At 66.5% G+C, this 41,841-nt stretch carries 46 protein-coding genes and 4 pseudogenes (1 of these 50 only partly in view); 21 read left to right on the top strand and 29 right to left on the bottom strand.

Features of this window, described 5'->3' with window-relative positions; translation table 11 throughout:
* Positions 1 to 970: 970 nt before the first annotated feature.
* Positions 971 to 1,165, bottom strand: coding sequence for a hypothetical protein (locus AB0H84_RS04280; RefSeq protein ID WP_357597864.1), 195 nt, complete (start codon positions 1,163 to 1,165; stop codon positions 971 to 973).
* A gap of 81 nt (positions 1,166 to 1,246) precedes the next feature.
* On the opposite strand from AB0H84_RS04280, the gene AB0H84_RS04275 reads away from it, so the two are divergent.
* On the top strand, positions 1,247 to 1,381 hold the full coding sequence (locus AB0H84_RS04275; RefSeq protein WP_357597861.1) for a hypothetical protein: 135 nt from the start codon (positions 1,247 to 1,249) through the stop codon (positions 1,379 to 1,381).
* Between the two features lie 715 nt (positions 1,382 to 2,096).
* Entirely contained in the window at positions 2,097 to 2,609 is a 513-nt protein-coding gene (locus tag AB0H84_RS04270) for a hypothetical protein (protein ID WP_357597858.1), read from the top strand.
* A 277-nt stretch (positions 2,610 to 2,886) separates the two neighbouring features.
* Here the strand turns inward: AB0H84_RS04270 and AB0H84_RS04265 are convergent, their stop codons facing one another.
* The 4 genes from AB0H84_RS04265 to AB0H84_RS04250 form a co-directional block, all read right to left on the bottom strand.
* The gene (locus AB0H84_RS04265; protein WP_357597855.1) at positions 2,887 to 3,645 is read right to left on the bottom strand and encodes a hypothetical protein; all 759 of its coding nucleotides are present in this window, start codon (positions 3,643 to 3,645) and stop codon (positions 2,887 to 2,889) included.
* Between the two features lie 348 nt (positions 3,646 to 3,993).
* Positions 3,994 to 4,245, bottom strand: a complete 252-nt coding sequence (locus AB0H84_RS04260) for a tyrosine-type recombinase/integrase (protein ID WP_357597921.1) — start codon at positions 4,243 to 4,245, stop codon at positions 3,994 to 3,996.
* Positions 4,140 to 4,358: an IS3 family transposase gene (locus tag AB0H84_RS04255; RefSeq protein ID WP_357597853.1), complete on the bottom strand. Its 219-nt coding sequence runs from the start codon at positions 4,356 to 4,358 to the stop codon at positions 4,140 to 4,142. Before AB0H84_RS04255 ends, AB0H84_RS04260 begins: the two co-directional genes overlap by 106 nt.
* A 219-nt stretch (positions 4,359 to 4,577) precedes the next feature.
* Positions 4,578 to 4,856 (bottom strand): transposase, encoded by a 279-nt coding sequence (locus AB0H84_RS04250; protein WP_357597850.1) that lies wholly within the window; start codon positions 4,854 to 4,856, stop codon positions 4,578 to 4,580.
* A 590-nt stretch (positions 4,857 to 5,446) separates the two neighbouring features.
* Here AB0H84_RS04250 and AB0H84_RS04245 point away from each other — a divergent pair.
* The 12 genes from AB0H84_RS04245 (at position 5,447) to AB0H84_RS04190 (ending at position 14,344) form a co-directional block, all read left to right on the top strand.
* Positions 5,447 to 5,851 carry a DUF4267 domain-containing protein gene (locus tag AB0H84_RS04245; protein WP_357597847.1) on the top strand — a complete coding sequence of 135 codons (405 nt, stop codon included), beginning with the start codon at positions 5,447 to 5,449 and terminating at the stop codon, positions 5,849 to 5,851.
* 186 nt (positions 5,852 to 6,037) lie between these two features.
* Entirely contained in the window at positions 6,038 to 6,535 is a 498-nt protein-coding gene (locus AB0H84_RS04240) for a cupin domain-containing protein (RefSeq protein WP_357597844.1), read from the top strand.
* 1,068 nt (positions 6,536 to 7,603) lie between these two features.
* Positions 7,604 to 7,738, top strand: a complete 135-nt coding sequence (locus tag AB0H84_RS04235) for a hypothetical protein (protein ID WP_357597841.1) — start codon at positions 7,604 to 7,606, stop codon at positions 7,736 to 7,738.
* A gap of 687 nt (positions 7,739 to 8,425) precedes the next feature.
* A complete protein-coding gene (locus AB0H84_RS04230) occupies positions 8,426 to 9,127 on the top strand; it encodes a hypothetical protein (protein WP_357597838.1) in 702 nt (233 codons plus the stop codon).
* Positions 9,128 to 9,720: 593 nt separating this feature from the next.
* On the top strand, positions 9,721 to 10,272 hold the full coding sequence (locus tag AB0H84_RS04225; RefSeq protein WP_357597836.1) for an RNA polymerase sigma factor: 552 nt from the start codon (positions 9,721 to 9,723) through the stop codon (positions 10,270 to 10,272).
* Positions 10,269 to 10,832, top strand: a complete 564-nt coding sequence (locus AB0H84_RS04220) for a hypothetical protein (RefSeq protein ID WP_357597833.1) — start codon at positions 10,269 to 10,271, stop codon at positions 10,830 to 10,832. Before AB0H84_RS04225 ends, AB0H84_RS04220 begins: the two co-directional genes overlap by 4 nt.
* 33 nt (positions 10,833 to 10,865) lie before the next feature.
* Entirely contained in the window at positions 10,866 to 11,261 is a 396-nt protein-coding gene (locus tag AB0H84_RS04215) for a hypothetical protein (protein WP_357597830.1), read from the top strand.
* Complete coding sequence (locus AB0H84_RS04210; RefSeq protein WP_357597827.1) at positions 11,258 to 12,268, top strand: D-alanine--D-alanine ligase; 1,011 nt, start codon at positions 11,258 to 11,260, stop codon at positions 12,266 to 12,268. The genes AB0H84_RS04215 and AB0H84_RS04210 overlap by 4 nt, the downstream gene beginning before the upstream one ends.
* On the top strand, positions 12,265 to 12,951 hold the full coding sequence (locus tag AB0H84_RS04205; RefSeq protein ID WP_357597824.1) for a M15 family metallopeptidase: 687 nt from the start codon (positions 12,265 to 12,267) through the stop codon (positions 12,949 to 12,951). Before AB0H84_RS04210 ends, AB0H84_RS04205 begins: the two co-directional genes overlap by 4 nt.
* Positions 12,952 to 13,113: 162 nt before the next feature.
* The gene (locus AB0H84_RS04200; RefSeq protein WP_357597821.1) at positions 13,114 to 13,281 is read left to right on the top strand and encodes a hypothetical protein; all 168 of its coding nucleotides are present in this window, start codon (positions 13,114 to 13,116) and stop codon (positions 13,279 to 13,281) included.
* Entirely contained in the window at positions 13,278 to 13,484 is a 207-nt protein-coding gene (locus AB0H84_RS04195; RefSeq protein WP_357597819.1) for a hypothetical protein, read from the top strand. Before AB0H84_RS04200 ends, AB0H84_RS04195 begins: the two co-directional genes overlap by 4 nt.
* Positions 13,485 to 13,636: 152 nt before the next feature.
* Positions 13,637 to 14,344, top strand: a complete 708-nt coding sequence (locus AB0H84_RS04190; RefSeq protein ID WP_357597816.1) for a sensor domain-containing protein — start codon at positions 13,637 to 13,639, stop codon at positions 14,342 to 14,344.
* An 84-nt stretch (positions 14,345 to 14,428) separates the two neighbouring features.
* On the opposite strand, the gene xylB is transcribed toward AB0H84_RS04190, so the two are convergent.
* The 3 genes from xylB to AB0H84_RS04175 form a co-directional block, all read right to left on the bottom strand.
* Positions 14,429 to 15,832, bottom strand: a complete 1,404-nt coding sequence (gene xylB, locus AB0H84_RS04185; RefSeq protein WP_357597813.1) for a xylulokinase — start codon at positions 15,830 to 15,832, stop codon at positions 14,429 to 14,431.
* A 162-nt stretch (positions 15,833 to 15,994) separates the two neighbouring features.
* Entirely contained in the window at positions 15,995 to 16,183 is a 189-nt protein-coding gene (locus AB0H84_RS04180) for a hypothetical protein (RefSeq protein ID WP_357597810.1), read from the bottom strand.
* Between the two features lie 89 nt (positions 16,184 to 16,272).
* Positions 16,273 to 16,722: a MarR family transcriptional regulator gene (locus AB0H84_RS04175; RefSeq protein WP_357597807.1), complete on the bottom strand. Its 450-nt coding sequence runs from the start codon at positions 16,720 to 16,722 to the stop codon at positions 16,273 to 16,275.
* A gap of 61 nt (positions 16,723 to 16,783) precedes the next feature.
* Here AB0H84_RS04175 and AB0H84_RS04170 point away from each other — a divergent pair, with 61 nt between their 5' ends.
* Both AB0H84_RS04170 and AB0H84_RS04165 read left to right on the top strand, forming a co-directional pair.
* Positions 16,784 to 17,293 carry a VOC family protein gene (locus AB0H84_RS04170; protein WP_357597804.1) on the top strand — a complete coding sequence of 170 codons (510 nt, stop codon included), beginning with the start codon at positions 16,784 to 16,786 and terminating at the stop codon, positions 17,291 to 17,293.
* A 44-nt stretch (positions 17,294 to 17,337) separates the two neighbouring features.
* Positions 17,338 to 17,568: a hypothetical protein gene (locus AB0H84_RS04165; RefSeq protein ID WP_357597801.1), complete on the top strand. Its 231-nt coding sequence runs from the start codon at positions 17,338 to 17,340 to the stop codon at positions 17,566 to 17,568.
* Here AB0H84_RS04165 and AB0H84_RS04160 read toward each other — a convergent pair.
* A complete protein-coding gene (locus AB0H84_RS04160; protein ID WP_357597799.1) occupies positions 17,565 to 17,921 on the bottom strand; it encodes a hypothetical protein in 357 nt (118 codons plus the stop codon). The two genes, AB0H84_RS04165 and AB0H84_RS04160, sit on opposite strands and share 4 nt — an antisense overlap.
* Before the next feature lie 516 nt (positions 17,922 to 18,437).
* Between AB0H84_RS04160 and AB0H84_RS04155 the strand changes: the two are divergent.
* Together AB0H84_RS04155 and AB0H84_RS04150 are read left to right on the top strand one after the other, a co-directional pair.
* Positions 18,438 to 19,220, top strand: a pseudogene (locus AB0H84_RS04155) (IS5 family transposase); the annotation flags it as partial.
* Positions 19,221 to 20,260: 1,040 nt separating this feature from the next.
* Positions 20,261 to 21,220: a LuxR C-terminal-related transcriptional regulator gene (locus AB0H84_RS04150; protein ID WP_357597918.1), complete on the top strand. Its 960-nt coding sequence runs from the start codon at positions 20,261 to 20,263 to the stop codon at positions 21,218 to 21,220.
* 138 nt (positions 21,221 to 21,358) lie between these two features.
* On the opposite strand, the pseudogene AB0H84_RS04145 reads toward AB0H84_RS04150, so the two are convergent.
* From AB0H84_RS04145 to AB0H84_RS04105, 9 genes and pseudogenes are all read right to left on the bottom strand, one after another.
* Positions 21,359 to 21,815 (bottom strand): annotated as a pseudogene (locus tag AB0H84_RS04145) (transposase); the annotation flags it as partial.
* 44 nt (positions 21,816 to 21,859) lie between these two features.
* A pseudogene (locus tag AB0H84_RS04140) lies at positions 21,860 to 22,063 on the bottom strand (integrase core domain-containing protein); the annotation flags it as partial.
* Between the two features lie 17 nt (positions 22,064 to 22,080).
* Positions 22,081 to 23,148, bottom strand: a complete 1,068-nt coding sequence (locus tag AB0H84_RS04135; protein WP_357597796.1) for an IS110 family transposase — start codon at positions 23,146 to 23,148, stop codon at positions 22,081 to 22,083.
* 206 nt (positions 23,149 to 23,354) lie between these two features.
* Entirely contained in the window at positions 23,355 to 23,534 is a 180-nt protein-coding gene (locus AB0H84_RS04130) for a hypothetical protein (RefSeq protein WP_357597793.1), read from the bottom strand.
* 17 nt (positions 23,535 to 23,551) lie between these two features.
* A complete protein-coding gene (locus AB0H84_RS04125; protein ID WP_357597790.1) occupies positions 23,552 to 24,349 on the bottom strand; it encodes an IS3 family transposase in 798 nt (265 codons plus the stop codon).
* Between the two features lie 139 nt (positions 24,350 to 24,488).
* Positions 24,489 to 24,896, bottom strand: coding sequence for a hypothetical protein (locus AB0H84_RS04120; protein ID WP_357597787.1), 408 nt, complete (start codon positions 24,894 to 24,896; stop codon positions 24,489 to 24,491).
* A gap of 19 nt (positions 24,897 to 24,915) precedes the next feature.
* Positions 24,916 to 25,128 (bottom strand): transposase, encoded by a 213-nt coding sequence (locus tag AB0H84_RS04115; RefSeq protein WP_357597915.1) that lies wholly within the window; start codon positions 25,126 to 25,128, stop codon positions 24,916 to 24,918.
* Between the two features lie 323 nt (positions 25,129 to 25,451).
* Positions 25,452 to 25,796, bottom strand: a complete 345-nt coding sequence (locus tag AB0H84_RS04110; protein ID WP_357597786.1) for a hypothetical protein — start codon at positions 25,794 to 25,796, stop codon at positions 25,452 to 25,454.
* A 723-nt stretch (positions 25,797 to 26,519) separates the two neighbouring features.
* Positions 26,520 to 27,113 carry a flavodoxin family protein gene (locus AB0H84_RS04105; RefSeq protein ID WP_357597783.1) on the bottom strand — a complete coding sequence of 198 codons (594 nt, stop codon included), beginning with the start codon at positions 27,111 to 27,113 and terminating at the stop codon, positions 26,520 to 26,522.
* Positions 27,114 to 27,330: 217 nt separating this feature from the next.
* Between AB0H84_RS04105 and AB0H84_RS04100 the strand changes: the two genes are divergently transcribed.
* A complete protein-coding gene (locus AB0H84_RS04100; RefSeq protein WP_357597780.1) occupies positions 27,331 to 27,597 on the top strand; it encodes a hypothetical protein in 267 nt (88 codons plus the stop codon).
* Positions 27,598 to 28,019: 422 nt separating this feature from the next.
* Here AB0H84_RS04100 and AB0H84_RS04095 read toward each other — a convergent pair.
* Positions 28,020 to 28,807 (bottom strand): annotated as a pseudogene (locus AB0H84_RS04095) (transposase); the annotation flags it as partial.
* Positions 28,808 to 29,036: 229 nt separating this feature from the next.
* On the bottom strand, positions 29,037 to 29,462 hold the full coding sequence (locus AB0H84_RS04090; RefSeq protein ID WP_357597777.1) for a transposase: 426 nt from the start codon (positions 29,460 to 29,462) through the stop codon (positions 29,037 to 29,039).
* 1,083 nt (positions 29,463 to 30,545) lie between these two features.
* Here AB0H84_RS04090 and AB0H84_RS04085 point away from each other — a divergent pair.
* Complete coding sequence (locus tag AB0H84_RS04085; protein WP_357597775.1) at positions 30,546 to 30,983, top strand: NUDIX domain-containing protein; 438 nt, start codon at positions 30,546 to 30,548, stop codon at positions 30,981 to 30,983.
* A 298-nt stretch (positions 30,984 to 31,281) separates the two neighbouring features.
* Here the strand turns inward: AB0H84_RS04085 and AB0H84_RS04080 are convergent, their stop codons facing one another.
* From AB0H84_RS04080 to AB0H84_RS04050, 7 genes are all read right to left on the bottom strand, one after another.
* The gene (locus AB0H84_RS04080) at positions 31,282 to 32,055 is read right to left on the bottom strand and encodes a DUF6431 domain-containing protein (RefSeq protein ID WP_357597772.1); all 774 of its coding nucleotides are present in this window, start codon (positions 32,053 to 32,055) and stop codon (positions 31,282 to 31,284) included.
* Between the two features lie 433 nt (positions 32,056 to 32,488).
* A complete protein-coding gene (locus AB0H84_RS04075) occupies positions 32,489 to 33,340 on the bottom strand; it encodes a sugar phosphate isomerase/epimerase family protein (RefSeq protein ID WP_357597769.1) in 852 nt (283 codons plus the stop codon).
* Positions 33,341 to 33,342: 2 nt separating this feature from the next.
* The gene (locus tag AB0H84_RS04070) at positions 33,343 to 34,263 is read right to left on the bottom strand and encodes a nucleoside hydrolase (RefSeq protein ID WP_357597766.1); all 921 of its coding nucleotides are present in this window, start codon (positions 34,261 to 34,263) and stop codon (positions 33,343 to 33,345) included.
* Positions 34,264 to 34,313: 50 nt separating this feature from the next.
* Entirely contained in the window at positions 34,314 to 35,495 is a 1,182-nt protein-coding gene (locus AB0H84_RS04065) for an ABC transporter permease (protein WP_357597763.1), read from the bottom strand.
* Positions 35,492 to 36,613 (bottom strand): ABC transporter permease, encoded by a 1,122-nt coding sequence (locus tag AB0H84_RS04060; protein ID WP_357597761.1) that lies wholly within the window; start codon positions 36,611 to 36,613, stop codon positions 35,492 to 35,494. Before AB0H84_RS04060 ends, AB0H84_RS04065 begins: the two co-directional genes overlap by 4 nt.
* Positions 36,610 to 38,124 (bottom strand): ABC transporter ATP-binding protein, encoded by a 1,515-nt coding sequence (locus AB0H84_RS04055; protein WP_357597758.1) that lies wholly within the window; start codon positions 38,122 to 38,124, stop codon positions 36,610 to 36,612. Before AB0H84_RS04055 ends, AB0H84_RS04060 begins: the two co-directional genes overlap by 4 nt.
* 38 nt (positions 38,125 to 38,162) lie before the next feature.
* Positions 38,163 to 39,308 carry a BMP family ABC transporter substrate-binding protein gene (locus tag AB0H84_RS04050; RefSeq protein ID WP_357597756.1) on the bottom strand — a complete coding sequence of 382 codons (1,146 nt, stop codon included), beginning with the start codon at positions 39,306 to 39,308 and terminating at the stop codon, positions 38,163 to 38,165.
* Positions 39,309 to 39,404: 96 nt separating this feature from the next.
* On the opposite strand from AB0H84_RS04050, the gene AB0H84_RS04045 reads away from it, so the two are divergent.
* A complete protein-coding gene (locus AB0H84_RS04045) occupies positions 39,405 to 39,884 on the top strand; it encodes an amidohydrolase family protein (protein ID WP_357597753.1) in 480 nt (159 codons plus the stop codon).
* Between the two features lie 123 nt (positions 39,885 to 40,007).
* Here AB0H84_RS04045 and AB0H84_RS04040 read toward each other — a convergent pair whose 3' ends face one another.
* Together AB0H84_RS04040 and AB0H84_RS04035 are read right to left on the bottom strand one after the other, a co-directional pair.
* Positions 40,008 to 41,519 carry an NAD(P)/FAD-dependent oxidoreductase gene (locus tag AB0H84_RS04040; RefSeq protein WP_357597751.1) on the bottom strand — a complete coding sequence of 504 codons (1,512 nt, stop codon included), beginning with the start codon at positions 41,517 to 41,519 and terminating at the stop codon, positions 40,008 to 40,010.
* Positions 41,520 to 41,598: 79 nt separating this feature from the next.
* A protein-coding gene (locus AB0H84_RS04035) for an SDR family oxidoreductase (RefSeq protein WP_357597748.1) crosses the window boundary here: on the bottom strand, positions 41,599 to 41,841 show its final stretch. 528 nt of this gene lie beyond the right edge of the window; 243 of the gene's 771 nt are visible here — the last part of the coding sequence; its start codon lies off the right edge, out of view; the stop codon is at positions 41,599 to 41,601.

The raw sequence follows: 41,841 nt of genomic DNA, 5'->3' as shown, positions 1-41,841 counted from the left end.
ACGGTTGTCCCGGGCCCCGGTAGAAGAGGGTGAACGCGCCGACAGCGAGAGCAACGCCCCCCAGAAGGACCATGGCGCGGCGCATGAGATTGACATCTTCTCCGAATCTCAACGATCAGGACGAACCTGATCATAGAGCTCGTCACCTATGGCGGCATGCTCATTGCGTCAGGTCGGCGACCGCGGTGGAGTGCCATGGCGACGGCATGCCAGCACGCTGGAACGTAGTGACGATTTATCCGAAATGAGACCCGACAAGATGAAACAGGGGGTTACGGTGCGCTCAGCACCGTCTCGATGACCGCGCCATGGCCGATCCAACCAGGCCTCGCGCCGCTTGATCTCATCGCCGATGCCCTCATCCCACATCCTCGCCCAGCCACCACCCCGCTCCTCGGCTCCGCCCCGGAGCACGATGTTGTCCGGCGTGTAATCCAAATGCCCAACCACTTCCGCCGGGTAGGTTCCACCTCACTCCGTCGAAACCACCCTGGCCTGTCCGCCCACCCAGACGCTGCATGACCGTCCGCCTGGAAATTCCAAGGCCGCCAGCCTGGATCATGCTGGCCGCTCACCTGGAGGAATTTCTGACCGTGCACACTGCACTATCGTTCAGATACCGCTCTCACGATCGCCCGAAGCGGCCGAGCACCGTGCGTGGTCGGGGCCATCGACGGATCGAAACTTGTTTGGTCGCAAAGCGCGCCGCACGGGAACGGCCCTCACGATCGCCTGTCGGTGGCTGGCCGCCGTCGCCGGCTGGGAGCGATCGAGGGTCCAGGGCTTCGTTCCTCAGCCCCGGCCCACCGAGCGATGTGGCTGGCGTGCTCGTTGCGTGCCCGATGGGGCGGGGAAGTAGGGGCAATCGCGGGGAGTCACGGGGAATGCCACCCGTACGTTGAGCCGTCTGCTCTGGTGGAGCAAGATCGGCGTGCGTCTTTGCAAGCAGGATGTCAGGAGTTCGAATCTCCTAGGCCCCACCTCGAGAAACGCCCCGCTCCAGGTCTTGGAACGGGGCGTTCGTGCCATTAACGTGCCATTGGTCTTTGGCGATCTTCTTTTGTTCGGCCTCCACACGGGCGGTCAGTGCGTCGGCGATTCGCTGGTCCGCGTCGCGCGTGGCGTGCTGGTAGATCAGCGCGGCGCAGTCGCTGTCGTGCCCCATGCGGGCCTTAAGGTCGGCCGTGCTCGGGCCGCGCTGGGCACTGCTATTCCGGCCGACGCTCGTGGCCGATAGCGTCAGAGGGTGGACAACGATGATCTCCCAATCCGGCTATGGAGCGACGCCGAGCTCGCCGTCGCGACTGGCCTCGTAGTGCTGCTGCTCCTCCTGCCCACCATCATCTGGCTTGCCATGACGATGCTGCGCCGCCGCAGGTAGCGCTTCCAGTGGGGTGCTCCGGCTCCACAGACGGACGCCCTTGGTCAGTCGGTGTTCCATCAGTAGTTCGGGCGTCGCCGCTGCCGCCACCATGGCCAATCAGGCGATGCGAGCGGATCCGGCGACGTTCGGGCGAGAAAGCTTCTGTCGATGGGAAGCACCAGATTGTAAAGATACGGTCGCGCCCAGCGAGGCAATGCAATGAGCACCTGTTCCAGTTCCCCGCGCGGATCGTGTTCCCAACAGGCGGGGCATGTGCAGGTGGGCCGGAGCTGGGTGGAGGTGCCCGGAATCACTTCCCGCGTCCAAGTCAGCAGCACCGCCGCCACATAACCCGGCCCCATCCGGGTGTGCTCCAGCGCGATCACTGCGGCCATAGGGCGCGGCCCGAGACCAGGAACCTGATGAATCAAGGGTCTGTGGGTTACGCACATGAATCTTCGCGTGCGAACCGCCGAAGGGCGCCTACGCGGCATGGCCCTTTCTGATCGAAGTCATGCCCATGATGATCGCATGCCTAGAGCGTGACTTCCAGGCCTCGCTTGCCGAAGCAAACTATGCCTCCGGCAGGGGCGTCCGGCTCCGGGATGCTCGCCGCGTCGGGTGTACTCAGGCAGGAGAGTCACTGGCGGTGTCAGAAGTCTTTCGTACACACGTACGATCCCCTAATCTGTCCCGAGCATGGAAGCCAAGCGATCAAGACCGGAGGGTCCAGATGGGGGTCTTCTACGACTACTACCGGGCGGCGAACAGGCAGGTGGCCGCGGAGAAGCCCGATAGCCCCCGTGCCGTTGAGAAGCCCATGGCGGGAGTACCGACGTTCGATGCGGTGGACGCCAAGTGGATCGGGCCCGACGTGATACTTGGGCGGCTCATAGCCCTGGTCAGAGACGTTCCGTTCAGCTTGGACCTGGTGCAGACGGTCACGGTCTATCCGCCACCCGAGAGCGCTCCGGCGACGATGGAGGAGTGGGAGGCTCTGCCGGAGGACTCCCCATACAAGGAAGGGCCGGGAATCGAAGAGCTCCCCGCAGACGTGCGCGACGCGCTCGCCGGCATCCCGGATAGCAGGTTGGACGAGCTCGTTGAGCACTGGGAGGAGATCGAGGAGTTCGCTGACCTACCACCTTCCGATGGATACCTTCTGGAGGTCCTTACAGGGCTGCGAGGCCTTGCTCAACGAGCACAGGAGGAAGATCAGATGATCTATTGCTGGATGTGTGTCTAGCTAGTTCTCTCCCGGTGCCAGGTTCGAGCCCCCGGCGTCCTGCCTCAGCGGCTGCCGTGCAATATACGTGCAATGATCATGAGGCTTGAGGCAACGAGACATGGCTGCGGTGCAGGTGAAAGGCCTTTTGCCGTTCGTAACGGTCACGCGCTGTAAAACCGTCGCCAGCCAGCGCCACCCAAGCGCCTGACCGCGCCACTAGCTACTCTCGCGTCCCCCATCCCCTTCTCCTGATCCTGGAGACAGGGACTCATGCGCGCTCGATGGAGCCTCGCCCTCATCCTGACTCCGTTGCTCTTCGACCGCGTCGCCATTCCGCCGCCTCCGCTTCTCGGCGTGGATGGGCAAGTTCTTTTGCGACTTCCTCGACCGCCTTGCGGAGCTTCTCGATCTCCTGGACCTGCTGATGGAGGGTCTTGACCGTGAGGTGCCGGAGCTTGCGGTAGATCTCCAAGTCGATGAGGTAGGTGAGTGGCTCGACAGCACCATAGGGCCCATCCGCCTCTACCGTCACGGTGTAGCGGCGGGGCAGGTCTTTTTGGAAGAACTGCCATCCGATATCGAAGAGCGCCTCGATCTTGCGCCCTGGCGGCAGATGAGGAATGCCTTGAGTGAAGATGAGGGTATCGGCGAGCCTCTCCCGGTCATCCCCATCCATCGAGGTCTGAATAGGCGGCTCGAACTTGATTCGAACGTTGCGGGCAACTGTGGGCCCCACGTTCTCGATCACGAGATTCATAGCCTCTGAGATGAAGTCGGACGCCCGGATGTCGACGACCACGTATGGCTGCTGCGACTCCGTGAACGCCGTGCGGTCGAGCGCGAGCTGGTTGGCGGCAATCTCCGCTTGATCACGCGCCGACACTGCTTGATCCTTTGCCGCGTCAGCGGCTCGCTGGGCATCGGCCGCTTGGTCGATCGCGGCACTGGCCTGTCGTCTGGCGTACCAGACCGAGAACAGGGAGAGCAGTAAGGCCGCAAGGGCCGCGATGGCAGTGAGGATGTCGGTCCAGTCAGGACCGTCTGGGGGCCTCAACCTCGGTCTCCTCCTCGGGAAATCGATGAATGGACATGCAGCTGTGCTCGTCCATCTTCCCGAAGCGCAGCGTAGTTTGACCGCTCTACACCCCGGCGCTAGTTGCAGCTCTAGTTGCAATCCGGTGTCGTACAGGGTCGTCCGACGCCGACCTTCGAAGTCGGATGGGCCAGGTGGAACCGATCGGGACGGGCAAGATCCGAGCTGCTAATGCGGTTTGGGTTTACCGCCCATCCGGGGTTCAAATCCCCGATCCTCCGCAGGCAAGAGGCCCTTCCCCGGGTTTGGGGAAGGGCCTCTTTGATCTTCTGCGGGCACCAGGGTTGCAGTTTGGGTTGCAGTTGCCCCTCAGGGAGCGCCCCAGAGGGCAGCGTCCATGCGGTCGCTGGCGTCCTTCATCTGGAGAGTCGCTACGTGGGTGTAGCGCTCTGTGGTGGTGACGCGGGTGTGGCCGAGGATCTCCTGTACGACTCGGATGTGGACGCCCTGCTCTATCAACAGGGTCGCCGCGGTGCGCCTCGCGTCGTGAACCCTGGCGTCCCGCACGCCGGCCTGCTTGAGGATCGACTTCCACTGCTTCCAGTCCTCCGTGCGCTCGATCGGGCCGCCGAGCGGCGGCGCCGATGCCGCCCGGTCAGGCCGAGGCCGCGCATCAGCCGGGCCACCCGCCGCCGGCCACACTGCTGCCCGTCCCGCTGCAGCTGGGCGTGCACGCGCGGCGCGCCGTAGCTGCCTCGTGAGCGCGTGCACCTCGGCGATGCGCTCGGCCAGCTGCGCGTCGCGCATCGCGCGGGGCCCGGGCACGCCACTGCGGCGGGCGTAGAAGGCGGCACGGGAGACTCCCAGCAGCTCACACGCCCGTTTGACGCTGTGGCCGCCCTGCTTTTCCGCCTCGATGAACGGGTGCACGCTCACCGGGTCTCCTTGGCGAATTAAGCCGTCACTCGCTTGAGGACGTCGACATCCTCGCGCAGCCGCCGATTCTCCCGCCGCAACGCCTCCAGTTCCTGGCGTTCGCTGCTGGTCAGCCCTTCCCGCTGCCCGGCGTCGACCTCGGCCTGGCGGATCCACTGGCGCACCGCGGTCTCGGTCAGATCGAAGTCCTTGGCCACCTGCCCGACCGAGCGGTCACCACGCTGGCACAGCTCGACGATCTCGGCTTTGAACCCCGGTGTGAAGGAGCGGCGAGGACGCGGCTTCTTCTTCCCCATGCTCTCCATCATGGACATCCTTCCGGGGACGAGCCCCTGATCTCGGATGTCCGTCAAACCGGATCAAGCCCAGCGCCGGGAGAGATGTGTGCGTGGCTGGCCAGGTGCGCCACGGCACGCTCAGTGGGCTGGCGGGCTCCAGACTCCAAGAGCGAGAGTTACCCGGTCGACATGTCGTCGCCGGCGAGTGCGCTCTGCGCGAGGCCTCGCTCGGCCCTCAATTGCTTGAGCCGGCGGCCGAATTGCGGCTGTGCAAGCACGCACTTGCCTCCAAACGTATCCACTGAAGACGAGTCCTAGCAGGCCACCTTGCCATCGCTGTGCCAAATGTGCCTGAGCCGTCCAGCCCGATCTTGGCCAATCCGCTACGAAGCTTGACAAATCTTTGCCATCTGAGCATGCGCTCACTTTGGGTAGGAGATGCAGCTCAGATGGACAAGCAGGGGGGTACGAGCTGGTAGGGAGGTTGTCCGGGACAGCCCGGGGCAGGGCATGAGAAGGTATCTGGCAAATTATTTTGGCAAACACTTGCCAAGCGACCAGGCGTAGCCGTAGATTTCCTGGCAACACGGACATCTCAGGGAGACATCATGAAGAACCTCGCCACTGCCCTCGCCGTCATCGGTGGACTCTTCATCACCTACGTCGGTATCAGCTATCTCCTGGACGGGCAGGCTATGGCCTCCAGTTTCGGTGTGCCTCACCCGCCGACTGGCAACGCCGGCGGCTACTTCGCCGTCAAGGGCGTACGTGACATTGGACAGGGGCTCGTCATATTCGCCCTCTTGCTGGCCGGCCAGCGCCGGACGCTCGGCTGGGCGATGCTCGCGGGGGCATTCGTGCCCTTCAGCGACATGATCATCGTGCTGTCGCAGGGCGGTCAGGTGGCCGCGGCACTGGGCATCCACCTCGCCACCGCGGTCGTGGTCGCACTCACCGGAGCGCTTCTCCTCCGCACCAACCCTCGATCCCGTACCGTCCCCGCGATTGCGTAGGACCTACGGCAGCGCTCGCCCCCACGCCGCCTTGACATGAGGACGACCTGCAACGGCGTGGGGCCCGCAAACTCGCCAATCTCACACCGCGCCCCCGATCACGTGCGCGACCGTATCCCGAACATTGCCGACGCCATCCAGTCACCGCACGAGTCATCGATCGTCATCACGCAAGGAGTCCTAGAAATGTCGCTGGTCATGCCGAACCACTTCGACGAGTCCGTGATCGTCCGCTCCGCCGAAGCCGAAATCATCGGCCACGCACCAACCACGATCCGACTGCTGGCCGACAGCAGCTCGACTGGCGGTGCGCTGTCCACCCAACGGGTCAGCCTGACCAACGGCGCCAACGGTGCCAGCCCGCACCACCACTCCAACTCGGCCGAGCTGTTCTACATGCTCGATGGCACAGCCCAACTGCTGTCCGGCGAACAGGTTGTCACCGCCGAACGCGGCGATCTCGTCATCGTCCCGCCAGGCCTCGCCCACGCCTTCGCCGCCGCACCGGGTGAAGACGCCGACATCCTCATCGTCATTACTCCAGGGGTGGAACGGTTCGAGTACTTCCGCCACCTCGAACGCATCGCTTACGGCAAGGTGCCCCCAGAAAGCCTGCTGGAAGTCCAGGAGCTCTACGACACCTACTTTCTCAACAGCGCAACCTGGAACAACGCCAGATCCTGAAGCTTGACCAGCGGCCCAACCGGCATCCGCGACCACCGTCCAAGCCGAGTCACAATGATGTCGCCGACGCCCAAATATCCGAAACCAGTCGTCGACGGCCGAAAACCCGAGATGAGACACAGAACCCAGCCGGGCCGGGACTCGCCAGTGAGCCCGGCCCGGGGTTCGGGTCTGAGGCGGGAGTGTAAGAAAACATCTTTCTCTGCGACAGAGCCGTTAGCTGCTGGACACACCCGCCCCAGTCCTCAGCGACCTGCCGGGGACTCGTCTGAACGTTGGAGATCGTTTGGGGGCCCATGACTCGAAGAAGATCCGGGATATACGCGGGATGATCTCGTGCGCCGGTGAGCGAGCTAAAGCCGTAGCACCAGTTCGGACCTGCTCCGAGGCCTCAATTACCAGCCCGCTGTAAGACCGTCGGCGCAGCCTGCGCCGATTCCTTGAGCCAGGGCTTTAAGGCATCCAGGCGCGCCGTACCAAGGCGCTGCACCGGCCGTCGGCACGCCACCGCCTGATTTGCTACTCAGCTGCTCCGACATGATGTGATGGTCGGGATCTTGGGGGGCTGACATCTACAAAACTTGTTCACATGTGCGCAGCCCGAGAGTTGATCTGTGGATAACTCGCTTAGCTCTCAGCCGCCCGCCTCCTTGGCGAGCTTGCCGAGAGCGTCTGCGATGGCCGGTCGCGCTCCGTCGCGGTGCTGGTAGATCAGCGCGGCTCAGCCCGAGAAGTAGACGGGACACATTGAGAGCTGTATTGCCTGGTCAAAGCCCACTCGGTGTCATCGGCGCAGGTGGGGAAGAGCAGGTGAGAGTTCGAGCTCTACTGCGGCAGCCGAGATGTCGGCGTGCCCGCTGCGTGCTCGTACGGTCGGCAGGCAGCGGGGAATCACGGGGACTCACGGTCACCCGACCGGCATACGTCCAGGTCAGTGTTTCCGCAGCTCGGACCGCATGATGTTGAATACTTCCCAAGCTGATAGCGCGGGAAGATGCTCTTGTGGGAGATCTCTGGGATGCCATTGATGATCACATCCTCCGGGGGCGTATCCTTCCGGTCCTGATCATGCAGGAACGGTTCGGTGACACGATCCATGAGGCTATCGACAGGTTCGCCGAGCGCTACGAGTACCTCCGGGAGGTGCGGCCCGATGACTTCACGAAGTCCCGCGAGGAGTACGGGCGAGGCTTCTACTCCTAGGAGACTGTCGGGGCGTGGCCGCCGTCGGGTTGCGGTTTGGGTTGCAGTTCACTGCCGTATCAGGTCGTTCCGGAAAGACCGGCGATGGGCGTTGGTCCAGGTGGGAGTTTCCTGAACGATGGCCCTCCGAGCTGCTGATGCGGTTTGGGTTTACCGCCCATCCGGGGTTCAAATCCCCGATCCGCCGCAGGTGGAAGGCCCTCTCCCAGATCTTGGGAGCGGGCCTTCTTGGACTTTGAGGGCGTCGTAGTTGCAGGGCTGGTTGCAATGGCTAAGGATTTCCCCAGAGCGCGGAGGCGAGCCGCTCCCCTGCGTCGCGCATCAGGGGTATGGATACGTGGGTGTATCGCTCGGTGGTCGTCACTCTGGTGTGGCCGAGGACCTGCTGAACCACTCTGTGGGAATATCCCATCACATCCTTTGCGGCAATCCGTCATTTCAGTGGGGCCCTATTTCGCGTGAGCTTTCCAAAGAACGCTGCGCGCTGCCTCGCGGCCCCGCGCCCGCTCGGCGGCCGGGCCTGCGGCCTGGGGGCCGGTCCCGGCCGCCAGCAGCTCGGGCCGCGTACCCGTCACGTACCTGCTGACCCGTTAGCGCATCCCCCTACGTACGGACATGCCTACCGCTCCACTCAACGAGCGAAAAGCAGCTCCCAGCCCCGCAGCAGCCGCGCAATAGCATCCGAGCATGGACACACCGCCTGATCTCGACCGTGCATTGGACGCTCTCTACGCGGCCTTTTCCCGGTACCCGATTCCAGCCAAGACCGACGTGTGTGACCACTGCGTGTCAGCTGAGCGGGTTCGCGCGGCGCGTGCCGCACCACTCCGGGCGCTCACCGCATCCACGCTGGAGCCCTACGCCTGGAATGGCCTGTACACATGGGGAGACGTCGAGGAGTTCAAGCACTACCTCCCCCGGTTAATGGAGCTGCTCATCCTCGAAGAGCTCGACGGCCTGCACGCCCCCTCCTTGATGCTGCGACTCGGCGTCAGGTGGCCCAACTGGAGAAAGACCGAGCAGGAAGCCATCATCGCCGCCCTCGACGCATGGTGGCGGCAGACCCTGAACCACTACCCGCGCGACGTCGACGCCATGACGATGATCGAAATCATCGCTGACAGTCTGGAGCTGGACCTAGCTCCCTATCTGGCCGAGTGGGAATCGAACACCACCGAGGCGGCGGCCCGTCACATGGCGTGGCTCATGCACATCTTCACCGTCAGCGCCGCCCACGACACCGAGTGGTATGCGCTCCTGGACAATTGGATCAGGGGGCCAGCACCTGCGACGCTCCTGGAGCGCGGATTCTTCTCCGCCAGCTCACCGGAAGCGGCCCAGAAACTCTCCGACGCGCTCGAGATCCACCGCATCTGGCGCCGACACTGAACCGCCCTCCAATTCAGGTTAAGGCGCCTCCGGCAAGGGCTCCGGTTCCGGGACGCCGCGGAGCTGGAAGCGAGGGCCAGGAGGGGGCTGAGGTAGGAGCCGCGCATCCCTCCTGCCATCGATCCAGGCAAGCCCAGCAGGCCGACTCCTACGGCTCAAGCCCCCTCTGTGACCCTTGGCGTCCAATGGCCGAGGAACGGCGACCGGCTAACGTACACACGAAGACGGGCTTGCCCCTCCGTCGCCGGCCCGCTGCCGCTTCGCGGTGGGTCGACGGCATACGGGATGCGCGGAAGGCGAGGCGCGCGCGTCCGCGCGGGGGCCTTTTGATCTTCAAGGGCGTCGTGGTTGCAACGGCTGGATTCCCCAGAGAGCGCCCGCCGTTCGGGCATGGGGCCTTGGAGTTGGTCCCGGACGGCGCGGGATACCGGGCTGGGCACCGCATGCCACCCTCGCCATACCCACCGAACGCGCCGACCGGGGTTGCCGCACCGCCGCACCATCGCAGCCCGAATGGCCTAACCCGTTGATTTGTAAGCCTTCAGCCGGTTCTTACCAAGTACGGGTGTAGATCGACGAAGGGAGCAAGGCCGGTGCGTCTCAAGCGGGGGAAGCTCGCCACAGACCCCGTGGCGTTCGAAGCCTTCTACCGGCGGCACATCGACGCGGTCACGCGTTTCCTGTCACGCCGGGTCGACGACCCGCACACGGTCGCCGACCTGGCGGCCGATGTGTTCCTTGCGGTGTTCGACTCGGCGCACACGTACCGCCCGGGCAAAGGCAGCGAGATCGCGTGGCTGTACGGCGTCGCGCGCAACACGCTGTCGGCCGAGCGGCGGCGGGCATTGCGGCAGTCCGAGCTCACCCATCGGGTGAGCGGGCGACGTCCGCTCGACGGCGATGACGTGTCCCGGTTGGAAGAGCAGATAGACGCGGAACGGCCCGCCAGGGCGGCCTTCGAGGCCATGGCCGGATTGCCCGACGGGGAGCGCGCTGTCCTGGAACTGGTGGTTCTGGAGCAGCTCACGCCGTCGGAGGCGGCGGTAGCGCTCGGGATCCGGCCGGGGACCGCCATGGTGCGGCTGCACCGCGCCCGCAAGACACTTCGCGACCTGCCCTTCGTCATGGAAGGAATCCCACGATGAGATTCGAGGAGCAGTTGCTGATGGACCTCAAAACCGAGATGACCGCTCGGAACGAACGCAGCCGCCGCATCGGCCGCCGCCTGCTTGCGGGGGCGGCGGTGGCCGGGCTGGCGGCTGTGGCGGCGGTGGCGGTTCCGCTGCTGACCGGGGCTGAGCCGGCGTATGCGGTGAGCAAGAACGCCAACGGCACCATCACGGTGGAGCTCAAGGAGTTCAGGGACGCCGCCAAGCTGGAGCAGGACCTCAGAGATCTTGGCGTGCCCGCCGCCGACGTCACGTACCTCAAGCCCTACACGAAGTGCCAGGACGACCGGGGCGCGCTCGTCGGCGGCGAATACGACACTCCGGAGGAGTGGAGGGAGTCCGTGCATTACAAGGTCGCCAGGCCGGGGCCGAAGGGCTTCATCATCGATCCCCGCTATGTCCGGAAGGGGCAGACGGTGCTGCTGGAGTTCACCGAAAACCCGAAGGGGCCGTTCAAGTCGCAGCTCAATGCGTCGGTGATTGAGGGCCCGGTCAAGCCGTGCGTTCCGGTGCACGACCCGACGCAACTCGGCTGACCGGCGGCTGCGCGAAGGAAGGACTGTCGGGCATTGACCCCTGTTCCGCTTGTTCTGGTGAGCCATGGACCGCCGCCTGAGTGCCGGGCATTCGACATCGTGGAGAGGGTCACGCCCGAGACGGTGATCCGCTGCGAGGGTCGTCTGGCCACGGCTGCTCATGTCGCCCTTGTGGATCCCCACCCGATCTTCGGTGAGCAGGCGATCATCGCCGCGCTGCATTTGCGTAATGCCGGGATGACGGCGGTGGTCGGTGATCCGGGGTTGGTGCCCGATGATCTCGTTCGGCCGATCCATGCGTGCATGGCGAAGGCACGGGCGGACGCGGTGCCCGTTCAGACGGAGGTGCTCATCTTGGAGGACGCCATGCGTTTCTATCACGACATTGACACGATCATACGAGCGTTCGAGCGTGGGGTGCGTCGATGATTCCGCCCAGGAAGCCGATGCGGGTGGCGTTGCTCTTCGGTGGGGCGAGCGCGGAGCGGGACGTTTCGGTTGCGAGTGCGGCGCAGGTGATGTCTGCCCTGCGGGCGCTCGGGCATCGGGTGGAGGCTTTCGACCTCGCGAAGGGCAGGCTCAGCCCGGCCGACGCCGAAGGCGTGCTGCGGGCGAAGGTCGCGCCCACGCCTCCCGATCCGGTCAGGCTGCCCACCGTGGCGATCGCCCCCAGACTGGTGGAGGAGATGCTGGGCGTGGACGTCGTCTTCCTCGCGCTGCACGGCGGAGTCGGTGAGAACGGCGCTGTGCAGGCCGTCCTCGACTCGGCCGGACTGCCCTACACCGGCAGCGGGCACCTCGCGAGTGCCGTCGCCATGGACAAGGACATCGCCAAGCGGCTGTTGAGCACCTCAGGGGTCCCCACGCCTGAATGGGTTCTCCTACGGCCTGGCGACGATCTCGAGGACCTTCCCTTCGACGGCCCGGTCATCGTCAAGCCCAACGCCCAGGGCTCCTCGATCGGCCTGACCCTCGTCAAGGGCCAGGAGGATCTGAGCGACGCCGTACGGGCGGCACGCAGGCGTGACACGGATGTGCTGATCGAGCGTTTCGTGCCGGGCCGCGAGTTCGTGGTCGGCGTGCTGGACGGCGACCCGCTGGCCGTCGGCGAGATCAGGACGGAAGGCCAGGAGATCTTCGACTACGAGGCCAAGTACCAGGTCGGCGGGGCGCTGGAGATCTTCCCCGCGGACATTCCCGCCGCTCTGGAGGACGAACTGCGCTCGCTGGCCGTCCGGGCCCACGAAAGCCTCAGGCTGGGCTCGTACAGCAGGGTGGATTTCCGGATGGACGACAAGGGCGGGATCTGGTGCCTTGAGGCGAACACCCTTCCCGGGATGACCGCCACCAGCCTCTTTCCACAATCGGCGCAGGCGGCCGGGATCTCCTTCCCCGAGCTGTGCGAGTGCATCTGCCGGCTGGCGGTGCGTTCGTGACGGCGGCCGAGTTCGAGCACGTCACCATACGGGAGAACGGGGATCCGCTGACGGATCTGATGTCCCACCCGCTCGCGTGCGATCCCTCGTACTTCCGCCGGGGCCTGTCGCCGACCAGCGCGATGTACCTGCGGCTGACAGTCGCCGAGATGCTGGTGGACATCCAGCGGGCGCTGGCGCCGCTGGCCTTCAAGATCTGGGACGGTTACCGCCCCCGGCTTGTGCAGCGGAACATCTTCGAGGATTATCTGGCCACCTTGCGGGCCGACCATCCGGATATGAGCGAGGACGAGTTGCAGAAGAGGGCGGAGGTCTTCGTCACGGACCCGGGCAGCTCGCGGCGCATCCCTCCGCACGCCACCGGGGGAGCCGTGGACCTGACCCTGGTCGACGCGTACGGGCGCGAACTCGACATGGGCACGCCGTATGATCACTTCGGGCCGGAGTCGGCCGCGCTCTACTTCGAGGACAACGCCTGGAACACGACTGCCAGGAACAACCGGCGGATACTCCGGGACGCGATGACGGGCGCCGGCTTCCGCATTGACGCCGATGAGTGGTGGCATTTCGATTTCGGTAACCAGATCTGGGCCGCGCACTACAACGAGCCGGTCGCCTGTTATGGCGAGATCGAGGTCTTCGACCCCCCCGAGCTAGGGCCCACGGCCGTTGGCCGAGGTTGAACCACTGATGGCGCTTTCCGGCGGTCGTCGCAGCACATCAATCTGTTGTCGTGCAGCATTTCACCTTTATCAGCGATGCTGGTCTTCGGCGTCTGGCGCTGATATAGCCCAGGTCGGTCATCGACTACGTCAACTTCCCTCCGTACAGCGATCGTGGCGGCCATGCGCTCCACCGAGCAGCAGGCGTTCAACGCCGATGGGATCGACGGCATCGCCCTGCGCTACCGCGCGTTCTACGGCCTGTCCGGTTCGGAGGGGCTTGTCGCGGCGCTGCAGGCGGGCAGGCCCACAACATCGTCGACGACGTCCCGGTCACCTGGGGCGAAATGATCGCCGAGCATGCCCGCGCCGCCGGCACCAAGCCGCCACGCGCGCTGCCCGACTGGGTCATCAGGCCGGCCGCGCCGTACCTCGCCGCACTGATGATCGACACCTCCATGCGCGTGTCGAACGCCAAGGCCAAGGCCGAGCTCGGCCGGACGCCCGGCCTGCCCGGCTGCCGGGAGGGCATCCGTCGCGACATCGCCGCCTGAAGGATCGCCCCACCTCGCCATCGCCCCTGTCCCGGAGCGGCCCGAGAGAGAGTGGGGCCGCCCTGACACGTACGTGGTAGGGCTTTCCCTACCACGTACAGGCCCGTACGCAGGGTCGATGGCCGCGGGCCCCGGCTCGTAGCGTTTTCCCCATGAGAGCCCTCCAGCGCCGCCTCGCCACCGACACCCGCTACACGTTGCTCGGCCTCCCCCTGGCCGTCGCCTCCTTCGCCGTCACCACCGTCGGGGTCTCGGCGGGACTCGGCAGCGCCGTCGCCTTCGTCGGCCTGCCCGTGCTCGCCGCGACCGCCGCCGCCTCCCGCCACCTCGCCGATCTCGAGCGCGTCGCGCTCCCGGGCGTGCTCGGCCACCCGGTCGCCCGCCCGCCGTACGCGCCCGCCCCCGAGGGAGCGGGCTGGTTCCGCCGCGTGATGAACCCGCTGACCAGCGGCCAGGCGTGGATGGACCTGCTGTACGGGATCATCGCGTTCCCGTTCTCGCTGCTCGCCTTCGTGCTCACCACGGTGTGGTGGGCCGGGACCGTCGCCGGTCTCACCTTCCCCATCTACGGCTGGGCCGTCGCCCGGATCCCCGGCGCCGAGCACGGGGTGGTCCTCCAGTGGCTGGGGCTGCCTGACACCCCCACGATGTACGTGGTCGCCACCACGGCCGTGGGCGTCCTGTTCGCGCTGACCCTGGTGCCGGTGGTCCGGATGGCCGCCCTGCTCAAGGCGGGCGTGGCGCAGGTGCTGCTCACCCGCGCCGTCCCCCAGGAAAAGCCTGGTTTCCCCCAGGAGAAGCACGCTGTCTCCCAGGAGAAGCCCGCCGGGACCCCGGAGCCGGCGTGGCTGGCCGGCTGACGATCCGTCCCTCCCTCATGGCCGCCTCCGCCCCGCATCAGCCGGGCAGGGCGGCCATCGTCATGCTCCCGGTGCTCGTCCCCGTCAGTCGAGGATGTGGGTGGTGGCGCGGGCGTAGCGCTCGCGGATCGAGGGGATCGCCTCCCCCTCGTACGTCTCCGTCTCCTCCGACCGCCAATCCGGCGAAGTGACCAGGGTGGCGGCCTGGTGGGCGGCGCCGTCGGCGACGTACTCGGCCGGCGGCGGCACCGTGATCGGGACGCCGAAGATCGTGGGGGCGATGCGGCGGACCGCCTCCGAACGGGCCGCGCCGCCGATCAGCAGCACCCGCTCGGGCGTCATGCCCAGCGCGTCGAGGGCGTCGGCGAGGCCGCACAGCATGCCCTCGATGGCCGCCCGGGCCAGGTGGGCGGGCGTGGAGGTGGCCAGGGTCAGCCCGTGGATGGAGCCCGTCGCGGTGGGGCGGTTGGGGGTGCGCTCGCCCTCCAGGTACGGCACGAGCGTCAGCCCGTCCGACCCCGGCGGGGCCTGGAGCGCGAGGTCGCTCAGCTCGTCCAGGCCGACCCCGGCGATGCGGGCGGCGGCGTCCATGACCCGGGCGGCGTTGAGCGTGCACACAAGGGGAAGGAAGCGGCCCGTGGCGTCGGCGAAGCCGGCGACCGCGCCGGTGGCGTCGGCGCTGGGCGACTCCGCGACCGCGAACGCGGTGCCGGAGGTGCCGAGCGACACCACGACGTCACCCGGCCGGGCGCCCACTCCGAGCGCGGCCGCCATGTTGTCGCCCGTCCCCGGTGCGATCAAGACCGCGCCGCCCTCGAAGGCCGCGTCCGCCGGACCCAGCACCCGGGGGAGTGCCGGGACCGCCCCGAACGCCAGCTTCAGCAGGTCCGTGCGGTACGCCCCCGTCGCCGGTGACCAGTAGCCCGTCCCCGAGGCGTCCCCGCGGTCCGTGGTGAGCTGGTCGATCGGCGGCACGGGCGCGTCGAGGGAGAAGTCTCCCGAGGCGAGCGCCCCGGCCAGGCGCCACGTGAGCCAGTCGTGCGGCAGGCACACGGCGGCGGTACGGGCGGCGTTGTCGGGCTCGTTCTCGGCCAGCCAGCGCAGCTTGGTCACCGTGAACGAGGCGACCGGCACCGACCCCACCGCGGAGGCCCACGCCTCCGGCCCGCCCAGCTCCGCGACCAGGTCGGTGGCGGCCTGAGCGGAGCGGGTGTCGTTCCACAGCAGGGCGTCACGTACGACATTTCCGGACTCGTCCAGGCAGACCATGCCGTGCTGCTGCCCCGCCACGCTGATGGCCCGTACGTCGGAGAGCCCACCGGCCTCCTCGACGGCCCGCAGCAGCGCGGCCCACCAGTGCGACGGATGCACCTCCGTGCCGCCGGGATGCGGCGCGCGGCCCTGCCGCACCAGCGCGCCCGTCTCCGCGTCACGAATGACGACCTTGCAACTTTGCGTCGACGAATCGACCCCAGCGACCAGCGTCACCCACGAACTCCTAACAAGTGCTCCAGCGCAAGCTGGTTGAGATGGGGCAAATGGTATCCGCCCTCGTCACGGCAAGCGCTTTCCGGAAAACTGCGATGGGGATGGACGGCGAGCACGGGGTTGGCTCGCACCTGTCTCGATGCTCCCCTGCCGATCAGTTGTTCACAAGCCCGAGGGGTCGCGCCCGACGCTGATCTCCTCGGCGATCTTGCGGATCTCCGTCACCTCGAGGCCGGGCGCCTTGGGGAGGTGGCGCAGCAGCGCCTCCATCACCACGGGCACGGGCTGGCCGGCGAACTGCCCGGCAATGCCGTGGACCGCCCTGAACAGCGCCTCTTCGGTGTCGTGCATCGGCCTCTCCTTCGTCGGGTACCCGGAGAACGGTACGGCCTCCGCACGACAGATTTCTCGCTCCCCCTCCCCGCGTGTCCCGCCGGAGATCACCCCTCCAGCGTCCTGCGGACAGCGACGCAGATCCCGTCGAGCTGCCGCACCTGCTCGGGCGTCAGCGCGTCGAACAGGCTCCGCCGTACCTCCTCCACATGCCCCGGCGCGGCGGCGGCCAGCGCGGCGAACCCGTCGTCCGTGAGCACGGCGAGATTGCCACGCCGGTCGGCCGGGCAGCGCTCGCGACGGACCCACCCGCGCTCCTCCAGGCGGGCCACGGCGTGCGAGAGACCGCTCTGGGAGCTCTGCGCCCTGGCGGCCAGCTCGCTCATCCGCATCGAGCGTCCGGGCGCCTCGGAGAGCGCCACGAGGATCATGTAGTACGTGTGCGGCATGCCCGCGTCCCGCTGGAGCTGGCGGTCGAGTGCCTCGTCGATGAGCTGGGTCGCCGCCAGGAAGTTGCGCCAGGTGTGCTGCTCGTCCGCGTCCAGCCATCTCGTCATGGGGCCAATTTAGTTGAACTCTCATATACTTGCTCCAGGACTCGGCAGAAAGGGGAGAACCATGCCTGTCCAGCGGCTCAACCACGCGGTCCTCTACGTCCGTGACGTGGAGCGCAGCGTCGCCTTCTACCGCGAGGCCCTCGGCTTCGAGGTCGTGATGAGCATGCGGGGCGCGGCCTTCCTGCAGGCCCCCGGCTCGACGAACGACCATGACCTGGGCCTGTTCGAGATCGGCGCGAACGCGGCCCCCTCGCCGGCCGGGCGCACGGCGGTCGGCCTCTACCACTTGGCGTGGGAGGTCGACACCCTCGACGAGCTGGAGCGCGTCGCGGTCAAGCTGACCGAGCTGGGCGCGATGGTGGGCGCATCCGACCACGGCACGACGAAGGCGGTGTACGCCAGGGACCCGGACGGGCTGGAGTTCGAGGTGTCGTGGCTGGTGCCGGCCTCGCTGCTCACCGAGGAGATCCTCGCCTCGCGTGCCGGCATCCGCCCGCTCGACCTGAACGCCGACAAGGAGCGGTTCGGCGGGCAGACCCGTGGCGGGGTGGGGGTCTCGATCCCGGTCTGAAGTACCGTGGGTGGTATACGGCCCTTCTTCCACGGAGAACGGTCATGCCAAGCGATCCTGACCACGTGCTCGACGCCATCGACGGCGTCGTCGACGAGTGGGAGACGCTGAGCGCGGACGCCATGCGCTGGGCGCCTCCCGAGAGCAAGAGTCCCGACTTCATGGCCGAGATGACGGAGATCTTCGGCCCGCTGGTCAACGCCTTCGCGCAGGCGCTGCGGCCCGTCAGCGACGCGTTCGAGCGGGTGCTGCACACCTTCGACGAGGACGACTAGCCGGTGGTGCGGCGCCGAGGCGTCCAGCGCGGGTACGCCTTGGCCGTCTCGGCCAGCCGTACGGCGTGCTCGGCCTGCTTGCGCCAGTGCCCGTAGGCGTCGCCGCGCTGTGCCAGCCGGTCCAGCTCGCTCATGGTCGCCAGCGGGATGAAGGCCGGCTCGGCGTCCCGCCACGGCGTGCCGGGCAGCGGCATGAACGTGTGGGTGTGGATGCGGGCGCCCAGCTCGGCCAGGTCGGAGGCGAGCCTGACGGAGGCGGCCTGGTCCTCCTCGGTCTCGCCCGGCATGCCGAAGATGAAGTCGACGTTCGGCCGGAAGCCGTGCTCGACCGCGATCCTGATGGCGTCGCGCACCGGTGAGGTGTCGTGGCCGCGCCCGGAGGCGGCCAGCACCTTGTCGGGAGCCCGACTGGGCGCCGATGATCAGGTTGTCGTTGGCCACGTAGCGCTTGAGCAGCCGCATGGCCTCGGGGGTGACGTGCTCGTGGTGCCGAGGAACCGTAGCTCCATGCTCGGAGCCTCCCTGTATTCGAGAATTTTCTGACCCCCTGATGGCGAACGGCGAATAGCAGCCGGTCAATGGGTCACCACCGCGAGGGCGCCCAGAACGACGAAGCCCCGTCACCCTAAGAGCCTGCTGACGAAGGATTTGGTCGCTGCAGCCAGGGTCAGGGATGCCCTGGTCGAGGCATCTTCGAGCGATACGCCTGCGGACAGGAGCGGGCTCCTGATAGCTGAGGTGTTGTCTACGCAACTCGGCAACCAGGAGCCCGTGGTTGGCTGTTTACACGCCCGCGTCCCTGAGCGGCCAGGGGTTGCGCCTCACCGGGATGCCGATGTCATGACCGGCATCGGTCATATCCGTCGGATCTGACCGATGCCGAGTGGACGGTGATGCAAGGCGGGGCGCGGGCGGTGATGGCCGAGCTGGTCCAGGTCACCGGCAGGCCGATGGTGCATGATCTGCGCGCGACATTCGACGCCATCCACTACGTGACCAGGTACGGGATCGAATGGCGTGCCCTGCCGGTGGACTTCCCGCCGCACGAGGCGGTGTACGCCTTCTTCCTGCGGTGGTCCCGGCGTGGCCTGCCCGAACGGCTCGCCGGACGCTTACACGGCCGTCTGCGCGTCATGGCCGGACGCGGCGAGCTGCCCACGGCCGGGTGCATCGACTCCCAGACGGTCAAGGCGGCCGAGACCGCCGGGGCTGCGGCCTGCGGGTATGACGCAGGCAAGAAGATCAAGGGGCAAAAGCGGCATATCGCGGTCGACACGCTCGGGCTGCTGTTGTGCGTGATCGTCACCGCTGCGTCGGTCCAAGACCGTGACGGCGCCCACCCGCTGCTGGCCCGGCTGCGGGAGAAGTTCTCCACCATCGCGCTGGTCTGGGCGGACGGCGGCTACGCCGGACGCCTGCTCACCTGGGCGCATGACGTGCTCCACCTGACCGTCACGATCGTCAAGCGCTCCGACGACGTCCGCGGCTTCGTCGTGCTGCCGCGCAGGTGGGTGGCAGAACGGACCTTCGCCTGGCTGACCCGCTACCGCCGGCTGGTGCGGATCTACGAACGCAAGCCCGAACACCACGAAGCCCTGATCTGGTGGGCCACGGTGCACCAGATGACCCGCTGCCTGACCCGCGAACTGGCAGGCCAACCCCCTCCGGGCCGCTGGGCCGACCCGCCACCGCTTCCCCAGCTGTCCAGCCCCGACCGGCGCGGCAAGGTCCTGGAACTCCTGGCCGGCCGGCCCTGGCGGGCTTGGAGAGGGGCCGAGCTGGCCGCCATCCTCGGAATCGAGAACGTCAACAGCTTCCGCGTCCAGCTGTCCCAGTGGTCCCACCAGGGTTACGTCAACAGGATCGGACCAGCCCTCTACAGCCCCATGCCCACGAGCACTTGAGCCTTCGTCAGCAGGCTTTGAACGGTGTGAGGAGGCGCGGTGGCAGAGCCGGGCAGAGTGCGCAGACTGACCGATCAGGAAGGGCAGAAGCTGCAGCGGATCACGCATCGTGCAGTACGAGTACGGTGCGGCGTGTTGAGGCTGACCATGAACGCGATGGTCGATCGCGGGTGAGGTCGGTGCCTGACTTCACGTCGAGAGCGACTTCCATCACACAGGGGCCAAAGTATGATTTGGTCCTTGAACGTGCCTCGACCCCGACGATGTCACCGCATCAAAAGTCCTCTTTCTGCTGGACCTGATGAGGCAGACGGCGAGCGCCTGACCGTCAATCCGACCACCGCGATGATCTAAGTCAGCACGGATCCGCCAAGATCTATAAGACGCCCTAGCCGCCAGAGCGGGTGCCGCGTCGTTACCCTCAGGACTACCATGACGACATGGTGCTGGACAGGTGGGATGATCCCCGACTGACTCTGCGGATGGCGAGCAAGATTGTCCAGGCACCGCTGCCCGAGATGCTAGAACGTCTATCCGAGGTAGTGGCGGACGTGGTGCCGCACCGGGCGTTGTTGATGTTGACCGGTGACTGTCCCCGATTTCCGCTCATGACCTATGGAGAGCCCGCCGTGACCCAGGGGGTCACCAGTGGGGACATCGCAGGACTCGCGAAGTCGGCCGATGTGGGGCGACCGTGGGGCGGGCAGGTCCCGCTCGGTGGTGTCAGTCGGTCGATACTAGCCGTAGCGTCGGCACCCCCAGGTTCAGCGGGAGCGTTGTTGATCGTAGTGCTTGCTGGTGATGAGGATCCCGACGAGATGCGGCAGCATCTTGTTCAACAGTTGTGGGACATCGCCACTGCACACGTGGTCGGTCTTTTAACAGAGGCTGTGCCGGTGCACCTGGCAGCAAGCTGGGCTGCGGCCAATGAGCGGACCCGGTTGATTATGGAGTTGAACGCCCAGTACGCCAGCATGCTGACCGCGCAGCTGGGGGCATTGCGGTCCATAACCATGGATGACGCCACAGCCCGACGGACAGCAATCGACTTGGCGGCGGCGGCACTCATCGAGCTGCAGTCGGCGGCAAACCAGGACCTGGCAGCAGTCGAAGAGACCGCTCCCGAAGCATTCGCGTGCCTGGCTGACTCCCTAAGCTTGCTCACCCGGTACAGCAATGTGGAATTGGAGCTGGCCGGGCCTGAGCGCAGTATGCGTGTCCTGCCCGCCGATGTTGCCCAGGCAGCGAGGGCGACGGTACGCGACGCGGTGCTGCTCTTGCTAGACCACGGAGGGGTCGGCCGGGTGCGGGTCGCATGGCGGGTGGAAGAAAGCAGTCTGCAAGTCAGCGTCCGAGATGACGGACCGGGCAGACTGTCCCTCGACACGCCTGCCGTGCGCCGCATCTCAGACCGAGTGCTCGGACTCAACGGGGCACTGGATGTCGACCCGGTGCCGAACTGGGGAACAGCGGTCACAGCGGTCTTGCCGCTCACGCCACCCGAGGTACCTGACGCACACCCGCTGAGCGTGCTCAATCCACGAGAGTTGGACGTGTTGGAACTGCTCATCCTAGGATGGCGCAACCGCCAGATCGCCACGCACTTGCATATCAGCGAACACACCGTGAAGTTTCATGTCGCGAACATCCTTAGCAAGCTCCAAGTAGAGTCCCGCGGGGAGGCGGCGGCCGTCGCGCGGGACGCGGGACTGCCATCTCGGTTCTCGGCGACGAAACTCTCCACATGATCGGCAAGGTTAGGGATGACGCCTAAGCAACCACGGCAGACAGCCGCCCACAAGCGGCGGAAGGCTTAGAGGTTCTACCTGATGCAATGAGGCGAGGTGTCGCCAGCAGATGAGGGCGCAGGCCAGGCTGAGGAAGGCCTAGTGGATGTCAGCGCGGACTTCCCAGGGGAATGCGCAGGCGTCGGAATGCGTGTTGTAGGGCGAGGGCCTGTTCGACGACGTAGCGGTGTTTGCCCAGGCCGGAGCCGTGTGCGGTGCCACGGCGGGCGATGAGTGGCCGGATCTGCAGAGTGCGGACCAGGGGGCGGTACGTGGCGTGGTCATAGCCTCGATCGGCGAGTACGAGGTCGGGGCCTGGCGGGGATAGCCGCGTTTACCGCGAACCTTCGCGATGGCCTGCAGGAGCGGGATGAGCTGGATGACGTCGTTGCGGTTGGCGCCGGTGGCGATGACGGCCAGTGGGATACCGGTGGCGTTAGTGATCAGGAGTGCGTGCTGCCGGCCCGGGCGCGATCGACCGGGGACGGGCCGGTCTGCGGCCCTCCTTTTACGCCCTGATCTGTGAAGAGCCCATCGCGCCCCGGGATAGGTCGAGTGAGGCGCCACGGTGATTCCGGACAGTCGCCTTGCGGGCGTAGCCTATGCGGCCGGTGGGGTTGAAAGGGACTCGTTGAGAACTTCGAAGGGTGGCCGATAGCCCAGTGCCGAGTGCAGGCGCCGGTGGTTGTAGAACCCTTCGATGTAGCGGATGACCTGCCGTCTTGCCTTGGCTCGGGCGGTGAAGACGAAGCGGTGCAGCCATTCGTCCTTGAGCGCGGAGAAGAACGACTCGGCCATCGCGTTGACGCTCCTATAGTTCGTCAAGTGGTCGCGGGCGGGTGTGGGCGGGCTTTGATGGCCTGGTAGATCTCGCGAGCGAGGTAGCGCTTCAGACAGCGGATGATCTCTTGTTTGGTCTTGCCGTCCACGGTGCGCCGCGCGACGTAGTCGATGGTGGGTTGGTGGAAGCGCATGCGGACAATGACCACGCGATAGAGCGCTGCGTTGAGCTGGCGGTGGCCGCCCCGGTTGAGGCGGTGTCGGATGGTGGTGCCGGAGGAAGCCGGGATCGGAGCGACGCCGGCGAGTTTGGCGAAGGCGGCCTGGGAGCGGATCCGTTCAGGGTTGTCACCGACCACGACCAGCACCTCGGCGGCGGTGTCGGCACCGATACCAAAGGCATTGACGAGGTCGGGGGCTTGCTGGGTGGTCAGCTGCTCGAGGATCGCGTCGTGCTCTTTGATCTCTTCGTTCAGTTGCAGCCACCGCCGGGCGAGCGCGCGCACGGCACGCTTGGCCGAGGCTAAGGTGCTGGTCACCGGGCCGGGCCGCAGGCCAGCGCAGCGGTCCAGGAGGACCATTTTCGACAGGTTGGCCAGTTGCTGACGTAGCTCGTCGGGAACGGTGACGAGCAGCGCCTTGAGCGTGACCATGGCTTGGGTGCGGGCCTTCACCGCTGTGTCACGGGCGATCTTGGTGTGGCGGATCATCTCCACCACGCCCTCGGCGCTCTTCGGCGTGGCGGTGGCCGTGCCCGCCAGGACGGCGCGGGCGGCGTTCTCGGCGTCGATCGGATCGGACTTGCCTCGCTGACGGCGGACGCGCCGGTCGGGCCGGTTGACCTCAACCACCTTGTGCCCGTGCCGACGCAGGTGGGAAGCCAGCCCAGCGCCGTAGGAACCGGTCCCCTCGACGCCGAAGCCCAGCACCTGCCCGAACCCGGCGGCCCAGGAGATGAGCTGCTCATAGCCACCCCGATCGGCGGCGACGCTGATGCTGGCCTGCAGGCCGCCCACGACATCGACCACGGCCGCGGTGTGCACATACTTGTGCGTGTCCACGCCGACCACGACTTTGCCGATCGGCTCGGCCTGCAGAATGCTCGTCATGACTGTGCTGCTCCCTTCGCCCGGCGGTGATGAGCACACCACCGTCAGCCGCGCGAGAGGGACAGGACTGTGACGAGCGCCTTGTCACAAGGCAGCAGGCTCCTATTGGGTCACCATCCGCACGGCCGACGGCTCGCATCCAACCGTCCCCGAGGCGACCGACAGATCAACAGCAAGGACACCCGAAGGGTCAGTCGTAACACGAGTCAAGCCGCCCCGGTGACGGTGATCCCATTCTCACAGTCGTAGCAGACCCCGGTGCGGCCAACCGAGCGGCGGATGTTCAGGCCGGTCAGGTAGCGGCCGAACTCGTCGCTGGTGTAGTTCGAGCCGCGGTCGGTGTGGAACACGGCGCCGGGCTGGAGCAGGCCGGTGCCGGCGGCCATCCGGATCGCGTCCTTGATCAGCTCGGTGCGTAGTGATCGGCCATCGCCCAGCCCAGCACCGCCTTGCTGTGACAGTCGATCACGGTGGCCAGATACAGAAAGCCCTCCCAAGTGCGGATGTAAGTGATGTCGCCGACCAGCTTGATGCCCGGCCGGGCGGCGGTGAAGTCGCGGCCCACCAGGTCGGAAATACCGCGAAAGTTGCCTTGGACGGTAGTTGTCGGCCGGAACGCCCGGACCTGGGCCGGGACCAGGCCCTGCTCGCGCACCAGTTCGGCCGAGCAGTGCTCGCCGCGGCGCAGCAGGGCGGGCGTGCACCCGCCGGTAGCCGTAGGTCTCGTGCGAGCTGGCGAAGATCTCTGCGATGACAGCGGCAAGCAGCGTCCGGCGTTGCGCGGTGGCCGAGGCCGTCGCTCCCGCCATTCGTAGAAGCCCGAGCGGGATACGCCCAGCCAGACACACATCCGGGCGATCGCATGGTGAGCCTTCTCCGCGTCGATCAGCTTGTACTTGGCGAGCGTCATCGAGTCTCGGACGCGAAGAAGGCGGCCGTTTTTTTTCAGGAAGATCAACTTCTCGCGCAGTTCGGCGTTCTCCCGCTCCAACTCCCGGATCCTGGCCCGGTCCGGCCCGGGGACCGGCTGCTGCTCCTCCTGGGCACTCGTGATCCGGTGCCGGTTCACCCAGCTGCCCAGGGTGCTGGCGTTGATATCGAACTCGCGTGCCACGGACGCGACCGTCCGATCGCCCTCCAGCACCATGCGGATGGCTTCTTCCTTGAACTCCGGCGAGAACTGCCTGCGACGCCTCGTCACGTACCTACCTCTTCCAGACTTCTGTCAGCTTATGTAGCCGACTGTCCGGAATCTGCTGGGCATCTCAGAGTGAGGTGCGGCCCGGGCCGCGCCGCTCGCCGCCCTGGCGGGAGCCCGCGAGTCGCCGGAGCCCGGTCGGTCAGGCGACACCACCCACGCAGCGCCGCCCTCGCTCACTGCCGTACCGGTACTCGTAAACGCAGATGGTGACGTTTTTCTCCTCGGGCCAGAAGTCGTTTTGCTCGTCCGCGCAATGACCGTCGTCGGATCCGTCCTTCACCGTCTTAACGCCGGAGGGATAGTAGGGACTGATGTCTACCCCTACGCCCCATCCATTGGACGAGTTGTCGCAGACGGTGATCTTCTCCCAGTTCGGGTAACCGTTGAAATCGGCGTCGAAATACGCACCACCGGTGTTGCTGCTCGCCGTACCTTGGCCCACGTACACCCAGCCGCTGTTCTGGCTGGCGTGGGAAGGGGTGGTGCCTCCCAGGACCAGCGCGCTGGCGGCCGCCAGGACCATAGCCGTGCCGTGCCACCGTCTCATGCTGCTACCTCGCTGACTATTAGAGCGATCTTGGATCGACCTCGAATATTGACAGGATCAGGGCTCCGTCGCGAAAGAGCGGCCCGCAGGTTGTCCCGGTTGATGAGGTACAGCCCGCCCAGCTCCGGAACACCACCCCGTTGATCATGGTCCGATTATCGTTCCAGCGATGTCCTCGCCGCAGATGTGCGGGCAGGAGCGGCGCCAGCAACTCCCACTCCTCATCCGTCAGATCATGACGCTTCAGTCGTTCATCAACATCCAGGCGGAAGGTCTACAGGACCCAAAGGTCAAGATCTACAGGGTGCGCCCAAACCCGACTTTGATACAGGCCATAACTCCAGGCGGAACAATCCCGCGCGGCGACCAGCACATGAGTCGAGTCGTTCCGCTGCTTACCCGGTGTTTTTACCAGCCCCTCCTCCGTCGACGCGGCATGGAGCGGATCCAGGGGCCTCTCCTCCAAGCCGTGCTCGGCCACCTGGGTACGAAACTCGCTCAGCACTCAAGACCCAGACCCAGACCCAGATGTGACCAGTCCCGGCAGACGCACAGCTACGACCTGGCGCTGCCTTCACCAAGGGTGTCTGCCTTTTCCCGGTTGTCCCAGATCTCGTGCACGTATACGGTGATGTCCCTTTCCTCGGGGAAGAAATCGCCTGCTCGCGAGACGCAGCGCCCATCAGCGGTCGTGTCCACGAGCGCGCGCATGTGCCTACCGTCGTGGACCCTGGCCTGGATCGGGTGGCCGGGTTTGTTGAGGCAGATCGTGATCTTTTCCCAGTCTCGGCGGCCGTTCAGGTCAGCATCGAAGTACACGGCTCCGCTGCGCGTCGACGTCCATACCCAGCCGCTGTTCTGCGAGGCATGCGCAGGCGTCGCGACGCAGAGTGCCAGCACGCTTGCCGCTGCCGCTGCGGCACCTCTGTTTATCCATCGCATGGAAAAGTAACTTCTCCTCTATCGCTGTGGGTCAGGCAACTGCCGACGGCGGTCAGGCGCCCGCTTGTCTTCAGTTGAAGGCTGTGGAACCCCGGTACTCGGACGCATGATCATGCTGGCCATCTCTTTGGCCCGTATTCGGTGGATCATCTCCGCCCGGGCCTCGAACCCACCCCTCGCCCGTTGGGCATCCGCCCCATCGTCGGCTCGGCCTGGGCCGCGTCGGGCGAATCGGACTGCCCGCCCGAACGGCGCTCCGATCTATGTGGTCGTGGACAACCCGTCAGCGCACACCCGGATCGCAGCCTCATGGCAGTGACTGGGGGCGCAGTCATTGACGGTCGCAGTGGTCACCACCGCCGCCAGGGGACGCCGACACCATCGCAAATCAGATTGATCTTGCTGATCGGCCAACCTATCGACCGTCTCAGCATCGGCCGCAGCCTTTCCGTGCGTCAGCTGCACGCCGGTGCGCGCCCACGATGCTGGAATCAAGCGCCATCAGCTAGTCCAGGCGCTGCTCAAGTGACCTGTCGGTGCGACGCCCGAGCAAGGCGCGTCCATTCGGACCGCAGACTGCCCGCAGGCTTTCCATCCCTTCACTCCAGCGTGGACTTGACGGCCTTCTGGGCCTACCACCTGGTTAGCTCGGGGTGGCGGGCCCACGGGCGCACGCGCCAGTCAAGCGACCTGCTGAGCCCTACGCAACAGCTGCGCATGCTCGGCCACTCGCCTGCCCAGGTGGGACCCAGTGAGCAAGTCAGCCTTGCACATCGCCTCGGGCCCTTCGTCACCGTTGGACTGGGCCGCGGCACCCAACCAGAAGCCAAGGCGGTTGAGATCACTCTCCGACCCGGTGCTCTCGTTCCAGCCTGGCATGAGTCCCAAGCTGATCCAATGCATGCCGTGCTGGGCGGCCAGCAGAGTAAAGTAATGCAGGGTGTGCAGCTTGTCGCCACTCTTGGAGCCGGAGTTGGTGAAACCGGCGGCTAGCTTGCCCGCCCAGCGCTGTCCGACCCAACGTTTGCTGGAATCATATGCGAACGTGTGGAACGCCGGGCTTGCTGCACCCATGTAGGTCGGAGATCCGAAGATGATCGCGTCGGCCGCGTCGAGCAGGCCCCATTGCTCCTCGGTGATCGTGTCGACGGTAATGATATTGGTAGTTGTGCCCGACACAGAGGCGGCGCCTTCGCAGACCGCCTCTGCAAGCCTGCCTGTATGGCCGAACCCGCTGTGGTATGCGACCGCGACAGCCGCGGAAATCTCGGACATATGGTGTACTCCAGCTTATTGATGATACGAAATCCGGCACGCGCGATGGCCGTCAATTGAACCAATACATACGCTATGCGTTTCCAGAGAAGCTGCTCAACAGGCCCTTCGGGTAGTTCGGCCCGCCCGATCGACTAGAAACCTTCAAAAGCGAGGGTTATGTGGCCTGGCCTGGACGTGAGCTGGCAGGCGGTCGTTGCGGAGCTACCTCCCATGTATGAGGTATCCCGATGATGGTCGTCTGACCGCTGAGCAGTGGTTACGCCGGGGGCAGGTGCGGATGCGGGCGGCCGACCGCTTCGTCGAGGGCGCGATCGATGCGCAGGTAGTGCGGGAGTTTCGGGCGTCGCGGACTTCGGCCAATCGATGGCGGCGGGCGCTGGAGACGGGCGGCCGTCAGGCGCTGGCCTCCAAAGGGGTGGGCGGAGCGGCATGCAAACTGGGTGAGGACCAGTTGGCGCGTCTGGAGCGCGGGCCGAGATGAGCCTGGAGGCTCTTCGGCGTCGAGCCGAAGGCCAGCCATGCGCCCCGCCTTCCGAGGCGACCGCGCCCCAGATGCTGGGCCCGCCTTCCCAGATGAACAACGCCCGGTGGGAGCTCCTCTCGGATCTCCAGCGCGGCCACCTCGCGTGGCAGCGTGGCGTCCTGCGCCGTGGTGATCTCTGCGCCGCGCGTCAGGGTCTTGCTCGTGCCGCCGCGGAGCGGGGCGGCGATCGCCGACCTGCACGCCGGATACCGGCCCGAGGTGATCCAGCCGTCGGCGCCACTGAGCTGTCGGCGTGGCCAGGCATCACCGTGGCGATGCGGCGGACCACCGCGCTCTGCTCGTCCTCGAGTCACGTCCACGGACGGGGTGTGTCCAGTTAACGGCTCTGTCCCGTAATCGGTGGTAGCGCTGGGTGATCTTCATCGCAGCAGGATGCGGTGGCGCAAGAGGTCGAACCCGGCGCGGCCGTGCATCTGTCGCATGATTCTCTTCGTGCGGGTGTTGACGCCTTCGGTTCGGCCGTTGTGGTGCCGGAGGGTGAGGGCGGCGTTCACGGCGTCGCGGTCGAGTTCGAGGCCGTTGGCGAAGCCGTGCAGGTGGGGCAGGTCAGCGGCTCGGATGGTGGTGATCCAGGCGATGAGCTTGGCGTCGTTGCCTTCGGCTGGGGTGAGGAGTTCGGCGAATCCGCGGACATGGCGGGCGAGTTCAGCCAGTTCGGGGCAGGCGGCCGTGAGCTCCTGCAACAGTTGGGTGTCGCTGTCACGCAGCCGGTCGGGGTGGGTGAGCAGGAGGCGGGTCAGGCGCCGTGGGGTGATGATAGAACGCTCTCCTTCGGCTCGGCCTTGGGTGATGTAGCGGTAGAGCAGGTTGAGGCTGCTCGTGTAGCCGAGCTCTTTGATCTCGCGGAACAACTGCAGGACCGCCACGGCAGGGTCGGCGGCGCGCCGCTCTCGCAGGTGATCACGGTAAGGATCGACGAGGGTGGGCCGGTAGCGCGCGGAGCGCGCCGCAAAGCCCCGGGTTCGCGGGTGCGGGCGTAACGCTTGACGGTGTTCAGAGACAGGTTCAGACGGCGAGCGCACTCCAGGAGGCCGACGCCCTTGTCCAGCAGGTCGTGGATCTGCTGCCACCGCTCGCGGGTGGTCTGTTCGTGGACTCCTGCGGGCCGGGGCGGGTTGACCGCGGCCCAGCAGGCGCTGTGGGAACGAGCGCCTGGCGCAACAGCGGGATCTTGTTGCGCATGGAGCCTCGGGCCATCTCGGCCAGCACGTGCGGGCTGCGTTCACCGTTGATCATCGCCTGCAGCATGTCGCGGCCGGAGACGCCGAAGATGTCGTCGATCACGCTGGACAGCTTGATCTGCACGTCTTCCAGCAGCTTTTCCATCCGTTGCTTCTCGCGAGTGCGTTCACGCACCAGGGTGCGCCGATAGCGGGTCAGGTCACGCAGCTGGCGGATCGGCCGGGGATGACCAGGCTGGGCCGACACATGCCCCGCTCGATGACCTTGGCCAGCCAGATCGCATCCAGTTTGTCGGTCTTGGGGCGGCCCGGGACGTTCTTGACGTGTCTGGCGTTGAACAGTTCGCAGTCGAACCCTTCGGCCTCCAGCAGGTAGTAGACCGGCTTCCAGTAGGTGGAAGTGGACTCCATCGCCACCTTGTTCACCTGCTGGCAGCGCAGCCAGTCGGACAGTTCTATCAGCGATGAGGGCAGTGTGCTGAATTCGCGCACTTCCTGCACTCGCCTGCCAGGCTTGACCTCGTGCGGGACGCGCACGCAGGCCACTACCGTGGTCTTGCCGATGTCGATCGCGCAGATCCGCTCGACCAGGTCCACCGGCTCCTCGCTGACCTCTTCCATGACCACCGCCTGTGCCGCTCGGTATATCTGAACAGCTGCTCGCGGGAAGCTGCGGGGCGGAACGGAATCGGACTCTCGTGCTCGAAGCACAATGCGGGGCCCCTGGCCAGCTCCCAGCGTCAGACTTTTACGCGGCCTCAACCAGGCACCAAAGAGAACCCGACGTCGGCGAGCAGCTACTCAATTTTCACGTCCCGCCGGGCGTCACAACAGGGCACAGAAGACTTTTACACCGCATCTCGGACGTGACCACTGCCTGCGACACCTCGTCACGTACCTACCTCTTCCAGACTTCTGCCAGCTTATGTAACCGACTATCCGGAATCTGCTGGGCATCTCAGTGATGCTGACCTTATGTCGCACCATGTGGAATCATTCTTGGATGTCAAGCAATGAAATCACTCATACGAGCCATGCCGAACTGCTGGCCGCCATCGGCCAAGCCCTCGGACTGGATGGCTCATATCAGGAATGGCCGGCGCCCGCTGGATGGTGGGGAGAACCATCTGGCGAGGCCCGGGAGCCAGAGCCACCCGGCGGGCCCTCGGTGACGGTATTGGCCGGAGCCGTGGACCGCGGGCGGGGTCGGGTCGCCTGGGTCGAACGGTATATCCATCCTCCGAGGCTGGCCGTTGCCGGCGACTTGTGGGTGACGATTCTGGTGAATGTCAGCGGGTCTGGTCTTGTCCCGTCGCCGCGCGGGTGGGTGAACGCGCACACGGACTTTCCACATCAGCCCGAGGTGTCGGTGCATCTGGTCGATGACCGCGCCGACCGCCTACACGAGGTCTCGGCCGTGAGGTTCACATCCGAAGACTGCCTCATCGTCACCTACGCGTGGGGACGATTCGCCGCTGAATGTCACTTGTCGTTGCCCACACCTGCACGCCCGAAACTCCATCAGACATGGACGAAACGTGAATAGGCGCTTCTCTCGCCAGAGTTCCCCGGGTGCGGCAAGCGCGGACAGGCGTGAACAGCAAGAAGACCGCATCTACGAATTGCCTCCTCCGTCGGTCCTCAAATCCGTGTGCACGGGAGGCTGGTGAGCCTTCCAATGCGGCTGGTTTCATCCGATCCGGGATGCTGATAGGCATGCTTTGTGACGGTGTGATGAAGGTGGTGGCTGCGGCCATCGTCGATCGAGGACGCTTGCTCGTCGTGAGTAAGAAGGCGGCGCCGGAGGTGTTCTACCTGCCCGGAGGAAAGCCTGAGGCAGGGGAGAGCCCGGAGGAGACCTTGGTTCGGGAGCTGGGCGAGGAACTCGGCGTTGCGCCGCGCGACATGGACCTGCTTGGCCAAATCGAGGACATGGCTGCGCTTGAGGGTGTGCCGATGCGCATGACCGTTTACACAGCCAGACTGGCCGGACGCCCAAAGCCTGCCGCTGAGCTTGCCGCCCTGGGACGGACCGACGGGCGTGATCGCTTTGGACCTCGCCTGGCCCCAGCGGTTCGCAACCAGGTGCTTCCCTTGCTGGTCCGAGCAGGAGCGTTGGTTGATGATCGTCACGAGGTTTGAGCCAGAACCTGAGAAGGGACAGCGTCTGTCGGCCGTGACCTGACAGAACTGAATCCCCCTGGATCCTCGCTGTCAGAGCCCACCGAACCCACACGAGCTGACCAGGCTCTACCAGAGGCCACGACGCCACTCCGTCCTGGCCGCAGCTTCAGTAGCCCTGGGAACATATAGCCACTTTGGGGCTGGGCCAGCTTCGGGACCGGAGGGCCATCGCCGAAGACTGGGAAGTGGGCGCCGAGGACATCGCCCAGCTGTCCCCCTCCGAGCTGACGACACACAGTCACCTCAAAGGACCCGATCAGTCACCGCACATCACCAGAGGGCGGCTGGTGTTGATCGCCCGGACCACCGGCACCACAGCCAGCAGGCTGCCATCGGTCAGCACCGCGGCCGGCCGCCACAACGACAGCCTGTCCGCCAACTCCGCCCACCGCACCACCGCCGCCCGGTGCACCGCCACCAGCATGCTGAGCGCATCCCCCCACGCCGAGCCCGACGCGGCGATCGGAGGCGGATCCGGATCCAACGCCACCACCCACCCGGCCAAGCCGGCCCGCAACGCCCCGGCCCGGCACCGCGCCCGGCGCACCCACCCCCGCACCGTCCAGGCCGACCGGCCCGGCACCCACGCGATCCGCCGCACCCCATGCCCCAGCGCGGCCAACTCCAGTGCGGCCCCAATCGTCTCGGCATCATCGGCCCGCCGGGTCAGCAGCCGCGCAGGCAGCAGCACGTGAGTAACCCCGCACCCGCGGCACCGCGCCCGCCAGGGCCGCAACACCAGCCGCACCCTCGAACGCAGCGTGCGGATCAACCGGCGCCGGGCATGCCCCCACCCGGCCAGCATCCCATCACACCCAGGACACGCCAGAGCGCCTTCAACCAGCGCAGACTCGACCAAGGCCCGGTGATCGCCTACCGTGAGCACGCGGTGTGACCTCCACACCGTTAACGGCCCTCCCCGGTGTTTCCAGACAGAGCGGGGAAGGCCGATCTTGAACGTTTGACGCTCACGTTGTCGCAGGGCACGAACCAGGCCAACCCCAAGACCAGCCCTGAAGATCCTGGACATCGTCCATGTCGCCCATCAGGCCCTACGTGCTCGGAAAGAACGTCGTCCTACACTGCCCCTCGTCGGTGACGTGCTCACCTGGTCTCCGGTCGAGAAACGCAGCCACTGCCCACCAGCACGGGGTGGAGGCCGCCGGTGGCCGGTACCGTGCCGCGGCCATCGGAAATCTGTTCGGAGTCCAGCGTGAGGAGGCGATCGGCTCGGCTCTGCTCGAGACGCACTGGACGGACCTGCCGCACATCGCCATCTCCACTCTTTCAGTGAAGCTCCGACTCCGCGAGACGCCCAGCAGCCCGCGTGGCCGCGATGGCGGGGTGCGGATGCGAGGAGGACACCCGGCTCAGTCAGTAAAGCCGCTGGTAGCGGATCGGCATGTATCTGCCGGCATGGGAGCCGCCGATCAAGACGGCTCTCATGCCAGTCTCGCCCAGGGTCAACCCTTCAGCGCTTCGGCGATGAAGTCACGGGCCGCCATGGCGGTCTCGTCGGGGTCGTCCCATGTGTCACGCCAGATCGCCAGAGTGCTGGAGAGCGCGGGAGAGACGACCCGTGAGGAGAAGCTCTCAAAGGTCACAATCTCCTCATAGTGGATTTCACGAAGCGCCTCAAAGATCGAAGAGAAGTCGACCGTCCCCGTCCCCAGCGGCCCGCGGTGGCTTTCACCGATGTGCACATACCCCAGGAGATGGTTGCTCTGCAGGATCGCATCCGCAGCGTCATGCTCCTCGATGTTCATGTGATAGGTGTCCAGGTGCAGTCGGACGTTGGCAGCATCGACCTCTTCGATGAACGCTCGCGTCTGCTCGGCGGTGTTGAGCAGGTTTGATTCGTACCTGTTCACTGTTTCCAGGCCGAGCGTGACACCATGGTCGGCGGCGCGGGCGGCCACCCGCCGGATGGCGGCAACCGCGTTACGCCGGCCGGCGGGTGAGACCGGCTTGTCGTGTTTGCCGAAGGCTCCGTAGATCACGCCGCCGAGGTAGGAGCTCCCGATCGTCGCGGCGAAGTCCAGCGCGGCTGTGAGGTACCGCTCACCCGCGGCGCTGACCGAGGCGTCCTGGGCGGCCAGATCCGCATCGAAGGGCAGCCCGAGTGAGCATGTAGCCTCGATCTTGTACCGCTGCAGCGCTTGCAGGGTTGCGGTGGCGGATAGATTTTCTGGTTCGAACACGGGGATCTCGATGACGTCGAACCCGCACGCGCTCGCCTTCGCCACGGCTGTTTCGCAGTCTGCCGGAGACCAGCCGCCGACGAAGACCGCCGCGTGTACGCCCAGCTTGTTCATGGTCATTTCTCCCTGGTGACAGTCTTGATGAAGTGCGAAACAACGCCGGCGTCGTCCAGATCCCACACCACGTCGACGAAAGGCCACTCGTCCGCGTGGTCGCCGTGTGGTGGTCTCGTTTCGCGCCGGTCCACGACGGTCGCCCCGCGCGTGTAGCGGCCCTGCAGTTCGACGGCGACCTTGAGTCGGCGGATGTCGGCCAGCGCCCGCTCGGTGGCGATCACGGCCACGCCCGCATCTCCGAGAAACGCGCCGCGCGTGGCGAATCGCGCGGCCAGGTCGCGCAGGATGCGGGCGGCGAGCCTGCCTCCCGGGCCCGGCGCGTTCTCCAGTTCGGCGATGTCCTCTTCTGAGGCCCTGACACGGGTGAAGACGTCGAGCCCGTAGAGAATGACCGGCAGCCCGCTGCGGAGCACGATGTCAGTGGCTTCGGGGTCATACAGGACGTTGGACTCGGCCGCCGGCGTCTCGTTGCCTCCGGCCACTGCCGAGCCGCCCATCACGTAGACCGCCTCCACCTGGTGGGCGACTTCGGGAAAGGCTCTGAGCAGCAGCGCGACGTTGGTCAACGGGCCGGTGCAGACCAGTGTCGTGCGAGGGCCCGGCTGTGCCAGGGATCGGCGCATCACCTCCAGCGCAGGGGGCAGGTCCGCTGGGTTCGCCGCGCCGGAGAGTTCGACGTCGCCCATGCCGCCCGGCCCGAACACCCATTCGGCCGACGCGCGAGCGGCGGTGAGCGGCCGGGCGCTGCCCCGGCCCACCGGGACGTCGGGCCGACCTAGCGTCGCCAGCACGGCCGTGGTGTTGCGGGAGACCGTGTCGACGTCGACGCAGCCGCTGACACAGGTGACGGCGCAGAGCGTGACGTCGGGCCGGTGCGCCAGATAGGTAAGGGCGAGGGCGTCGTCCAGCCCTGTGTCCATATCTGCAAGGACGCGCAATTGCGCCAACCTCATTCTGTGAAGGGCTTCCCTCAGGAGGAAGCGATGTCGTGACGTTTGCCGAGTGCTGCTGGCGGTCTGAGCCGCTGGCCAGAGGCCACGAGCGCGACCAGGACCGCCATGTAGGGGGCCACGAAGGCCACCTGTTCGGGGACCGAGTCGGTCAGGGCCGTGATGGCTGTGAGCAGGACCGCGGCCAGCGCGGGCGGGGCCAGTCGGCGCAGCCCGCCACGCCGCAGGAGGACCAGCACGGCGAGGATTCCGCACGCGAGCGCGGCGACCACGAGGACGGTGCGGACGGCCGAGCCGCCGCCGCGCAGTTGCAGGGCGTCCATGTAGCCGTACAGGAACGACCCGGCGAAGGCGCCGGACGGCGTCCAGTTACCGAACACCGTGGCTGCCAGTCCCATGTATCCCCGGCCCGCGGTCTGCCCGTCCCGGTAGAGGCCGGAACTGGCCAGCACCAGCAGTGCTCCGCCGAGGCCGGCGAGCGCACCGGAGGAGATGACGGCGCTGTGGCGCAGCGCGGTTACCCGCATGCCGAGGCTGGTGGCGGCGACGGGGTTCTCCCCGCAGAAGCGCAGGCGGAGCCCGTACGGCGTTCGCCACAGCAGCCACCACGACAACGGGAACACGACCAGGCCGAGGACGATCCCCGTAGAGAGCCCGCCGAGCCCGAAAGGCAGGGGCAGTACTGGCAGCGACGGGACGGGCGGTGATTGCGTGGTGCCGCCGCCGGGCATGGCCGCGAAGGTGAGCGAGGACAGGTACTTGGCGACTCCGGGTGCCAGGATGTTGATGGCCACGCCGGCGACGATGTGGTCCACCTTGAAGGTCACTGTGACGACCGCATGCACGAGGCTGCCCAATGCGCCGCAGGCCATTCCGAAAACCAGGCCGAAGGCGGGCCCCCATTGGAGCGCTCCGAATCCGGCGCCCCAAGTTCCGAGGATCATCATGCCCTCAAGTCCGATGTTGACAACGCCGGCCCGCTCAGCCCATACGCCTCCGAGCGCCGCGAGGGCGACCGGGCAGGTGAGCACCAGCGCAGTGGTGATCGTGTCCGCGGATACCAGGTCGGTGGCATGTGGGACCAGCGCGACGGCGAGTGCGATCCCGCACAGGATCGTCAACATCGCCTGCCGCCGGTTCCCCTGACCGGGGCCGGTCTGGGTACGCGGCCCGTCCTGGGCTGTGATGGTTGAGATCGTCACGCGTCGCCTCCCGCGTTCACCGGCGCGGGCGCGGCGGGAGCAGCCGACATGTCCTTGAGTCGATCCGGCCGTGCCTGATTGGTACGCCAGCGAGAGGTCAGCCGGTTGGTGATGACCACGGCCAAAATGATCAGGCCTTCCATGATGCGGACGACTTCGTTGCTGATGTCCATGAGCTGGAGCACGTTGGAGGAGTTGTCCAGGAACGAGAAGAGCAACGCGCCCACGGCCATCCCGGCGGCCCGGTTGCCCCCGAACAGGGCAACGGCGATGCCGATGAAGCCGAGCCCGGACGGGAAGCTCAGCGTGAAGCTCCCGGAGTCGCCGAGCAGCGCCGGCATGCCGATCAGCCCCGCGGTGGCACCGGACAGGACCATGGCGATGACGATGGTCCTGCCCAAGGGCACACCCCCGGTGCGGGCCGCGTCCACAGAGCGGCCCGCGGCGCGCAGGTCGAAACCGAAGACAGTACGCTCGATCAGCACGTAGAAACCGATTCCGGCGGCCACGGCCAGGAGCGAGGACCAGTGCAGCCCCGCGCCCTGGACGGCGATGTCGATCCCCGAATCCCGCAGGCCGTCCGCGATCGGTGCGGTGCCCATGTTGCTGCCGCTTCCGCTACCCAGGCGGCCGGGAGCCAGCAGATAGGAGATCAGCCCGATCGCGATGAAGTTCAGCGCAATCGTGGAGATCACCTCGTTGACGCCCTTGAGCGTCTTCAACAACGCCGGGATGGCCGCCCACACCGCGCCGGCGATCATCGCGGTCGTCACGATGACCACTTGACCGAGCGGAGCGGGCAGGCTCAGGCCCGCGCCGACAGCCGCCGCGCACAAGGCGGCGATCCGGTACTGGCCCTCGGTGCCGATGTTGAACAGGTTGAGGCGGAAGGTGAAGGCGACCGCGACGGCGGACAGGTAGTAGGCGGCGGCCGAGTTCAGGATGATCGCGGCGCTGGCGTCGCTGAAACCGTTCAGGACCATGGCCCGCGCGGCCTCGAGCGGGGAGGCACCTGTCGCGGCGAGGATCAGCCAGGCCGCCGCGGCGGCGAACACGAGAGCGGCTACCGATGAGAGCAGCCCGATGGCCGCGCCGCGCAGGTGTGGGATCAGCTTCACGGGGCGGCCACTTCCGCGCCGGCCATAGCCATCCCGAGCCGGGCGGCGTCGATCTCCCGCGGGTCCACCTCAGCGACCAGGCGGCCGCGCAGCATCACCAGCAGACGGTCTGACCTGGTCAGCAACTCGTCGAGGTCGGCGGAGATCAGCAGCACCGACATGCCCCGGGACACCGCTCGTTCGATGTGCTGCCAGATGCCCTGCTGGGCGGCGATGTCCACGCCGCGGGTGGGATGCGCGGCAAGGAGCACCTTCGGTCCGTGGGAGAGCTCACGCCCGATGATGAGCTTCTGCTGGTTGCCGCCGGACAGCGCAGACACCACGACATCAGGGGTGTGTGCGCGCACGTCGTAGTCGCGGAGCAGGCGCTCGGTGTCACGGCGCGCAGACTTTCGGCGAAGCCAGCCTTTCTCGCTGTTCGGGCTGTGGGTCTGCCAGCCCAGCATCCGGTTCTCCCACAGCGGGGCGTCCAGGAGCAGGGCCTGCCGGTGGCGGTCTTCGGCCACCACCGCCACCCCGGCCGACCGGCGGCGCCTGGTGTCCATGGAGGTGATGTCCCTGTCGAACAGAGTCAGTCGCCCGGAGTCCGGGCGGCGAAGACCGGAGGCACATTCGATCAGTTCGGTCTGCCCGTTGCCCTCCACGCCGGCGATGCCGACGATCTCACCTTCGCGAAGCTCCAGCGTCACCTCGTGCAGGGCCTGCCGTCCAGGGACAGGGCCCAGGCTGACGTTTTCCAGACGCAGGCTGGTGCGGGCGGCCGACCGGTCGCGGGAGCGGGCCGGGTCGGAGGCGGCGAGTTCGGTGCCGATCATGAGCTCGGCGAGTTCGCGGGCGGTCACCTTTCCCGCGGGGAGTGAGTCGGCCACGGTGACCCCACGCCGGATCACGGTCACGTCGTCGGCGATGGACAGGACCTCGTCCAGTTTGTGCGAGATGAACAGGATCGACAGCCCGCGATCGGTCAGCCGAGTCAGGTTGGCGAACAGCCGGTCGACCTCTTGCGGCACCAGCACGGCGGTCGGCTCGTCGAGGATCAGGATCCTGGCTCCCCGGTAGAGCACCTTGACGATCTCGACCCTCTGGCGGTCGGCGACACTCAGGTCCCCGACGGGGGCGTGCGGGTCGAGCCTCACCCCGAGGTCGGCACAGATGGCCTCGATCCCACGCACGGCCGACGGGACGTCCAGCGACCCCGCCTTGCGCGGCTCGGCGCCGAGGATGACGTTCTCCAGTACTGACAGGTTGTCGGCAAGCATGAAGTGCTGGTGGACCATGCCGAGCCCGGCGGCCAACGCGTCCTTCGGCGAGGCGAAGGAGGTCCGTTCGCCGTTCACGCGGATTTCCCCGGCATCCGGCCGATGGATCCCGTACAGCAGTTTCATGAGGGTGGACTTGCCGGCGCCGTTCTCGCCCACGACCGCGTGGATCGTTCCCGCGCGCAGGGTCAGGCTGACGTCCTGATTGGCGGTGACGCCGGGGAACTGCTTGCGAAGGTTCTTTGCGGTCAAGGCGGCTACGGCGTCCGTGGATGTGGCTACGGCCATCGTCATGCCTTCGGAGTGGTCGGCACCACGATGTCGCCGTCGATGATGGCCTTGCGCATCTGCTCCAACCGGGGCTTCACGTCGTCGACAAAGCCACCGGAGGTGGCGTACGTGACGCCGTTCTCCTTCAGCCCGTACAGATGCTCGCCGGCGACGAACCGGTTCTGCTCGACGCCGCTGATGAAGTCCAGGACCGCCAGGTCGACGCGCTTGACCATGGAGGTGAGGATGGCGTCCTTGACCGAGGCGAGTGCCGGCTGCAGATACTGGTCGGAATCTACGCCGATCACGCGTTTGCCGCTCTGGTGGGCGGCCTGCACAACACCGGTGCTGGACCCGCCGGCGGCGGAGAAGAGGATGTCGGCACCTCGCTGGTACATGCCATCGGCCGCGACCCTGCCTTTGTCGGGGGAGCTGAAGCCGGAGAAGTCGGGTGCCTGGCTGAGGTACTGCACCAGCACTTTCTTCTTGGGGGAGACCGCGGCCACGCCCGCCTGGTAACCGGCGAGGAACTTGCCGATGATCGGGGTGTTGGCGCCGCCAATGAAGCCGACCGCCTCGGTCTTGCTCTTCAGCGCTGCGGCGGCTCCGACGAGGTAGGAACCTTCCTGCTCGGCGAAGACCAGGTTGGCGACATTGGGCGCGTGCGCGTCCAGGCTGTCGATCAGGGCGAAGCGGGTGTCGGGGAACTGACCCGCAATCTTCTGCAGTGGACCGGCGTAGGCGAAGCCGACGGCGATGACTGGGTTGAACCCCTGCTGGGCGAGCAGGCGGAGCCGCTGCTCTTTGGCCTGGTCCGACTCTCCCGCAGTTGCTTCGAGCTCCTGTGCCTTGGCCACACGCAGCTTCGCCTTGGCGTCGTCGAGTCCTCGGGCCGCCGCGTCGTTGAACGACTGGTCGCCGCGGCCGCCGATGTCGTAGGCCAGGCCGACGCGCAGTCCCTTCTCGGACTGTCCGCTCGGTGCCTGGCCAGCGCACGCGGCCGCCGTCAGGGCCGTGGCGACCATCGCGGGCGTGAGCCACTTCCATCCATTACGCATGTGTTTCTCCTGCCGTGGACGGACAGTGAGCTCAGGCTGTGCGTCCACACGCGTTCTCGGCGCGAAGGTCGCGCCGTACTCAAAAGAGGGAAGGTCCGGTGCTGACATGGAGGGTTTACTTACCACTCAGCAAAGTGAACCATTTGATTCAATCTAGCGCCTCGGACTCTCAGGCGGAAGCCTCGAATTTGAGAGGACTGCAGCTTGAGCCATGAAGCACCCGAGTTCGACCTGGTGATCCGTCATGGGCACGTCCTGACCATGAACGCCGGGAACGCCACGTTCGATGACGGTTTCCTCGGTGTCCGTGACGGCCGGATCGCCGTTGTGGGCCCCGACGCCGGGCAGCCTCCCTACAAGGCGGCTCGCGAGATCGACGCGACCGGCTGCGCGGTCCTGCCCGGAATGGTCAACGCCCACAGCCACCTGGCGATGGCCCAGTTCCGCGGGATCGCCGACGACGTGACGCTGGACGAGTTCGTCTCCCGCCTCACCACTGAGGAGGCCAAAGTCCTCACCCGCGACACCGTCCGTCACGGCGCCGCGTCAGCCTCGGCCGAGTCCATCCTGGCCGGAACCACTGCCGCGCTGGACCCACCCGCCGGGTGCGACCGCGGCGCCCCTCCTCATGCCGCACAGCACCTACGCCCTGAGCGGACGCCAACGACGTGTGGTCAGCCCTGACCTATTCCGCGCGCCCCGCCGCCCGTTCGTGAACTCGTCCGGTTCCGCCTTCGCGGCCACCGTCTGGGGAGGGCGGCGCGGGCCGCTGCAGTGGTCAGGATGTGACGGCCACGGGCCCACCTCTCACGGTTGATGCCGGGGCCCGTGCGTGACGCGTCCGGACGGCCTCGCCAGGAAACGGGTCATCAGCCCGTAGACGATCGCTCCGTCCGGCCACTGGGTGACCACCCGCCCGGTGACGGGGGACTTGAAGTAGTTGTCGCCCACCGCCCATGAGCTCTTGGCCAGCCGTTCCTGCAGCCACTCGTTGAACACCGTAAAGAAGGAGGGGCGGCACTCGATGGCTGTCCCCTGCCGACTCACCATCTTCTGCAGTGACCGGACGACGAACTTCGCCTGCGATTCGAAGCCGTGCACGAGCGCGTAGAAGTTGGTGTTGGGCCCGTACAGCATGAAGAAGTTCGGGAAGTTCGGCACGGTGATTCCGCAGAACGCCTGCGGTTCGCCGGCCCACTGCTCGTGCAGCGTGCGACCGTCTCGGCCGACGACCTCGATCCTGGCCAGATAGTTGCTCGGCTGGAAGCCGGTGGCCATGATGACGACATCAGCCTCGTGCTCGCCGCCAGCGCTGTCCACGACGGCGCCGGGGGTCATGCTCACGGCGGCCCGCGGGATCAGCGTGACGTTGTCACGGGTGAACGCCTCCAGGTATCCGGTCGCGTGGATAGGCCTGCGCCCCTGGTAGGGGATGCGCGGCGTCATCGCCTCGATCAACTCGGGGTGACCTCGAAGGGCCGCCCGGATGTAGTGGTTGCTGAGCCGGCGGGCGCGCTCGTCGGCCTTGGTCCCCGGCCGGATGAGCCGTCCGCCGAACCAGAGCCGTTCGCCATGGTAGTACCGCCTGAGGCGTTCGGCGCGATGGATCGGCCCCCAGGACAACAGGGCGCGCCGCTTCGGTGAGTACGGCACGTTCTCCTTGGGCTCAACCCACGACGGGTCGCGCTGGAAGACGGTGACCTGCTTAGCAACGGCGGCCACGGCCGGGATGAGCTGCGCCGCGGTGGAGCCGGTGCCGATAACGGCCACTGTCTTGCCGGTCAGGTCGGTCGAGGTGTCCCACCGCGAAGTGTGGAAGATCCGTCCCTCGTAGTCGGCCATACCATCCAGCTGCAGGTGGCGAGGCTGGTTCAGCATCCCGACCGCCGTCACCACCGCGTGGACATGGTGGGCGCGGCCGTCGCTGGTCTCCACGAGATACTGCTGGCGGTCCTCGTCCCACGTCGCGCGCTGCACCTCGATCCCGAATCGGAAGTGGGGCTTCAGCTCGTGCTCCGCGATTACCTCGTTCAGGTAGCCCCGGAGCTCCTCGTGCCCGGCGAAGGGCCGCGACCAAGGGTGTCGCTTGAAGGAGTACGAATACAGGTGCGACGGGGTGTCCACCTCCGCCCCCGGATACCGGGTGTCCCACCAGGTCCCGCCGGCTCCGGCGGAGCTCTCGAAGATCACGAAATCCGTGCAGCCCGCTCTGCGCAGGTAGACGCCCGCGGCGATGCCGGAGAACCCGCCCCCGACGACGGCGACGCTGATGCCGCGCAGCGATTCGGTCGCCTTCAACGCCTGTACCTCACTTTCCATGTAGGATACGAAATAGAATATTTTTTAGGATATTAAAATGGCTGTGAATGCCTGGTATCCAATGGGCTGCCGCGTCGGGCTACTGGGCGGTCCATCCTCCGTCGACGCTGAGGCAGTGACCGGTGATGAAGCTCGCTTCGGGGGAGGCCAGCCAGTGGACCGCGTGTGCCACGTCCTCCAGCGTCGCGAAACGACCGGTCGGAGAGTTGTTGTAGTACCAGTCACGGACGGCGGGACCGCGGCGGGCCAGCGAGGCCGCCATCATGTCCGACTGGACGGGGCCGGGGCTCACGGCGTTGACGCGGATGCCGGTGGGGGCGTA

The sequence above is a fragment of the Nonomuraea sp. NPDC050786 genome (genome assembly GCF_040654115.1).
In the GTDB taxonomy this organism is placed as follows: domain Bacteria; phylum Actinomycetota; class Actinomycetes; order Streptosporangiales; family Streptosporangiaceae; genus Nonomuraea.
Note: the sequence above shows the minus strand (reverse complement) of the source record. Positions and strands in the feature narration are given on the sequence as shown.

Bases quoted from the DNA above. Each gene is read 5' to 3' on its own strand.
- AB0H84_RS04280 (WP_357597864.1), bottom strand. From the start codon at position 1,165: ATGGGGCACGACAGCGACTGCGCCGCGCTGATCTACCAGCACGCCACG.
- AB0H84_RS04270 (WP_357597858.1), top strand. From the start codon at position 2,097: ATGGGGGTCTTCTACGACTACTACCGGGCGGCGAACAGGCAGGTGGCC.
- AB0H84_RS04250 (WP_357597850.1), bottom strand. From the start codon at position 4,856: ATGGGGAAGAAGAAGCCGCGTCCTCGCCGCTCCTTCACACCGGGGTTC.
- AB0H84_RS04245 (WP_357597847.1), top strand. From the start codon at position 5,447: ATGAAGAACCTCGCCACTGCCCTCGCCGTCATCGGTGGACTCTTCATC.
- AB0H84_RS04240 (WP_357597844.1), top strand. From the start codon at position 6,038: ATGTCGCTGGTCATGCCGAACCACTTCGACGAGTCCGTGATCGTCCGC.
- AB0H84_RS04235 (WP_357597841.1), top strand. From the start codon at position 7,604: ATGCAGGAACGGTTCGGTGACACGATCCATGAGGCTATCGACAGGTTC.
- AB0H84_RS04230 (WP_357597838.1), top strand. From the start codon at position 8,426: ATGGACACACCGCCTGATCTCGACCGTGCATTGGACGCTCTCTACGCG.
- AB0H84_RS04220 (WP_357597833.1), top strand. From the start codon at position 10,269: ATGAGATTCGAGGAGCAGTTGCTGATGGACCTCAAAACCGAGATGACC.
- AB0H84_RS04210 (WP_357597827.1), top strand. From the start codon at position 11,258: ATGATTCCGCCCAGGAAGCCGATGCGGGTGGCGTTGCTCTTCGGTGGG.
- AB0H84_RS04200 (WP_357597821.1), top strand. From the start codon at position 13,114: ATGCGCTCCACCGAGCAGCAGGCGTTCAACGCCGATGGGATCGACGGC.
- AB0H84_RS04195 (WP_357597819.1), top strand. From the start codon at position 13,278: ATGATCGCCGAGCATGCCCGCGCCGCCGGCACCAAGCCGCCACGCGCG.
- AB0H84_RS04190 (WP_357597816.1), top strand. From the start codon at position 13,637: ATGAGAGCCCTCCAGCGCCGCCTCGCCACCGACACCCGCTACACGTTG.
- AB0H84_RS04180 (WP_357597810.1), bottom strand. From the start codon at position 16,183: ATGCACGACACCGAAGAGGCGCTGTTCAGGGCGGTCCACGGCATTGCC.
- AB0H84_RS04175 (WP_357597807.1), bottom strand. From the start codon at position 16,722: ATGACGAGATGGCTGGACGCGGACGAGCAGCACACCTGGCGCAACTTC.
- AB0H84_RS04170 (WP_357597804.1), top strand. From the start codon at position 16,784: ATGCCTGTCCAGCGGCTCAACCACGCGGTCCTCTACGTCCGTGACGTG.
- AB0H84_RS04165 (WP_357597801.1), top strand. From the start codon at position 17,338: ATGCCAAGCGATCCTGACCACGTGCTCGACGCCATCGACGGCGTCGTC.
- AB0H84_RS04135 (WP_357597796.1), bottom strand. From the start codon at position 23,148: ATGACGAGCATTCTGCAGGCCGAGCCGATCGGCAAAGTCGTGGTCGGC.
- AB0H84_RS04130 (WP_357597793.1), bottom strand. From the start codon at position 23,534: ATGGCCGCCGGCACCGGCCTGCTCCAGCCCGGCGCCGTGTTCCACACC.
- AB0H84_RS04120 (WP_357597787.1), bottom strand. From the start codon at position 24,896: ATGAGACGGTGGCACGGCACGGCTATGGTCCTGGCGGCCGCCAGCGCG.
- AB0H84_RS04105 (WP_357597783.1), bottom strand. From the start codon at position 27,113: ATGTCCGAGATTTCCGCGGCTGTCGCGGTCGCATACCACAGCGGGTTC.
- AB0H84_RS04100 (WP_357597780.1), top strand. From the start codon at position 27,331: ATGAGGTATCCCGATGATGGTCGTCTGACCGCTGAGCAGTGGTTACGC.
- AB0H84_RS04090 (WP_357597777.1), bottom strand. From the start codon at position 29,462: ATGGAAGAGGTCAGCGAGGAGCCGGTGGACCTGGTCGAGCGGATCTGC.
- AB0H84_RS04085 (WP_357597775.1), top strand. From the start codon at position 30,546: ATGCTGATAGGCATGCTTTGTGACGGTGTGATGAAGGTGGTGGCTGCG.
- AB0H84_RS04080 (WP_357597772.1), bottom strand. From the start codon at position 32,055: ATGTCCAGGATCTTCAGGGCTGGTCTTGGGGTTGGCCTGGTTCGTGCC.
- AB0H84_RS04075 (WP_357597769.1), bottom strand. From the start codon at position 33,340: ATGAACAAGCTGGGCGTACACGCGGCGGTCTTCGTCGGCGGCTGGTCT.
- AB0H84_RS04070 (WP_357597766.1), bottom strand. From the start codon at position 34,263: ATGGACACAGGGCTGGACGACGCCCTCGCCCTTACCTATCTGGCGCAC.
- AB0H84_RS04050 (WP_357597756.1), bottom strand. From the start codon at position 39,308: ATGTCAGCACCGGACCTTCCCTCTTTTGAGTACGGCGCGACCTTCGCG.
- AB0H84_RS04040 (WP_357597751.1), bottom strand. From the start codon at position 41,519: ATGGAAAGTGAGGTACAGGCGTTGAAGGCGACCGAATCGCTGCGCGGC.